51 protein-coding genes and 1 pseudogene (1 of these 52 running past the window's edge) are annotated in these 57,671 nt (G+C 45.8%); 38 read left to right on the top strand and 14 right to left on the bottom strand.

Annotated features, from left to right (window positions below):
* Positions 1-1,682 (top strand): triacylglycerol lipase (locus Q0R17_RS11330; RefSeq protein ID WP_293935243.1); only part of this gene is annotated, 1,682 nt, incomplete at its 5' end.
* A complete protein-coding gene (locus Q0R17_RS11335; RefSeq protein WP_293935246.1) occupies positions 1,679-2,662 on the top strand; it encodes a T6SS immunity protein Tli4 family protein in 984 nt (327 codons plus the stop codon). The genes Q0R17_RS11330 and Q0R17_RS11335, both read left to right, overlap by 4 nt.
* Positions 2,663-2,816: 154 nt before the next feature.
* Here Q0R17_RS11335 and Q0R17_RS11340 read toward each other — a convergent pair whose 3' ends face one another.
* From Q0R17_RS11340 to Q0R17_RS11365, 6 genes are all read right to left on the bottom strand, one after another.
* A complete protein-coding gene (locus tag Q0R17_RS11340) occupies positions 2,817-4,286 on the bottom strand; it encodes an NAD-dependent succinate-semialdehyde dehydrogenase (RefSeq protein WP_293935247.1) in 1,470 nt (489 codons plus the stop codon).
* An 85-nt stretch (positions 4,287-4,371) separates the two neighbouring features.
* Positions 4,372-4,758: a 5-carboxymethyl-2-hydroxymuconate delta-isomerase gene (locus Q0R17_RS11345; protein ID WP_293935249.1), complete on the bottom strand. Its 387-nt coding sequence runs from the start codon at positions 4,756-4,758 to the stop codon at positions 4,372-4,374.
* Positions 4,759-4,797: 39 nt separating this feature from the next.
* Positions 4,798-5,646, bottom strand: coding sequence for a 3,4-dihydroxyphenylacetate 2,3-dioxygenase (hpaD, locus tag Q0R17_RS11350; RefSeq protein WP_293935252.1), 849 nt, complete (start codon positions 5,644-5,646; stop codon positions 4,798-4,800).
* A gap of 74 nt (positions 5,647-5,720) precedes the next feature.
* On the bottom strand, positions 5,721-7,181 hold the full coding sequence (gene hpaE / locus Q0R17_RS11355) for a 5-carboxymethyl-2-hydroxymuconate semialdehyde dehydrogenase (RefSeq protein WP_293935253.1): 1,461 nt from the start codon (positions 7,179-7,181) through the stop codon (positions 5,721-5,723).
* Between the two features lie 24 nt (positions 7,182-7,205).
* Positions 7,206-7,970 carry a fumarylacetoacetate hydrolase family protein gene (locus tag Q0R17_RS11360; protein WP_293935255.1) on the bottom strand — a complete coding sequence of 255 codons (765 nt, stop codon included), beginning with the start codon at positions 7,968-7,970 and terminating at the stop codon, positions 7,206-7,208.
* Complete coding sequence (locus Q0R17_RS11365) at positions 7,967-8,731, bottom strand: fumarylacetoacetate hydrolase family protein (RefSeq protein ID WP_293935256.1); 765 nt, start codon at positions 8,729-8,731, stop codon at positions 7,967-7,969. Before Q0R17_RS11365 ends, Q0R17_RS11360 begins: the two co-directional genes overlap by 4 nt.
* A gap of 405 nt (positions 8,732-9,136) precedes the next feature.
* Between Q0R17_RS11365 and Q0R17_RS11370 the strand changes: the two genes are divergently transcribed.
* From Q0R17_RS11370 to Q0R17_RS11390, 5 genes are all read left to right on the top strand, one after another.
* Complete coding sequence (locus Q0R17_RS11370) at positions 9,137-10,129, top strand: helix-turn-helix transcriptional regulator (protein ID WP_293935257.1); 993 nt, start codon at positions 9,137-9,139, stop codon at positions 10,127-10,129.
* 92 nt (positions 10,130-10,221) lie between these two features.
* Positions 10,222-11,334, top strand: coding sequence for a class II histone deacetylase (locus Q0R17_RS11375; RefSeq protein ID WP_293935259.1), 1,113 nt, complete (start codon positions 10,222-10,224; stop codon positions 11,332-11,334).
* A 104-nt stretch (positions 11,335-11,438) separates the two neighbouring features.
* The gene (locus Q0R17_RS11380) at positions 11,439-12,782 is read left to right on the top strand and encodes an aspartate aminotransferase family protein (RefSeq protein ID WP_293935261.1); all 1,344 of its coding nucleotides are present in this window, start codon (positions 11,439-11,441) and stop codon (positions 12,780-12,782) included.
* Positions 12,783-12,907: 125 nt separating this feature from the next.
* Positions 12,908-14,419 (top strand): APC family permease, encoded by a 1,512-nt coding sequence (locus tag Q0R17_RS11385; protein ID WP_293935263.1) that lies wholly within the window; start codon positions 12,908-12,910, stop codon positions 14,417-14,419.
* Positions 14,400-14,981: a DUF3156 family protein gene (locus Q0R17_RS11390; RefSeq protein WP_293935264.1), complete on the top strand. Its 582-nt coding sequence runs from the start codon at positions 14,400-14,402 to the stop codon at positions 14,979-14,981. The genes Q0R17_RS11385 and Q0R17_RS11390 overlap by 20 nt, the downstream gene beginning before the upstream one ends.
* Positions 14,982-15,031: 50 nt before the next feature.
* Here the strand turns inward: Q0R17_RS11390 and Q0R17_RS11395 are convergent, their stop codons facing one another.
* Together Q0R17_RS11395 and hpaR are read right to left on the bottom strand one after the other, a co-directional pair.
* On the bottom strand, positions 15,032-15,181 hold the full coding sequence (locus Q0R17_RS11395; RefSeq protein WP_293935266.1) for a hypothetical protein: 150 nt from the start codon (positions 15,179-15,181) through the stop codon (positions 15,032-15,034).
* 58 nt (positions 15,182-15,239) lie between these two features.
* On the bottom strand, positions 15,240-15,689 hold the full coding sequence (hpaR, locus tag Q0R17_RS11400) for a homoprotocatechuate degradation operon regulator HpaR (protein ID WP_293935269.1): 450 nt from the start codon (positions 15,687-15,689) through the stop codon (positions 15,240-15,242).
* A gap of 814 nt (positions 15,690-16,503) precedes the next feature.
* Between hpaR and Q0R17_RS11405 the strand changes: the two genes are divergently transcribed.
* The 22 genes from Q0R17_RS11405 (at position 16,504) to cpsG (ending at position 40,345) form a co-directional block, all read left to right on the top strand.
* On the top strand, positions 16,504-17,676 hold the full coding sequence (locus tag Q0R17_RS11405) for an outer membrane beta-barrel protein (protein ID WP_293935271.1): 1,173 nt from the start codon (positions 16,504-16,506) through the stop codon (positions 17,674-17,676).
* A 75-nt stretch (positions 17,677-17,751) separates the two neighbouring features.
* Positions 17,752-19,236: an undecaprenyl-phosphate glucose phosphotransferase gene (locus Q0R17_RS11410; RefSeq protein WP_293935274.1), complete on the top strand. Its 1,485-nt coding sequence runs from the start codon at positions 17,752-17,754 to the stop codon at positions 19,234-19,236.
* Positions 19,237-19,270: 34 nt separating this feature from the next.
* A complete protein-coding gene (locus Q0R17_RS11415; protein WP_293935276.1) occupies positions 19,271-20,164 on the top strand; it encodes an EpsD family peptidyl-prolyl cis-trans isomerase in 894 nt (297 codons plus the stop codon).
* Between the two features lie 23 nt (positions 20,165-20,187).
* Entirely contained in the window at positions 20,188-20,949 is a 762-nt protein-coding gene (locus Q0R17_RS11420) for an SLBB domain-containing protein (protein ID WP_293935279.1), read from the top strand.
* A gap of 26 nt (positions 20,950-20,975) precedes the next feature.
* On the top strand, positions 20,976-22,355 hold the full coding sequence (gene epsF / locus Q0R17_RS11425) for a chain length determinant protein EpsF (RefSeq protein WP_293935282.1): 1,380 nt from the start codon (positions 20,976-20,978) through the stop codon (positions 22,353-22,355).
* Positions 22,352-23,227, top strand: coding sequence for a chain length determinant protein tyrosine kinase EpsG (epsG, locus tag Q0R17_RS11430; RefSeq protein WP_293935284.1), 876 nt, complete (start codon positions 22,352-22,354; stop codon positions 23,225-23,227). The genes epsF and epsG overlap by 4 nt, the downstream gene beginning before the upstream one ends.
* Before the next feature lie 5 nt (positions 23,228-23,232).
* Complete coding sequence (xrtB, locus tag Q0R17_RS11435; RefSeq protein WP_293935286.1) at positions 23,233-24,123, top strand: exosortase B; 891 nt, start codon at positions 23,233-23,235, stop codon at positions 24,121-24,123.
* On the top strand, positions 24,116-24,814 hold the full coding sequence (gene epsI, locus Q0R17_RS11440; RefSeq protein ID WP_293935289.1) for an exosortase-associated protein EpsI, B-type: 699 nt from the start codon (positions 24,116-24,118) through the stop codon (positions 24,812-24,814). The genes xrtB and epsI overlap by 8 nt, the downstream gene beginning before the upstream one ends.
* Position 24,815: 1 nt before the next feature.
* Complete coding sequence (gene gmd, locus Q0R17_RS11445; protein ID WP_293935291.1) at positions 24,816-25,940, top strand: GDP-mannose 4,6-dehydratase; 1,125 nt, start codon at positions 24,816-24,818, stop codon at positions 25,938-25,940.
* A gap of 56 nt (positions 25,941-25,996) precedes the next feature.
* A complete protein-coding gene (locus Q0R17_RS11450; RefSeq protein ID WP_293935293.1) occupies positions 25,997-26,959 on the top strand; it encodes a GDP-L-fucose synthase in 963 nt (320 codons plus the stop codon).
* A complete protein-coding gene (locus Q0R17_RS11455) occupies positions 26,959-27,522 on the top strand; it encodes an acyltransferase (protein WP_293935296.1) in 564 nt (187 codons plus the stop codon). The genes Q0R17_RS11450 and Q0R17_RS11455 overlap by 1 nt, the downstream gene beginning before the upstream one ends.
* Positions 27,519-28,928, top strand: a complete 1,410-nt coding sequence (locus Q0R17_RS11460; protein WP_293935299.1) for a lipopolysaccharide biosynthesis protein — start codon at positions 27,519-27,521, stop codon at positions 28,926-28,928. Before Q0R17_RS11455 ends, Q0R17_RS11460 begins: the two co-directional genes overlap by 4 nt.
* A 15-nt stretch (positions 28,929-28,943) precedes the next feature.
* Positions 28,944-30,236 (top strand): O-antigen ligase, encoded by a 1,293-nt coding sequence (locus Q0R17_RS11465; protein WP_293935302.1) that lies wholly within the window; start codon positions 28,944-28,946, stop codon positions 30,234-30,236.
* On the top strand, positions 30,226-31,347 hold the full coding sequence (locus tag Q0R17_RS11470) for a glycosyltransferase (RefSeq protein WP_293935304.1): 1,122 nt from the start codon (positions 30,226-30,228) through the stop codon (positions 31,345-31,347). The genes Q0R17_RS11465 and Q0R17_RS11470 overlap by 11 nt, the downstream gene beginning before the upstream one ends.
* Entirely contained in the window at positions 31,347-32,174 is an 828-nt protein-coding gene (locus tag Q0R17_RS11475; protein ID WP_293935306.1) for a glycosyltransferase family 2 protein, read from the top strand. The genes Q0R17_RS11470 and Q0R17_RS11475 overlap by 1 nt, the downstream gene beginning before the upstream one ends.
* A 6-nt stretch (positions 32,175-32,180) precedes the next feature.
* A complete protein-coding gene (locus tag Q0R17_RS11480; RefSeq protein WP_293935309.1) occupies positions 32,181-33,410 on the top strand; it encodes a beta-galactosidase in 1,230 nt (409 codons plus the stop codon).
* Between the two features lie 6 nt (positions 33,411-33,416).
* Complete coding sequence (locus Q0R17_RS11485; RefSeq protein WP_293935312.1) at positions 33,417-34,511, top strand: glycosyltransferase family 1 protein; 1,095 nt, start codon at positions 33,417-33,419, stop codon at positions 34,509-34,511.
* Entirely contained in the window at positions 34,512-35,288 is a 777-nt protein-coding gene (locus Q0R17_RS11490) for a WecB/TagA/CpsF family glycosyltransferase (protein WP_293935314.1), read from the top strand.
* Between the two features lie 27 nt (positions 35,289-35,315).
* Positions 35,316-36,650 (top strand): UDP-glucose/GDP-mannose dehydrogenase family protein, encoded by a 1,335-nt coding sequence (locus Q0R17_RS11495; protein WP_293935316.1) that lies wholly within the window; start codon positions 35,316-35,318, stop codon positions 36,648-36,650.
* A gap of 190 nt (positions 36,651-36,840) precedes the next feature.
* Entirely contained in the window at positions 36,841-38,259 is a 1,419-nt protein-coding gene (locus tag Q0R17_RS11500) for a mannose-1-phosphate guanylyltransferase/mannose-6-phosphate isomerase (protein WP_293935319.1), read from the top strand.
* Positions 38,243-38,728 carry a GDP-mannose mannosyl hydrolase gene (locus Q0R17_RS11505; protein ID WP_293935322.1) on the top strand — a complete coding sequence of 162 codons (486 nt, stop codon included), beginning with the start codon at positions 38,243-38,245 and terminating at the stop codon, positions 38,726-38,728. The genes Q0R17_RS11500 and Q0R17_RS11505 overlap by 17 nt, the downstream gene beginning before the upstream one ends.
* Before the next feature lie 249 nt (positions 38,729-38,977).
* On the top strand, positions 38,978-40,345 hold the full coding sequence (cpsG, locus tag Q0R17_RS11510) for a phosphomannomutase CpsG (protein WP_293935325.1): 1,368 nt from the start codon (positions 38,978-38,980) through the stop codon (positions 40,343-40,345).
* A 64-nt stretch (positions 40,346-40,409) separates the two neighbouring features.
* On the opposite strand, the gene Q0R17_RS11515 is transcribed toward cpsG, so the two are convergent.
* Both Q0R17_RS11515 and Q0R17_RS11520 read right to left on the bottom strand, forming a co-directional pair.
* Positions 40,410-40,922: an FxDxF family PEP-CTERM protein gene (locus Q0R17_RS11515; RefSeq protein ID WP_293935328.1), complete on the bottom strand. Its 513-nt coding sequence runs from the start codon at positions 40,920-40,922 to the stop codon at positions 40,410-40,412.
* Between the two features lie 268 nt (positions 40,923-41,190).
* The gene (locus tag Q0R17_RS11520; protein ID WP_293935331.1) at positions 41,191-41,928 is read right to left on the bottom strand and encodes a molybdopterin-binding protein; all 738 of its coding nucleotides are present in this window, start codon (positions 41,926-41,928) and stop codon (positions 41,191-41,193) included.
* A 221-nt stretch (positions 41,929-42,149) separates the two neighbouring features.
* Here Q0R17_RS11520 and rfaE2 point away from each other — a divergent pair, with 221 nt between their 5' ends.
* The 5 genes from rfaE2 to Q0R17_RS11545 all read left to right on the top strand — a co-directional run bounded on the left by rfaE2 (position 42,150) and on the right by Q0R17_RS11545 (position 46,927).
* Positions 42,150-42,641, top strand: coding sequence for a D-glycero-beta-D-manno-heptose 1-phosphate adenylyltransferase (gene rfaE2, locus Q0R17_RS11525; protein WP_293935333.1), 492 nt, complete (start codon positions 42,150-42,152; stop codon positions 42,639-42,641).
* Complete coding sequence (locus Q0R17_RS11530; RefSeq protein ID WP_293935335.1) at positions 42,641-43,954, top strand: mechanosensitive ion channel family protein; 1,314 nt, start codon at positions 42,641-42,643, stop codon at positions 43,952-43,954. The genes rfaE2 and Q0R17_RS11530 overlap by 1 nt, the downstream gene beginning before the upstream one ends.
* 71 nt (positions 43,955-44,025) lie before the next feature.
* Positions 44,026-45,213, top strand: coding sequence for a fatty acid desaturase (locus Q0R17_RS11535; protein ID WP_293935337.1), 1,188 nt, complete (start codon positions 44,026-44,028; stop codon positions 45,211-45,213).
* Positions 45,214-45,483: 270 nt separating this feature from the next.
* The gene (locus Q0R17_RS11540) at positions 45,484-45,834 is read left to right on the top strand and encodes a RidA family protein (protein ID WP_293935340.1); all 351 of its coding nucleotides are present in this window, start codon (positions 45,484-45,486) and stop codon (positions 45,832-45,834) included.
* A gap of 34 nt (positions 45,835-45,868) precedes the next feature.
* Positions 45,869-46,927, top strand: a complete 1,059-nt coding sequence (locus tag Q0R17_RS11545) for a glycoside hydrolase family 18 protein (protein ID WP_293935342.1) — start codon at positions 45,869-45,871, stop codon at positions 46,925-46,927.
* Positions 46,928-47,059: 132 nt separating this feature from the next.
* Here the strand turns inward: Q0R17_RS11545 and Q0R17_RS11550 are convergent, their stop codons facing one another.
* A complete protein-coding gene (locus Q0R17_RS11550) occupies positions 47,060-47,911 on the bottom strand; it encodes a PIG-L deacetylase family protein (RefSeq protein ID WP_293935344.1) in 852 nt (283 codons plus the stop codon).
* A gap of 240 nt (positions 47,912-48,151) precedes the next feature.
* A complete protein-coding gene (mpl, locus tag Q0R17_RS11555; protein ID WP_293935347.1) occupies positions 48,152-49,516 on the bottom strand; it encodes a UDP-N-acetylmuramate:L-alanyl-gamma-D-glutamyl-meso-diaminopimelate ligase in 1,365 nt (454 codons plus the stop codon).
* 104 nt (positions 49,517-49,620) lie between these two features.
* Between mpl and Q0R17_RS11560 the strand changes: the two genes are divergently transcribed.
* Positions 49,621-50,595, top strand: a complete 975-nt coding sequence (locus Q0R17_RS11560; protein ID WP_293935350.1) for a GGDEF domain-containing protein — start codon at positions 49,621-49,623, stop codon at positions 50,593-50,595.
* A gap of 50 nt (positions 50,596-50,645) precedes the next feature.
* Here the strand turns inward: Q0R17_RS11560 and Q0R17_RS11565 are convergent, their stop codons facing one another.
* Together Q0R17_RS11565 and Q0R17_RS11570 are read right to left on the bottom strand one after the other, a co-directional pair.
* A complete protein-coding gene (locus Q0R17_RS11565; RefSeq protein ID WP_293935353.1) occupies positions 50,646-52,037 on the bottom strand; it encodes a diguanylate cyclase in 1,392 nt (463 codons plus the stop codon).
* Between the two features lie 237 nt (positions 52,038-52,274).
* On the bottom strand, positions 52,275-54,320 hold the full coding sequence (locus Q0R17_RS11570; protein WP_293935356.1) for a M3 family metallopeptidase: 2,046 nt from the start codon (positions 54,318-54,320) through the stop codon (positions 52,275-52,277).
* 380 nt (positions 54,321-54,700) lie between these two features.
* Here Q0R17_RS11570 and Q0R17_RS11575 point away from each other — a divergent pair, with 380 nt between their 5' ends.
* The 3 genes and pseudogenes from Q0R17_RS11575 to Q0R17_RS11585 all read left to right on the top strand — a co-directional run.
* Positions 54,701-56,497: a monovalent cation:proton antiporter-2 (CPA2) family protein gene (locus Q0R17_RS11575; protein ID WP_293935359.1), complete on the top strand. Its 1,797-nt coding sequence runs from the start codon at positions 54,701-54,703 to the stop codon at positions 56,495-56,497.
* Positions 56,494-57,633 carry an elongation factor P maturation arginine rhamnosyltransferase EarP gene (earP, locus tag Q0R17_RS11580; protein ID WP_293935362.1) on the top strand — a complete coding sequence of 380 codons (1,140 nt, stop codon included), beginning with the start codon at positions 56,494-56,496 and terminating at the stop codon, positions 57,631-57,633. The genes Q0R17_RS11575 and earP overlap by 4 nt, the downstream gene beginning before the upstream one ends.
* 31 nt (positions 57,634-57,664) lie before the next feature.
* Positions 57,665-57,671: pseudogene (locus Q0R17_RS11585) on the top strand (elongation factor P); its annotated part runs 131 nt beyond the window's last position; the annotation flags it as partial.

Genomic DNA, 57,671 nt, shown 5'->3' on the forward strand with positions numbered 1-57,671 from the left:
TTGATAAAGAGGGCTGCCCCACGTTTTCCTCGTGCAAAAGCCCAGAATCATTTACGCCACACGCCTTAGCCATTTGCCCGCCCCATACCGTGATTCCAGTGATTTTTGTGCCTGGGATTATGGGGACAAATTTGCGGATGACGAAAGGTAAAAAAAGGGCATGGTCGCCACCTAATGGACTGTTACCCGGCATGGGGCTGGCTTTAAAAAGTAGCGTACAAAAGCCTGAGTCACGGCAAGTTGCATTTAATCCAAACGACACCGAAGTCGATCCAGATGGAGCCTGCTCCATCCCCAGCAATTTTTATATGCTGACAGAAAGTGAAGCGAAAAAGCGCGGCTGGGGAGCCTTGCATGCCGATAGTTACCACGGAACCTTGCAACAGCTAGAAATCATTCTAAATGAGCAATACAGCAAGCCAGGCAGAAGTGAGGATGATGGGAATCACATGCTGGCTGAAATTGGCATGCTGATGCATTTGGGCAGCAGCGCCGAAACGGACACAAAGAATGGCAAACCCAATTACTCAAAAGCTGCCGCTAAAGCTTGCAAAGCATGGGGGCAAACGCCTGAGCCGCTTAATAAGGCAGAAATAGACAAGCTCGACCATTATTACTACCCAGTTTGGGCGCATGGCTATAACTGGCTGCAAAGCTGTGAAGAATCGGCCAAGAGCTTACTAAGTAAGATTGATGAAGTACTCGCATATTATGAAAAAAGTCCTTACTTTCATTGCGATGGTAAAGTTATCTTAGTCAGCCATTCGCTCGGTGGTTTTGTCACCCGCCGCGCCGCCCAGATGTCAGACGCTAACATCCTTGGCATTGTGCACGGCGTGCAGCCAGTGGCCGGTGCGCCGGTGGTGTATCGGCGCTTTAGGGCCGGAACTGAAGTCGATAGTTTTTATGATTTAGCAGGAGCGGGAGCCGCAGCCGTCATTGGCTGGAGTGCCGCCGATATCACCCCCGCTCTCTCTTGCGCACCTGGCCCATTGGAGCTGCTTCCGACCAAGCACTATCCAGCAGGCTGGCTGAAATTTGTGCAAACATCGGGAGGGGAAGAAAAGCAATTGCTTGAGCCATTGCCAAAATCAGACCCTTACGAAGAAATTTATGGCAAAACTACGGACGATTGCTGGTGGGGAATGGTTGATCTTAGTTTGATTGATCCTGCTGGAACCATTTCTGCTAAGCAAGAACAAACAGGGGTTGATTCTGAAGGGGCATATAAAATAGCATTATTGAAAGCAAAGCAATTTCATAAAACGCTAGATTTATATGCACACCCTAAAACATATGGTTATTACGGTATTGATGATAAAAAGTATTTTACTTTTGGCAGTATTTTCTGGAAAACAAACGACAAAATACCTACTGAATCTGAAGCCACTTTAATATCATCCAAAGATCAGTGGCGCAATACCACTGGAAAATCGAAAGTATCGTTTGGAGAGAATAAAGTTGCTAATTTTAAACTGGCGAATGACAAAGATTTGGCGGGCGATGGCACGGTGCCACTCCATTCCGGAGCAGTATTAGAAAAGCTCAGCCCCACGCCACTGAATGTATTTAAATTAAGCGGTTTTGATCATCAGATGAGCTACGCAAATAAATACGCATTGCAATCAACGGTTTACAGCATTGCAAAACTTATTCAACTTGCCGAGCCAGCTAAACCATGAAAATGATTAAATTTCCCCTTTTTGTCGCCATCTTGGGTTTCAATACCAATACCTATGCTGTGGAGCCAACAATGTTTGAAAACACAAAAACCTATTGTTTTGGTCGTTATTTAGTCGACGTTCCTGTTGCTGCTGAATTAAAAAACTATGGAAATAGTTACATTGCCACTAAAATAGATATATTAAAAGCAAATAGTGTGAAGTTTGAAGAAATGGCTGCAGAGGCAGAGAGTAAATTAAAAGGGAAAACACAAAAAGAAGATGCCAAACTTGTTGAGGTGAAATATCCTAATTCAAAAGAGAATAGAATTATCGTTTCAGTTTTGACTGCATTTGGTAGTGATATTTATGGTATTGATACATTTAAATATGCAGGTAACGGGTATGTTTTTAAAACGAGTGGGGAAACTTTTTCCAGTAAGCTTATAGAAAAAACGAAAATTAAATATGATACATATCTAAATAAAGTTCGCTATCGTAATGAAAAAGAAATACCAAGCGAGCCTGGATTTTGTTTTGAAAATGGTTTTGTCGCCAACGATGGTAAAACCAGCCAAGCAGAAGAGGCTAATCTATATTTAGTTTTAAAAAACAATCCATATGTTAAAATACGAATTTCCAGCGATGTTTATTTCAAGCAACATAAACCTTTATTAGAAAGAACAGATGAAACCGGCATTAGAATTAAATTTGCAAGTAAAATAAAAACTTTCAAACGAGGTAATAGAGAAGTAAATACATTAAAAGGGGAAGAAATCCTAGATCGATTCCCTTCAGATGATGAAGCAGGCGTAGCGCACTCTTTTGTGTGGGAAACATTAGGAGAAGTGGGCAATCCACTAAAGGCAAGTATTCATTTAGAAGTTAACACAGGTGAAGGGGGAGGAGGGCAACTTTTCCCTTCTACTCTAACGGACCAAGAGGTCATGGCCCTTTACGAAACTATCGTAAAATCCATCCGAATTCGCCCAACGCAATAAAAGGGGCAAGCGGGATAGGCTCTGTTTATGGCTGGTTTGCCGCTGTGATGTGGCCCCCAGTCTTGGTAAACCTACTGCTGGGTATAGGCTTAGCGTGCACTGGCGGAAAACGTTTATTTTTCGCCAGTGGTGTTGAGTGATTTGCGGCGGTGTATTACATATTCGTAGCCGCTAGCCCACCAAAGCATAAATACTTTATTTCCATAAAGTCTTCCAGTCCGTATTTGGAGCCTTCGCGGCCGAGGCCGGATTCTTTGATTCCGCCGAAGGGGGCGACTTCTGTTGAAATCATGCCTTCGTTAATGCCCACCATGCCCGCTTCGATTGCTTCTGCCACGCGCCAGATTCGGCCAATGTCGCGGCTGTAGAAATAGGCGGCTAAGCCGGAATCGGTGGCGTTGGCGAGGCGGATGGCTTCTGCTTCATTGCTAAAACGAAACAATGCCGCCAGTGGGCCAAAGGTTTCTTCTTGAGCAACCAGCATATTTTCGCTGACTTCGCTTAGTACGGTGGGCTGGTAGAAATTACCCCCCAGCGCGTGCGGCGCACCGCCAGTGAGCAGCTTTGCGCCTTGGCTGAGTGCATCGGCCACATGTTCGGCCATTTTGGCCACGGCTTTGTGATTAATCAACGGGCCTTGCTGTACCCCTGGGCTGGTGGCAGCACCCACCTGCAGCTGGCGCACTGCTGCGGTTAATTTGCTGGCAAAGGCGTCGTAGATACTATCTTGCACTAGCAGGCGGTTGGCGCAGACGCAGGTCTGGCCGGTGTTACGGAATTTGGAAGCCAGTGCGCCCTGTACTGCGGCATCTAGATCGGCGTCGTCAAATACGATGAAGGGCGCGTTGCCGCCCAGCTCTAGCGCTAGCTTTTTGACTGTGCTTGCGCATTGCTGCATCAGTAGTTTACCAATGCGGGTGGAGCCGGTGAAAGACAGCTTGCGCACTGCTGGGTGGTGGCTTAGCTCGGCACCAATTTCAGTGGCGCGGTTGCCGGTCACAATATTGAGCACACCTCGGGGCACGCCAGCCCGTTCGGCCAGCACGGCCAGCGCTAGCGCTGACAAGGGGGTTTCGGAGGCGGGTTTTACCACCACGGTGCAGCCTGCTGCCAGTGCTGGGCCCACTTTGCGGGTGATCATGGCGTGAGGGAAATTCCACGGGGTGATGGCGGCCACTACGCCGACGGGCTGCCTAATGGTGATCAGACGGCGGTCGCTAAACGGGCTGGGAATCACATCGCCGTAAGCGCGTTTGGCCTCTTCAGCAAACCATTCGATAAAGCTGGCGCCATAGGCGATTTCACTCAGGCTTTCCGCCAGCGGCTTGCCCTGCTCCATGCTCAGGATTAGCGCTAAATCTTGCTGGTGCAGCAAAATCAGGTCGAACCAGCGCCGCAGAATTTGCGAGCGGGTTTTGGCTGTTTGTGCGCGCCAGGCGGGTAATGCGGCTTCTGCGGCTTCGATGGCACGGCGGGTTCCAGCGGTACCCAGCGCGGCTACACTGGCGATGGTCTCGCCGCTGGCAGGGTTGTTAACGGCAAAGACGGCATTATCCTCGCCGTTAACCCATGCGCCATTAATATAAGCTTGGGTCTGAAGCAGTAAGGGGTCGTTTAGTGTCATTTTTGTGCTCACGAGTGGAAGGAGGGCAGCAGCAGGCTGCCGTGCGCACCGTTGGTGATCAGCGGGTGTGCGGGGCTTTTTGTTGTCAGTCTTTTTTGAAACGCTGATGTACGTTGTTTTGCTTGTAGCTGAGCTTGGCATCCAGCTCGCTCAGCTCGAAGCTCAACGCCAGGTAGCGCGTGTCGGACAGCGGCTGAAAGTGCGCTCGGATAATCTCGAACATGCCCTCTGTGGTGTGTTCGCGCTCGTCAAAAGTGCGGCCATGGCCAATCTTTAGCGTCATATGCACAAAGGCGTAGTCTGCTTCGCCATCGGCCATGCGCCAGGTATCTAGCCAGATGGCTCGGCTGCGAATACCGGCCAGCGGATATAAGCCGGTGCCAGTCAGAAAAGCGTGAACTTGGCTAAACAGTGCGGGCAGCTTGGCTTGTTCGCGGATATTGTCGGTGCATTCAATAATAAAGTGTGGCATTGGCGGGCTCCGAGCAGGCCGCAAGCGGCCCGTCTGTGATTAAACAGGAAAAACGGCATTGATCTGGCCGGTGCCGGAGCTGCCGAAATAGGGCGTGATGATTTCGGCTTTACCGGTGTATTGGTCCCAGCCTAATGCGCCCAGCAGCATGGCGGTATCGTGCATAAAGCCTTCGCCATGACACTTTTCGGCGTACTCCGGCAGCATGGTGCAGAAGGTTTTCCAGTCGCCGCGTTGCCACATCTCCACGACTTGGTGATCCGTGGTTTCTAGAAACTGGCTCCATACTCGGTGCAAAAACTGCTCGGATACGCCGTTCTGCGCAAAGCGGTGCGATAGCGAGCCGCTGGCGAAAATAGCCACGGTGCCATCGTATTGTTCTTCGATAGCGTGGCGGAAGGCGGCCCCCAGTGTGGCGCTGTCTTGCAGATTGTGTACGGTGCAAAGTGCAGAGACGGATATCACTTTGAAGCGTTGGTCTGGATTCATAAAGCGCATCGGCACCAGCGTGCCGTACTCTAGCGCCAGCGTGGTGGCATCATGGGCGCGGGTATGTACACCGGCGGCCGTGGCTGCTGCAGCCAGTAGGCTGCCTAGTTCTGGGTTGCCGCTATATTCATAAGGCATGTTTTTGATAAAGTGCGGCAGCTCATTACTGGTATACACGCCCTTAAAATGCGGGGCAGAGTTGATGTGGTAGCCAGAATTCACCAGCCAGTGGGTGTCGAATACCACGATGGTGTCCACTCCCAGCTCGCGGCAGCGGCGGCCGATTTCTTTATGGCCATCAATAGCGGCCTGACGACAGCCCTGATGCGGGCCAGGTAGTTCCGATAAATACATAGACGGCACATGCGTGATCTTGGCCGCCAGAGCAAGTTTGCCCATGCTGGTTTCCTTTGCCCTGCGGGCGGTGGTGCTGGCTAGCCAGCTTGTTTTTCACAAATCTGCCGTGCTGCTGTTTAGAGTCCCCAGCGTGGAATGTGATGACTGCCTAGCGAAATGCACACATTTTTGATTTCGGTGAAAACTTCAAAGCTGTAGGCACCGCCTTCACGGCCGGTGCCAGAGGCTTTGACGCCGCCAAAAGGCTGGCGCAGGTCGCGTACGTTCTGGCTGTTAATAAAGACCATGCCCGCTTCGATACTGCGGGCCAGCCGGTGTGCTTTGCCGATGTCTTGAGTCCAGATATAAGAAGCCAATCCGTATTCCACATCATTGGCTAGACGCAGTGCTTCGGCTTCGTCTTTAAACTTCATCAGGCATACCACGGGGCCGAAGATTTCTTCTTGTGCGATACGCATGCGGTTATCGACATCGGCAAACACTGTGGGGCGAATAAAATGGCCTTTAGCCAGATGCGCAGGCAGCCCCGCTGGGCGCTCTAGCCCGCCAGCCAGCAGGCTAGCGCCTTCTTCCATGCCGATGCGGATATAGCCGGTGACTTTGTCGTAGTGTGCTTGAGTGATCATTGAGCCGATCTGAGTTTGAGTGTCCTGCGGGTCACCGACGATCAGTTTTTTTGCACGGGCGGCAAATTCGGCGACAAACGCGTCATAGACGCCTTCTTGAATAAAGATGCGGCTGCCTGCGGTGCAGCGCTCGCCGTTAAGCGAAAAAATAGTAAACAGCGCGGCGTCTAGTGCGCGTTCTAGATCGGCATCATTAAAAATCAGTACTGGCGACTTGCCGCCCAGCTCCATCGAATATTTTTTGATCCCGCCCGTTTGCATAATCTTGCGGCCTGTGGCGGTGCCGCCGGTAAATGAAACGGCCCGCACGTCTGGGTGGCGTACCAGTGCATCCCCTGCGTTGGCACCGTAACCCTGTACTACGTTGAACACGCCTTCCGGAATACCGGCTTCCATTGCTAGACGGCCCAGCTCATTGGCGGTTAGTGGCGATAGCTCGGACATTTTTAGCACGGCGGTATTGCCCAGTGCTAGGCAGGGAGCGGTTTTCCATGTGGCGGTCATAAACGGCACATTCCACGGCGAAACCAGCCCGCATACGCCTACCGGCTGATACAGCGTGTAATTAAGCATCAGGTCATCCACCGGATAGCTATGGCCATCCATACGGGTGCAGACTTCGGCAAAGAAATCAAAATTGTGCGAGGCGCGGGGAATCAGCACATTGCTGGTCTGGTGAATGGGCAGGCCGGTGTCCTGTGTTTCTAGCTTGGCCAGTTCAGGCACGTTTTGATCGATCAGCTCGCCAAGGCGTCGCATTAGGCGGGCACGCTCTTTGGCCGGTGTCGCGGCCCATTTCGGAAAAGCCGCCTTGGCAGCGGCAACGGCGGCGTTGACTTCCTCGGCACCGCCGCTGGCAACTTCACCGATGGCATCCCCAGTGGCGGGGTTGTAGTTGGTGAATGTTTCTTTGCTTTCGACCTCGCGGCCATTGATCCAGTGCTTAATCATGCTTGCTCCTTAGTATTGGCGTGCTTAGCGCCGAGTGGCTTCGTACTGGGCTTCGCTCACGATGTGGTTGACTAGTCGGCCAACGCCTTCAATTTCTGTGATGACCTCATCGCCCGGCACCACGTTGGCTAGGCCTTCTGGCGTGCCGGTGGCAATCATGTCTCCCGGCATAAGGGTCATAAAGCCGCTGAGATACTCAATTAAAAAGGGAATATCAAACACCATATCGCGGGTATTGCCCTGCTGTTTCAGCTCGCCATTGACCCAAGTGCTAAGGGTAAGATTGGCTGGATCGGCCACGTCGGCTTTATCTACCCACCAAGGGCCGACTGGGGTGAGCGTGTCACGGTTTTTAACGCGCAGATTTGGGCGATAGTAGTTTTCCAGAAAATCACGCACGGCGTAGTCGTTGCACACGCTGTAGCCAGCCACATAATCCATGGCCTGCTCGCGCCTGATGTTTTTTGCACGTTTGCCGATGATCACCAGCAGCTCACACTCGTAATGCATGTAGTGAATATTGTCTGGCCGCACCGATACCTTGTTGTGGCCGGTGAGCGTAGCGGTTGATTTAAGGAAAACCAGCGGCTCAACTGGTGGGCTAAAGGCCAGCTCGGCGGCGTGGTCAGCGTAGTTTAGGCCCAGCGCAAAGATGGTGCCCTGTGTTGGCGGCAGCCACTCTACCGCCGCCGCAGCCAGGATCTGGCCATTGTTGAGGGTGACGGAGTGATCGTCGTTAACCAGCACGGCGTGGATCTGCTCTTGATAAAGAATGCGGGCGTGCTTCATTGGGCTGGCTCCTCTGCCGTGACGGTGTTTTCCAGAGTGCCTATGCCATCAATACGGACGCTGACCACATCGCCAATTTGCAGATTGACGCTGCGTAGTGGCGTGCCAGCAATCAGCAGATCGCCTGCTTCTAGCGTCATAAATTGAGATAACTCGCTGATTAGCTCGGCCACGTTGCGAATCAGGTCTGGGGTGTGGCTGGTTTCACGCAACTCGCCATTCACACGGGTTTCTATGCACAGATTCGCTGGGTTGATGCCGGTGGCGGGCACGATCCACGGGCCGATGGGGCAAAAGCCGTCACGGCATTTAGCCTTGATCGCTGGGCGGTAAAAGCTGACTTCCGGCAGGCTCACCTCGTTAACCACGGTGTAGCCCTCGATATAGTCCAGTGCGCTGGCCACGCTCACCTTACGTGTGGGCCTGCCGATAACCACACCTAGCGCGCCACCCGCCTGAATGCAGGCTGCGCCATTGGGGAAGGGAATCGCTGTGCCGTGCCCAATATGCGTGTTGCTGGTTTTAATAAACAGCACGGGGGCCACGGGGGCCGCCTTATAGGGCTCATTGATAAATGCTGTGGCTAGGCTGTTGGTAAGAGAGCGGTGATTGAGGGCCACGCCGTAAACCGTGCCAGATATCGGTGGCAGCCAGTGTGGCGGCCCTGTTAGCACTTTGCCATGGTCTGTTTGCAGGCTGCCATCTGCCTGTAGCGTAACGCCACAGGCCATATTGTTAAGCAGTATTTGGCCTCGAGTCATTTTGCTTCCTTTGAGTGCGGCACCTTCAGGCTTATCTGCCTTGGGCAGTTGCAATTTTTACTTAACATGTTAACTTTATAGGGCGGCGCATACTGCTTTGTCAACTACCTTATTTTGTTTTCTTACTTGGCCGCTGAGTAGATACTGCTGAAATGGCTTATTGCTTAGCGCTTGTTTTTAAAGCTTATTTATTATGCTGCCCTAAATGGCATAAGCAAAAAGCCATAGTGTGGCTGCTCAGTTTTTCTGCAAAGCTCATGTAGGCTGGGCTTGTTGAACGGGCGTTCAGCGCATCCCTCATCTGTAGGATGGCGCGGGCGAGTTGGGTAACACAGACTGTATGAATGTTGCATGTGATCAAACATCAGCAAGGCCGCAAAGCCGTGTACTCAAAGGAGTTCCATCATGACTGAACCCTGTGTTCGTCCACCGGCCAGCATGGCTGTGTTTGCGGCGGTGCTGCTAGAGATTTACCGGCTGGCGCGTGAAGAATCGCTGCTACGCTTTCATCAGGCGGTGATGGAGTGTTTGCTGCCGCTGTTGCCGTTTGATAAAGCGTGGTGGGGGCGTTCGGCACAGGGCGATGCCGGGCCTCAAGAGCACAGCTCCTACCTATTTGGTCTGCCGGAAAGCTATGTGGCCGATTGGAAATCCATCAGCCATGAAGATATTACGGTGGCACGGGTACATGCCGAGCCCGGCGTGGCCGTGGTGGTGGACATGCAGCACAAAGAATCCCCTGCGGGTTTGCGCTGGCTAGGTGCCCGTTATGATATTGCCGAGCTGCTGTGTGTGATCAGCTCTGATCACCTAACCCTGCTGAGCGATCATTTGGAGCTGTATCGTAGCCTAGGCGCTGCGCCATTCAGTGCCGATGAGCGTGAGCTGTTGTCCTGCCTAATGCCGCATCTGGTTTCGGCGGTATCGCTGAATCAAATCCGCAGTCTGCAGGCGCTGCGGATGTCGCTGGAAGGTGCAGAGCCGCGGCTGGCACTGGCGGTGTGCGACGGGCAAGGGGTGCTGCAAAGCGCCGAGCCCGCTTTTGCAGAGTTGTTGCTGGCCGAATGGCCGGATTGGTTCGGGCCGCGCCTGCCGATAGGAGTGCAACCACAGGGCTACAATGGCCGCCGCGTATACATTGATGCGCGGCAGGTGAATGACCTTTATCTGCTAACCGCCCGTCAGCGCAGCGTTATGGAGCAGCTTTCTGTACGCGAAAGTGACGTGGCCAAGCTATTTGGCCAAGGCCGCACTTATAAAGAAATTGCACGGCTGCTGGGAATGTCACCCCATACCGTGCGCCACCATATCCGCTCTATTTATACCAAGCTGGGCATCCATGGTAAGGCGGGCATTGCCCTTCTTTTACATCAGCTCCCTCCTGCCATAGAGGGCTGAGCCACCCGCTTCTCTGATTTGTTAGTCCGCCAGCGGCGCTTTTTGCGCGCACTGCAGGGCTGGCTGCGGCCATTTTTTGTAAGGAGTTAGTGATGAGTAAGCGTACTGCGTTTTTCTTTGATGAACTGTGTCTGTGGCACAGCACCGGCCTGCATGCGCTTACCTTGCCAGTGGGCGGCTGGGTGCAGCCACCGGCAGGCGTTGGCCATGCTGAATCGGCGGAAACTAAACGGCGGCTGAAAAGTCTGCTGGATGTATCTGGCCTGAGCGCTCAGCTATTGCAACGTAGTGCAGCGCCAGCCAGTGAACAGGCGCTACTACGGGTGCATACCCCTGCGTATCTAGCGCGTTTTAAGGCTTTGAGCGATGCAGGCGGCGGCGAGCTGGGCGACCATGCGCCTATTGGCCCTGGTAGTTACAACATTGCCTGTCTTTCTGCGGGGCTAGCCCTTGCCGCAGTGGATGCCGTAATGGCCGGTGAAGTGGATAAAGCTTATGCGCTGTCCCGTCCACCGGGCCACCATTGCTTGCCGGATCAGGCGATAGGGTTTTGCTGTTTAGCAAATATCGCCATTGCGGTGGAAGCGGCCAAGGCCCGCTATGGCCTGAAGCGGGTGGCTATCCTGGATTGGGACGTGCATCACGGCAACGGCACGCAGGCAATCTATTACGACTGCCCAGATGTGCTAACCATTTCACTACATCAGGACGGTTGTTTTCCGCCTGGCTACAGCGGCGCAACAGAGCATGGCAGCGGCGCGGGTGAAGGGGCAAACATCAATGTGCCGTTGCTACCTGGCGGTGGCCACGATGCTTACCGCTATGCGATGGAAAGGCTGGTGGTCCCAGCGTTAGATCGTTTTAAACCACAGCTTATCGTGGTGGCCTGCGGCTACGATGCCAACGCGGTGGACCCGTTGGCGCGCATGTTGGCGCATAGCGAAACTTTTCGGTTGATGACCAAGCTGAGCGCCGAGGTAGCAGAGCGCCACGCGGATGGCAGGCTGGTGCTGGTGCATGAGGGGGGGTATTCCGATGCCTATGTACCGTTCTGCGGGCTGGCCGTGTTGGAAGAATTATCGGGCATCCGCACCGAGGTGATTGATCCGCTGCTTAATTTTGTTGAGCTGCAGCAGCCCTGTGCCGCCCTGCAGGCGCTGCAGCGGCAATTGCTAGATGAAATGGCCGTGGCTTGCGGGCTGTAAGTGGCAAGCCATTGAAGCGATAGGCAGGCTGCTGCCGAACGCTTTAATTATGGGTATCCGCCGCATGCTGATGCTGCGGCTTTGATAATCTAAAGGAGTGAACGATGTCTTACGATAAAGCCCGCTTTTGGCACCCTATGCTGCATCCGAATGAAATGCAGCGCCGTGAGCCGATCCGCATCGTGCGCGGTGATGGTTGTTATGTGTACGACGACAAAGGGCACAAACTGGTGGATGGCGTAGCCGGTTTGTGGAATGTGAACGTGGGCCACAACCGCAGTGAAATCAAGCAAGCCATCATGCAGCAGCTAGACGAGCTGGAATACTTCCAACTATTTGACGGCATCAGCCACCCGCGTGCCGAAGAATTGTCCGCCATGATAATTGATATGCTGCAGCCAGAGGATATGGCCCGTGTGGCCTTTAGTAGTGGTGGCTCGGATGCGGTAGAAACCGCGCTAAAACTAGCCCGACAGTACTGGCGGGTAAAGGGGCAGCCGGATCGTAACAAGTTTATTTCGTTAAAGCAGGGCTACCACGGCACGCATTTTGGTGGGGCTTCGGTGAACGGTAACACTGTGTTCCGGCGTAATTACGAGCCGCTACTACCGGGCTGCTTTCATGTGGAAACCCCGTGGACTTACCGTAATCCGTTTACAGAGGACCCAGAAGCACTGGCGCAGATTTGCGCCCAGATGCTAGAGCGGGAAATTCAGTTTCAAAGCCCAGACACGGTGGCGGCCTTTATTGCCGAACCAATACAAGGGGCGGGCGGGGTGATTGTGCCACCCGCCAGCTACTGGCCGCTGATTCGAGAGGTCTGCGATAAATATGGCGTGCTGCTGATTGCAGATGAGATCGTCACCGGTTTTGGCCGTTCTGGTGCCATGTTTGGCTGCCGCCTATGGGGCGTAGCACCGGACATTATGTGCTTAGCCAAGGGTATTTCTTCGGGTTATATCCCGCTGGGGGCTACCGTAGTCAATCAGCGGGTGGCCGATGCCTTTGCGGCGAACGCTGATTTTGGCGGAGCCATCATGCACGGCTATACCTACTCCGGCCATCCGGTGGCGTGTGCCGCAGCGATGGCTAATCTCAAAATTGTGCAGGAAGAAAACTTACCGGCCAATGCCGCCATTCAAGGCGAATATCTGCTGTCTAGGCTGAAACCATTTGCTGACAAATACGCTGCCGTTGGTGAGGTGCGTGGCAAGGGGCTGATGGTGGCGCTGGATCTGGTAGTAGACAAACACAGCCGTGAGCCAATAGACCCTACGGGAGGCTATGCCAACCGAGTAGCACAAATCGCAAGAGAACACGGTGTGTTGGTGCGCCCAGTAGGAACAAAAATCATCCTGTCACCGCCGTTGGTCATCCAGCCGTCGCAGCTAGATATGATCGTTGCGGCACTGGATGCCGGTTTTGCGGGGGCTGGTTTAGCTACTTAACCATGAGACTGAGGCGGGTATTTTACCTGTGCCGTTTTTGGTCTTTGTGTGTGAGAGGCTGGCGGTGCAGGACCATAATCAGACAGTGAACGTCGCTTACATAGAAAGGTAAGGGGTCACAATCAATGACAATTCAGCATAAGCTTAGCCACTACCTTGCTCAGGGAGAGGTGGGGTTTTCCGTGGCGCTGGCCAGCTCAGTGGGGGTAATAATGGCCAGCCCAGTGATTCTTACTGCGACCAGCGGTTTTGGTATGGGGGGGAGTACTTTTGCATTAGCAATGGTGATTGCTTGGATTATGATGCAAGCGCAAGCGACAACCTTTTCTGAGCTGGCCTCTATGCTCCCGACTTCAGGGGCTGTTTACGATTACATTTCCTGTGGTATGGGGCGTTTTTTTGCGATTACTGGGACGATCTCTGCCTATTTGCTGGTACATGTGTTTGCTGGTACCGCCGAGACGATTTTGTCTGGGGTGATGGCGCTGGTGAACTTTGAACACCTCAATACCATGATGGAAAGCAGTGGTCATTCTTGGTTGATTGGGGTGGGGCTAGTAATATTATTTGGAGTATTTAATGCTCTGGGGATTGCCGTATTTGGCAAGATTGAAATTATTCTTACCTTTGTCATGTGGGCCACCCTGACTGTATTTGCTGTGATTGGATTGTTAAAAGCGCCTGCTGTGCCGCTGGAAGGGTGGTTTGGCACACCATTGAATCTGACTGATCCATCTGGGATGCTGAGTCTGATTGGTATGGCTATGTTTATGTTTGTGGGTTTTGAATTGGTAACCCCTTTGGCTCCGGAGCTGAAAAACTCTGGTCGCAATATTCCTTTGGCTACTAAGTTGGGCCTTACTGGTGTGGCTGTCACCATGTTTCTTTATGGTGCGGCAATGGTGCATCAGGTGGCCAATACCTTGGTGGATCCGACTAATGCAGCAGGCCCACGTCTTCTGGATACGCCCATGGCCATACCGGCGTTTGCCAGTCAGGTTATGGGGCCGATGGGTAAAATTTGGCTGGGTATCGGCCTGTTGTTTGCTGGTGCTGCCACTATTAATACCTTGATTGCAGCACTGCCCCGCATCTTATATGGGATGGCGCTGGATGGCGCATTACCCAAGGTGTTTACTTACCTGCACCCACGCTTTAAGACCCCGCTGGCAGGTATTTTGACCGCTGTAATCGTGCCATGTATACATGCTTGGTACATTCAGGGTGATCTGAATCGTATTTTGCCACTGGTGCTGGCCGCTGTATGTGCTTGGGGAGTGGCTTATCTGCTAGTGAATATTTCGGTCGTGATGTTGCGTATACGTCGTCCGGATTTCCCTAGGGCTTACTGCTCGCCGTGGTTTCCTCTGCCACAAATTATTTCCAGTGCTGGGATTTTTATCGCCATCTGGTTTATCACCCCGCCGGGGATGAATCCTCGTGATATTTATATGCCGTTTGGATTGATGTTGGGCCTGACTGGGTTGTATGCGCTGGTATGGACGATTTTTGTTCAAAAAGTACATCCATTTCGCCCTGTTGAAATAGAAGTTGTGCTGGAAAAAGAGTTCGGTAAAGCACCCGCCTGTATCTCTCTTCTTGATAAAGAGCTTAAGTATGTTGCTCCGCTGGTTTAAGTGGCTACGTCGTAATCGCTTACCGGCGGCTTATCGTCCTGGTGTCACACTGCTGCGGTTAAGGCAGGATTTATCGGTGGATTGCCAGTTGATTGGTCAGAGCACTTTAGCTTGCGTCATGAGCGATGGGCTGGCGTTTTCGGTGCGGGAGCATACAGAGTCGCTGTTTTTGTCGCATATCGTCAGCTGTGAATTTTGCATGCCTGTTCCACTAATGCCAGATGTCATTAAGACGGGGCGTATTGTTATTCGTCATACCGGTAATCTGCGTCGTTTGGGCACGGTTTGTTTGGTTGTAGGGCGTGATGATGGTAGTTTGGCGGCGATTGCCCGCCAGTTGCAGCACGATAAGGCGCTACAGGCGGCGTTGTTACCTTTGGATTTTCGCCGCTGTGAACTGCGCTATGAGGACGAGGGCTGGCAGTTCTGTATTGAGCACTTTGGAGCTAGCGAGGTGGTCAGTCGCATGCCACCGCTGCGGCGCTATATCCGATTGATTACGGAGCAACGCCAAGTTTTATTGCAGTCGTTACGAGCCTGCCATGCTTTATTTATAAAGTGATTTAGTTGGGGCCGCCACAAACCTTTTTGACAATGCTCCACACCACTTGCTCATCCAAGGCAGACTATTTCCATCGTGAGCAGGCAAGCATGCTTGCCTAAACCAAAACGATTAGACATGGCGACATCTGCACCATCAAATAAAATAGTTTCTTGGAGTAATCCCACGGGGAGGATGCACAATAATGTGCGGACAAACATCGTGATCTGCTGGATACAAATGCTTGTCAGATTTGCAGGGGTTTAAGCAGTCATCTGTTTAGTCCGCTTGCTGCGGGTCGGGGATTTGCTCTAGCTCGGTGAGGAGGGTGAGTAGTTGCTCAAGCTTATCTGCGCCAAAATGCTGCTCGATTTGCTCGTAATAGCGTGCTGAAACGGGCAGGATCTGGCGAGTTAGTTCACTGCCCTTTGCCGAAAGCGAGATAATCAGGCGGCGCGTATCCACCGTATCTTTGCTGCGGTGAATCAGCCCAGTTTTTTCCATACGGACCAGAATGCCAGTCAGGCTGGGGGGAAGGATACAGGCCAGCCCAGCAATAACGCCCGCTTCCATATCGCCACGATCATCAAGCAGTCGCATAATGCGCCATTGTTGTTCGGTCAGATTAAAGCTGTTTAGCATTGGCCTGAAATAGGACATCACGGCCTCACGGGCACTCAGCAGGTGCTGTGGCAAACGGTGCTGATGCAGGGAGGTCTGTTGGCTCATGCGTTTGGACTATGTTGGTTAAAAATATACTTAATATAATAACATTTATATTTTGCTAACAACTATGACTGCGCTACTGCTGTTTATTTATTAAATGTTATGTCGATATCCCTCTTCAATCCCCTAGGCCCCTTCTGTTGGCTGTGACACCCTCACTAAGCCTTTGATTTAAAAGTTCGGCTTAGATCAAAAGAGGGACAGTTGATTAAGCGTAGGATTCAAGTTGCTAGTGCCTATCCCAAGTGAGTGCTATTTGCCGTTTAAAGCGGTCAGCATGCATAGGCTCTGTAGGCGTTGCATTAGCTATGACTAGAGTTGCATAAATAGACAATGGTTTGGTTTATGCTTTCGTCATTGTTAAAGTGCTTTTCTTTAATAGAGTTCATTGCTAAAGCATTATAAGTGTCGGCATGCTCAGCACTTGTTTGCCAATGACCATGTCATTGGCGAGAGTTACAGTGATTTATCTTATGCACGAATATGCAAAATGGATAAGCCTGTGGTTATCTATCCTCCAAATTTATCAAGGTAGATTATCTATCTGGATAAATTTTTTGTAAGCATTGTGGTTTTTTCAGTAATGAAAAAAAATAAAAAGTCAGAGGTGAGCTTTATCACCTGTGCTAGGGTTGTTCTGTCTATAAGCATTATGTAATATAGAGCAAATCATGCAGTAAGTTAAAAACACAGGTAAACTGCACCGATAAAGAAATAATAAAAGTGTCATGAAGTAGGCTTCTTGGTAGGAAGTTTGCAATACAACTGATGTATCTTCATAAATTATAAGATGATAAAGAAAGCAAGGATGCTAGTAATGTGGTTTCGTGCCTGCCTAATTGGATTTTGCGTGGTCGATTATGCGCAAGCTGCTTATGGCCCTGAAGATCTATTTAAGTTGACTGCTGATCTTGCTTATCAATACGATAGTAATTTATTTAAGTTAGATGAAGATATAACGAATGCACAAACTAATAAACATGGCAAAAGAGCAGATTCGAAAATAGAAACCCGTTTAGGTGGCAGCCTAGACTTAGTTATGTCGCGTCAGCTTGTACATGTTGTAGTGGGTGTGAATCAAATTAATTATCTTAATTTTACAGATTTAAACCACAATGAGTGGAACGCAAATTTAGTTTGGGATTGGGTAGTGGGTAGTATCGCAACTGGGCAACTGAGGGCCAATACCTCTACACGCATGTCTTCATTTGAGGATAATTCACTTGGCTCAAATGGCAATAGCGCGCTGGATATGCAAAAGCAAGATAGTATAAATTGGCAGGGTGCATTGCAACTAAAAAGCACGGTTGCAATTATTGCAACTGCAATGGTTAGTACAGAGCAACATGATGTAAAAAAATATATTGATGCAAAAAGTAATATGGTTAGTTTAGGTATGCGCTATAGCTCTAAAAAAGGTAATTATATTTCGGCTCAGCATAGCTGGCGAAAATATACCTATGATCAAGATTTACCATTTAGAGCTGGTTTTACAGAACAAATTAGCTCTTTAGACATGGCTTATGCCCCGAGTAGTAAAATTGATTTAAATCTGTCTTTAGGGATGAGCCGCTGGGTTTCTGCATTTAATGATGAAAGCCAATATACCCCACAGGGTGACTTAGGGCTTCTTTGGCGAGTCACAGATAAAACACAACTAAAGCTCAGCTATGGGAAAAGTTTTGCAGAGTTTACGAGTGGTGCAGGACGAAACTTAGATCAGCATGTAAATTTTAATGCTCGTTGGTCTATGTCAGAAAAAATAAATTGGAATCTTGATTTAAATCAGCGCGATCGTAGTTTTGAGGTGGCTGGTAGTAATTCTAGTAATGAAGAAACAACAAATAGCTTACGTTTAGGCATGGGGTACAAAGTACTACGGCAGCTAACGATTAATAGTTATTTGCAGACGGAAAAACGGGATAGTAGTTTGAATAATAGTGACTACAAATACTATCAAGTTGGTTTAAATGCCACACTGGTTTATTGAATTTTTTAATAAACTATAAGTGGATGGTTTTTTTAATTAACCAATGAGAAAATTGCCTAGGGGGTTTTTATCACTGTGAATGATACAGTAAAAAATATTGACCAATATATGGATGGTAAGGAATTAGAGTCGAGCATAGTCTCCGCACCTAGTTTGCTTGCTGATCGGTTCCGTGAGTTCTCTAATGCGGCACCTTTTATTAGTTTTTTCAAGTTGTTTATCGATCCAGTTTTAGTTGTTGTAACGCTTTATTTATTATCCATTCCCTTTGATATTGCGATGGATGGTTATGAGTTTGTTTTAGGTGCGCTTTCGTTTTTACTAACCGCCCTTTTGTTGGATGGTATGTTTTTATTTATTCCTGGCTACTCACGGTCATGGTTAGGGCTTGGGCGTTTTATTGTTGAATGGCTAGGAGTGGTGATCGGTTTAATACTGATTGGGCGCGTTTCTGGGTTTATTAATTACTATCATCCACCTTTCGTTATTACCTGGTTTATTGTTGCGCCTATTGTTTTAATTGGTGTGCATATGGCTATTCGAGTCTATGTTTTACGAGTCGACTCGGGAGAAAATGCAGAGCATAGTAAAGTCGTTGTAGTTGGGGTAAATCATCCCAGCCAAATTTTAGTAAAAAATATCAATGAAGAGCCTTTTTTAAAAATGGACTTTATTGGATATTTTGATGATAGATCTGTTAGTAGGCTGCCAAAAAGTGCCGCAGAACATTTAATTGGTGGCTTAGATGCTATACCTCAATTTGTTAAGCTGCATGGCGTTAAAAAAATATTTATTTCCCTGCCAATGAGCTCGCAGCCTAGGGTGCTTGATTTAATTGATGAGCTTAAAGATAGCACTGCATCTATTTATTTTATCCCCGATTTGTTTGTTTTTGATTTAATTAATGCACGGTTTGATAACGTAGCGGGAATGCCTATTGTTGCTATTTGTGAAAGCCCCTTTATGGGGTTGAATGGGGTAGTGAAAAGAATAAGTGATATTGTATTGTCGGTGCTGATTTTAATGATGATCTGGCCTATTTTATTAGGAATTGCACTCGCAGTTAAATGCACATCTGAGGGGCCGGTATTTTTTAAGCAGCGCCGTTATGGTGAAAATGGCGACAGTGTGCTGGTATATAAGTTTCGCTCCATGACGGTCATGGAAGATGGTGACAAAGTCATCCAAGCAACCAAGAATGATCAAAGGTTAACATCAATTGGTAGCTTTTTACGCAAAACATCTTTAGATGAATTACCTCAGTTTATTAATGTACTGCAGGGAAAAATGAGTATTGTGGGGCCAAGGCCGCATGCTAATGCGCATAATGAACAGTATAGAAAATTAATTAAAGGCTATATGATTCGGCATAAAGTAAAACCAGGTATTACTGGCTGGGCCCAGGTAAATGGCTTTAGAGGGGAAACAGATACACTGGATAAAATGCAGAGTCGTATCAAATATGATTTAGATTACTTGCGTAATTGGTCTGTATGGTTGGACTTAAAAATTATAGTTTTGACTGTTGTTGTTATTTTCCGCGACAGAAATGCTTATTAAATTTAATTTAAAAAATAAATGCTAAGGAATTAAAATGCTCAAAATAGCCATGAAACCTATTGTTTTAACCCTTACTGCCGCTATGTTGCTGTCTGCATGTGGCGACAAAGACGAAAAAAAATCACCAAGCCAAGTTTTAGCCAAAGTAAATAAAACAGAAATTACTGTCCATCAATTAAATGGCCTGCTAGGGCAAGTTCAAGATGCCAGTCCAGCTATTAAGCAGCAAATGCTTGATCAACTTATTGATCAAGAGTTGCTAGTGCAAAAAGCAACCGATCTAAAATTAGATAGAGAACCCAATATTTTGCAAGCGATTGAAGCGGCTAAACGCCAAATTTTATCGCAAGCCGCTGCAGAGCGTGTATTAGGTAAAGCTGAAGAATTAAAAGCAGAAGATATTGATAAATTTTATAATCAAAATCCAGCTTTATTTGCTGAGCGTAAAAACTATGATTTCTCTGTGTTTAGTGTTGACAAAAAATCATATAGCGATGAATTAATTAAAAAACTAGATAAAATAACAAATGTACAGCAGGTTAAAGCTACTTTAGGTGGTGCAAAAGTTCAATTTAGTGAAAATGAAGTAAAACGTACGGCTGAGCAACTGCCATTGGCTTTGTTATCAAAATTTTCTGCAATGAAACCTGGCGATATTATGACGATGCCAGAAGGTGACAAAGTAGTATTGCTATTATTAAAAGAAAGTGTATCGGCTCCTGTTGCAAAAGAAAATGCTGCGCCATTAATTAAACGTTATTTACAAAATGACAAAGCACAGGTGGATGCAAAAATTAAAATTAAAGCATTGCGCGACGCGGCAAAAATTGAATATACCCAAAAATTTGTTGAGACTAAACCTGAAGCAGCGAGCAGCCCATCAAGCACGGATGATGGATTAAAAGCAGGACTGAAAGGATTAAAATAATGAAAGCAAAGCATTTTATTGCCTTGGTTTTTGTATTTTTTTACAATGCTTTTGCCTTGGCTGCTCCTAATGCTGAATATCGGCTTGGGCCTGGCGATATAGTTAAAATTAGTGTTTACGATCACCCGGATTTAACAACTGAATTGCAACTAAATGATAAGGGGGCCGTTGCATTTCCCTTGTTAGGCGATATAAAGCTTTTGGGGCTGCAGTACACAGATGCAGAAGCACTGATTGGCGGTGCTCTTAAAAAGGGTGGGTTTATTAATAACCCTAATGTTAGCGTTTTAATTTCTCAATATCGTAGCCAGCGGATTGCTGTGATTGGTGAGGTTAATCGAGCTGGGCGTTATGCGTTGGAAGGTGCAACGGGTCTGGTTGATTTGATTGCTATTGCAGGAGGGCTAAACCCAAATGCTGGTGACACAATTATAGTGTTGCGTGGTTCAGAGCGTATTGAATATAGCCTAAATCAATCGATGAAATTATCGAATGAAACAAAACGTAATATGCCAATTGTTAATGGTGATGTTGTCTATGTGCCGCGCGCTCAGCAGTTTTATGTTTATGGTGAAGTAAATCGCCCTGGTGTGTTTCGCATGGAGCCAAAAATGACGGTGATGCAAGCGCTGGCGGTTGCGGGTGGATTTAATCCACGTGCATCGCAGCGCAGCTTAGAAATTCATCGAATTGATCAGTTTGGTGCGGTTACGAAAGTAGAGGCTAAATTAAGTGATTTACTCGTAGAAAACGATACTATTTTTGTTCAAGAAAGCCTTTTCTAATTTAATCGTATAGAGCAAATCTAATAATGACACTCGAACAGTTTTTAAATATTCTACGCGCTAGAAAGCATATTGGGATTGCTGTATTTGCTACTGTTATTTTAGTAACTCTGATTATTAGCTTGATATTGCCAAAGCAATATACTTCTGATGCTGCTTTGGCCGTGGATATTAAGGCGAATGATCCGGTTACGGGGCAGCAGGTAGCCGGATTTTTAGCCCCAAGTTTTATGGCAACGCAAGTTGAAATGATTGGGAGTCAGAATGGCGCATTAAAAGTTGTGGATACCCTTGAACTAACAAAGCTTCCTGAGGCACAAGCTCAGTTTGCTGAAGCAACTAAGGGGCAGGGTGATATCAGAAACTGGTTTGCTGAATCTTTATTAAAAGGTTTGGAAGTAAAACCAAGCCGTGAAAGTAATGTGATTAATTTGTCATATACAGCAACGGATCCGCAGTTTGCAGCAACCTTAGCCAATGCATTTACTCAGGCTTATATTCGTACAACGATTGATATTAAAGTGGCATCGGCTCAACAAAATAATATTTTTTTCCAAGAGCAATTAAAAACACTGCAGGCTAATTTAGAAAAAACTCAGAAAAAACTATCTGAGTATCAGCAAGAAAAAGGCATTGTAGCCACTGATGAGCGCCTTGATCTTGAAATGCAGCGTTTAAATGAAATATCTAGCCAATTGGTAGGTGCTCAATCGCAAACTTTTGATGCTCAAGCACGGGCACGAGGTGGCCAAAGTGCGCCAGATGTTTTAAATAATCCACTTATTTTGCAATTAAAAGGCCAGTTATCGGCACAGGAAGCAAAATTAAAAGAGTTAGCAGAAAAAAATGGCCCTAATCATCCGCATTATCGTCAAGCACTGGCTGAGGTGACTGCAACACAAAGTCAATTAAATGACTTGATGACTCAATACTCAGGTGGCTTAAGCGGGGTTGCTGGTAATTCACAATCACGTCAGGCTTCATTAAATGAAGCAATGAAGGCACAAAAAGAGCGGGTTTTAGAGTTGAAATCAGGCCGCGCCAATATTGATGTATTACAGCGTAATGTAGATAACGCACAGCGGAGTTATGATCAAGCCTTGCAGCGTTTTAGCCAAACTATGCTGGAAAGCCGTTTGGATCAAAGCAATATCACGATATTAAAGTCTGCTACGCCGCCTTTAAAGCATTCCAGTCCTAGAATTCTATTAAATCTAGTTTTGGCTATTTTTGTAGGTTCGATATTGGCTGTTGGCTCTGTCATGCTTGCTGAGTTGTTCGATCGGCGTATTCGTAGCAAAGAAGATATTGAAATGATGCTTGGCATTTCTGTATTAGCCGATTTGCCATTACCGGCCCGTAATAAGAAAAGAAAATTTGGTCGCTTGTTAGGGGTGAAAGTATGAATAACGTAATTAATCATGAGATTATAAATACAACTACTGCTGCTGGTAATATTGGTAAGCAGTTATTAGATGCAGGAAAGCTTACGGTTAGCCAAGCTGAAAAAGTATTGTTGTTGCAAAAAGAAAGCAATTTACGCTTTGGTCAAGCGGCTATTCAACTGGGCTTTATTACTGAGGCAGATATCCAAGATGTATTGGCTCATCAATTTGCATACCCTTATCTTAGCTCAGGCCAAAGCGGGATTGATGAACGTATTATCGCTGCATATAAGCCATTTGATCCAAGAGTAGAGGCTTTACGTAGCTTACGTAGCCAATTGTTACTGTGCTGGATTGAAAATGGTAATAAATCGATAGCCTTGGCTTCATATGATGCTGGAATCACGACAGAATTGCTGGCGGCTAATTTGGCTGTGGTGTTTTCACAGCTTGGTGAGCATACCTTATTGGTGGATGCTAATTTGCGCTCCCCACATCAGCATGCCTTATTTGGTCAAACAAATCGTATTGGTTTAAGCGATGTTTTGGCTAATAGAGCAGGGCTAGAGGCGATACAAAAAGTCGGCGATTTGCGTGATCTATCCGTGCTTTCTGCAGGAACACAGGCACCCAATCCGCAAGAGCTGCTTTCACGAGATTCATTTAGCCAGCTAGTAGGCGAGCTTGCCAATCAGTTTGATGTCGTCATTTACCACACTAGCCCATTGATGAGCGCCATGGATGCTCAGCTTATCGCAGCCAGAACAAAAGGAGTTGTCTTGATTGTAAATCGCAACCAAACAACGGTTAAAGGCCTAGCACAAGCCCGTGAGCAGCTGGAGTCTACTGGCGCAGAGATTCTAGGCTGCGTGCTTGCTACGGCTGAAGAGTGAACAAAATGATGGCCTATGCAAATAATCCGCGCGAATTACTGATTAAAACTGGGCCAGTACTTATTGGCTTGGCTGCCATGTTTATTCCAGCTTTTTGGTGGTTACTAAACCATATCTGGGGAGAAGAGAGCCAAGCCCACGGCCCCATTGTATTGGCGATAGGGTTATGGCTTTTCTATCGTAATAAAGATGGCTTAATCTCCGCCTGTATTGAGGGAAAACAGCAGTCTGCATTTGGCGGTATTTTGTTACTTTTAAGTTGTCTATTATTTATTTTAGGTAAATCACAATCGATTGACTTGGTATTGGCTTTTTCTTTTATTGCGGTACTTGCTTCATTATTACTTCTATTTGGTGGCTGGGAAGCCTTGCGCTTAATGTGGTTTCCATTGTTTTTTATGTTATTTATGCTGCCATTGCCAGGGACTTTGGTGACTGCACTTACTTTGCCAATGAAAATGGCGGTTTCTTATGTTGCAGAATCCTTGCTTTACCATGCGGGCTATCCCGTTTCGCGCACTGGGGTAATTATTCAAATTGCACAATATCAAATGCTGGTGGCGGATGCCTGTGCAGGCTTACATACGCTATTTACTCTAGAAGCAATTGGTTTATTGTATTTAAACTTAATGGGGTATAAGTCTGTGCCCCGTAATGTTTGTATTGCATTAATGGTTGTGCCGATTTCCTTTACGGCCAATACAATTCGTGTGATCACTCTTATTTTGATTACCTATTATTTTGGCGATGCTGCTGGCCAAGGGTTTTTGCATGGGTTTGCGGGTTTTGTATTATTTGGGGCCGCGTTATTTTTGTTAATGTCATTTGACACACTGCTTGGTTGGATCATGAAAAAATGTGGTGTAACTGATGCAGGAATTAAAAAGCATGCTTGATTTTAAAAAGAATAAATATGCATTGATGATTGCCACTGCTCTATTTTTATCGGCAACTTTAGGTTATACACTCACCCCAAAAAATGCGATGGCTGACACTAAGCCAAAGATAAATTTAGAAAAGTCTATCCCCAATGCCTTTGCTGATTGGACATTAGATACACGAGTCGTGCCTATTAGTACAAGCCCAGAATTACAAGAAAAACTAGATAATCTCTATAGCCAAATAGTAAACCGTACTTATATTAATGCTAAAGGCGAGCAAATTATGCTTTCTATTGCCTATGGCAGAGATCAAGGGGGGGATGGATCGCAAGTACATAGGCCAGAGTACTGTTATCCAGCACAAGGATTTGAATTGAAAAATACACATGATGGAAAATTGAAATATAAAAATGATTATATACCGGTACGGCGTTTGCTTGCGGTAAACGGGAGTAGAACAGAGCCAATAAGCTATTGGATCACCATAGGGGAAACCGCGCTGCGTTCTGGGTTTGATAGAAAGTTAGCTCAAATAAGTTATGGTTTAAAAGGCACGATCCCAGATGGCTTATTATTTAGGGTATCCAATATTTCAACAGAAATAGATGCTTCGTACCAGCTGCAAGAAAAATTTACTAATGATCTATTAAATAGTGTTGATAAACAAACCAGAATTAGACTGGCTGGAAATTTAAATGGAGAGTAATGTGAGTAAAAAAGTTGCGCTTATCACGGGTGTTACCGGCCAAGACGGTTCTTACCTAGCTGAATTTCTTTTAGAAAAAGGCTATGAAGTGCATGGTATTAAACGCCGTGCTTCATCGTTTAATACTCAACGTGTTGATCATATTTATCAAGACCCACATATTGAAAATAGCAGTTTTAAATTGCATTATGGTGATTTAAGCGATTCATCTAATTTAACCCGTATTTTGCAAGAAGTGCAGCCGGATGAAGTTTATAACCTTGGTGCGCAATCGCATGTGGCGGTGAGTTTTGAATCGCCAGAATATACAGCCGATGTCGATGCAATGGGCACATTACGCCTATTAGAAGCTATTCGCTTTTTAGGCCTAGAAAAGAAAACACGTTTTTACCAAGCTTCCACCTCTGAGCTATATGGCTTGGTGCAAGAGATTCCGCAAAAAGAAACCACACCATTTCATCCACGCAGCCCTTATGCCGTGGCAAAGATGTATGCCTATTGGATTGTGGTGAATTATCGCGAAGCCTATGGTATGTACGCATGTAATGGCATTTTGTTTAATCACGAAAGCCCGCGTCGTGGTGAAACCTTTGTAACACGCAAAATCACCCGTGGTTTAGCGAATATCTCCCAAGGCTTAGAAAAATGCCTGTTTATGGGCAATATCGATTCCCTGCGCGATTGGGGCCACGCCCGTGATTACGTCAAAATGCAATGGATGATGTTGCAACAAGAAGTAGCGGATGATTTTGTGATTGCCACTGGCGTGCAATATAGCGTGCGTGATTTTATTCGCATGTCAGCCAGTGAGTTAGGTATCTCGCTTAAATTTGAGGGCGTAGGGGTGGATGAAAAAGCCATCGTTACTAAAATTGAAGGCGATAAAGCGCCTGCATTAAAAGAGGGCGATGTAATTATGCAAGTCGACCCACGCTATTTCCGCCCCGCTGAAGTTGAAACATTATTGGGCGACCCAACAAAAGCCAAAGTGAAATTAGGCTGGGTACCAGAAACCACCTTGCCAGAATTAGTGCAAGAAATGGTAGCTCATGATCTGCAAAATGCTCGTCAGCATGCCCTATTAAAAACACATGGTTATGCAGTTTCTGTTTCAACTGAGCAGTAAAATCAATCCGGGCACATTGTGCCCGGTTTCACCCCCTATTAAATTGAATAAATAAAATGTCCTATATCCTGCCTGAACATAAAATTTACATTGCTGGCCATCGAGGCATGGTGGGTTCTGCTATTGTGCGTGAGCTAAATAAATTAGGACTCACAAATATCATAACTCGTACCCATGCAGAATTAGATCTGACTAATCAAGCAGCAGTTGATGCTTTTTTTACAGCTGAAAAGCCTGATTTCGTATTTTTAGCGGCAGCAAAAGTAGGCGGCATTCATGCCAATAATGTTTACCGTGGCGATTTTATTTATCAGAATTTAATGATCCAAAATAATGTGATTCATGCTGCTTATCAGCATGGCGTTAACCGCCTGATGTTTTTAGGCTCTAGCTGCATTTACCCTAAAGATTGCCCACAGCCAATTAAAGAAGAATATCTTTTAACGGGCCCTTTAGAGCAAACCAATCAGCCCTATGCTCTGGCTAAAATTGCCGGTATTGAAATGTGCTGGAGCTATAACCGCCAATACGGTACTCAATATTTGGCCGTTATGCCGACTAATCTTTATGGCCCTGGCGATAATTATCACCCAGAAAACAGCCATGTGATTCCGGCGCTTATTCGCAAAGCGCATGAAGCCAAACAAAGCGGCGCAAAAGAAATGGTGGTCTGGGGCAGCGGCACACCGCGCAGAGAGTTTCTTTATTGCGAAGATATGGCCGAGGCTTGCGTTTATTTACTGAATTTGCCAGATGCAGAATATAAAAAACAATTAAATGATCAACACCCGCCACTGATTAATATTGGCACAGGTGAAGATATGACAATTCGTGAACTAGCGAGCACGATTTGTGATGTGGTGGGTTTTAAAGGCGAGCTGGTATTTGATGCGAGTAAGCCAGATGGCACGATGCGGAAGTTACAGGATATTAGCAAGCTTGAGTCTTTAGGCTGGGCTGTAAAAAAAGGCTTCAAAGCAGGTCTTGCTGTGGCATATGCACAATTTTCAAATGAGTGATGATGTTTAATTTATTTTGGATAAAATACCGCTATTTTTCAGGACGCTTAAAAGGAGAGTTCTATCGCTGGCTCATCATTCTATGTGGTGGAAAATGCGGCACTGGTTTATGGGTTGGTAAAGGTGTTATTTGGAAATATGCACCACATCATGGTATTGATATTTCTTCTAATGTTTACTTTGGAGAAAATACTTTAATAGATGTTCCTATAAATGGGAGGATCAGAATTGGTGAGCGAGTGAAATTTACTTATGGGTGTGTAATATCAGCAAACGTGAGAGTGGTTATAGGTGATTTCACTTTGCTTGGAGAGTATTGCTCTGTTAGAGATTCTGATCATGGAATGAAACTCGGTGTCATGATTTATGAGCAAGAGATGCTACTAGGTCAGGTAAATATAGGAAAGGATTGTTGGTTGGGTAGAAATGTAGCAATTCTAAGAGATTCAGATATCGGTGATGGTGTCGTTATTGGGGCACAATCTCTTGTATCAAAACAGAAACTTTTACCAATGGCGGTGTATGTAGGTTGTCCAGCTCGTTCTGTGAAAATTCGAACATGATTAAAAAACTCTTATCTCTTTTAGGGGGATATGCTTTAGCTACTCTTGCTCAGGGTCTCGTAGGGCTCCTAGCAGTTCCTTTGCTTTTGCATATATTCAGCGCTAGTAATTTTACATATTGGGTACTATTGGAGCCAATTGTTGCAATGATGGCGGGTTTAATTTGGCTTGGTTCACAGTATGGAGTGTTGCATGCAATTCCTGTAAAAAAAATAAAAGCAAATCAAGTGCCGCATTTATTTTATAAATTTGCGAGTGGACCAGCTTTTTTTATTTTACTAGTAGGGGTTCCTTCGGTTTGTCTTTTATTGAATTTAATGAATAAAGGTTTTTTGTTTGTTGCTATTTTAATTGTTTATGTTTTTTGTGAAGGTTTAATTCTGTTGAGCCAATTTTTATCGAGGGCGAAGGCTGATTCAGTTTCTTTTGCAATTACAGTTTGGGTCCGTTCTGGTGGATTGTTATTATTGCTTTTAGTATTAAATAAGTTTGATATTAAGTTGGAGTTAATTACTTTTATATTTTTAATGTCATTGTTAGATTGTATTGTCTTGGTTTTTATTGCTTTACGAAAAAATAGATTTACATTGGTAGAAAGTCTGTTATCCCCCTCAGACTATTGGGGGCTTGTTAAGTATGGTATCCCCTTTGTTGTTTCTGGGGCGCTGACAATGATGGCAGGCAATATGGATCGATATGTATTGAATCATAGTCTTGCTGCTGAAGAATTAGCCTCTTATCTTATTTTGGCAAAAATTGCTGGAGCAATGAATTTTGCTATTGCACCAGTTAATTTATGGTGGCCAGTTGCTAGGCATTTGCATGTTTCTGATCCTGATGCAGGTAGTATGTTTTTTAAAAGTGCTTATTCAATAATTTTAGGGTTTTACTTGTTTTCTGCTGTTGTTTTATTTATATCCGCTAGTTATTTATTGCCTTGGTATGCGCCTGGTTTACTTATTAAAGATGAAAGTGCGCTGGCCGTGCTTTTATTAGCGTGGGTTGCGCAGGCAATGGGGTCTGTAATGAATGTTGGTGCGTTATCTCCAGGAAAGACACATTTAGTCCTTGTCAGTTCAGTAATTGCTGTTTTGGTGGGGCTTTGTGCATCATTACTTTTGACTGCTAAATGGCCATTTTATGGTGCAGCAGCTGCGGTGTTGATTAGTCAGTTAATTGGGTTGATATTAAATTGCAGAATTTCACAGAAAATACAGTACGTTGAAATTCCTTATATAAAAATGTTATTGCTAGTTTTATCTTCATCTTTTGTAACGTCAGTACATATAAAGTATGGCTCTGTCGAAGTTGATGTTTTGGTGGGCTGCGTGCTTGGTTTGTTATTTTTATTTATTTTGAAAAGAGATATATTTTCGTTGCAATTAAATAAAAAAATTATAGAGTAATTGCGGATGTGTGCTATGAAGATAGTTGGAAAAAATGGTTTTGTAAATTCAGAAGGTAATTTTTGGATATTACCTCTTTATTTAATTGCTGCGGGGTTAGACTTTCGGCTTTCAGATATAGGTGTTCGCGGCCCAAATGTTAATCTGTTAGAGTTTGTGACGATACTAGGTTTAGGTAAGATACTTCTTGATGCTTTAGTTCTTCCTAAACAGTTTTCTTTTATGCTGAATCAGCTTTGGAAACTGATGCCAGTGTTAGTTCTTTATTATTCATGGATTTTTGTTGCATCGCTAATTGGGTTATTGGTTTATCCAAAGTCTATATTTATAGTTAGAAATCTTTTTCCTGCATTCGTTTTTTCTTTGTTTCTAGTTAATTGTGTTAGAACTCCTAAGCAACTGCGAATTTTAATGTACTTTTTTCTTATTTCGTCACTGCCCAATGTATTATTAGGAGCACTACAATATTTAATGGGTAAGCCATATTTGGTCGTTTTAAATATGGCGTCTGCTGTAAAAATGGATTTAGATGGTAGCTTTGTGCGTAATGTCGCTGCTGGGCTATATAGTCATCCTAATGGGTTATCTATTTTTCTATTACCAGTTGTAGTAATTTCAGCCGCACTTTCAGGTATGAATTTAGGTCAAGGTGTTTGGGGACGGGTAATGGCATTATTATTATTTATAATATCTGCTGTTGTATTGTATGGTACGAGGGCAAAAGGAGCGTGGCTTTGGTCGGTTTTTGGATTAAGTTTGCTTTTATTTCCCTTATGGTTTTATCGGATACGTAATTCTTCTTTGTTATTTGTTTCTATTTTAGTTTCTTTTATTATTGGAATTACATTATTTAGCTTGGATGCAGGAAAAACACTTTCAACAATGTGGACTCGTGTATTCCTTTGGAATGCGGCACTAAATGTTTTTAGTCATGATATATTTCTTTCTTTCTTTGGTAGTGCACAGTTGAAGATGTGGTATGTTTCTGCAAAGTTAGCTGATGTTCAATATGATAATGCACATAATACATTTTTAAATCAAATGGTTAACTTTGGGTTTTTCGGATTGTTTTTTTATTTGTTAAATATGTTAGTTTCTATTAAAAAAGCATGTGAAATTTTCTATGATAAAAATGCGAAAGATTTTTTTTGTTTTTCAAAAATTGCTATTGCTATAACGTTAGCTATTTCTGGCCAGTATTTCTTTGAACCCGCTGCGGAGTCTAGTGGCTATGCGCTGACTTTTGTCTTTTTTATTGCAATTCCATCGTTGTTGCAAAATATGCGTGAGGGTGCTAATGAGCTCTAAAGTCGGTATCCATCTCAATGCATTTCCTCTTGCTTCTGAAGTTTTTATTACTGAGCAAGCGAGGACAATGCGTGAGTTTGAGCCACATTTCTTTGTGAGACAGCAATTAGCAGAAGCGGCTAATTTTAAGGTTTTACCTATTCAAAGAAATGCTGAGGGTAGCCTGCGTAAAAAGTTATTTGCACTTTTCCCCGGCAAATGGGCATGGGGAGAAAAATTAGCAGATCTTAATTTGATTCACGCACATTTTGGAACTAATGGTGTTTATGCATTACCTATTGCGAAAGCGTTAGATATTCCTCTAATCGTAACTTTCCATGGCTATGATGCAACTGTTTCTCGCCTTCAATTAATGAGGCATGGTGGAGTAAGTGGCATGATGTATGCACTTAATCGCCATCGCTTAGTAGGCGCTGCAGATAAAATCATTGTGGTTTCTGAGTTTCTTAAAAAGAAAATGCTTAATTTGGGTTTTCCTGAGAAGCTTCTTGAGCAACATTATATTGGCGCTGATTTACAAAAATTTAGTGTTATTCCTTTAGAAAAGCGTAATTTAGATGTGGTTTGTGTGGCTCGGCAAGTTGAGGCAAAAGGCATTCGTGAGTTAATTTTGGCGTTTTCTAAAGTTTGTTCTTATTTCCCTGAAGCTCGTTTGCGATTAGTTGGTGATGGGCCGGATAGAGGTTTATTTACTTTGCTTGTGGGTGAGCTGAAGCTAACTGAGAAGGTTGTTTTTGAGGGGGCATTACCTCATGTGCAGGTGGCAAATATTGTTTCTCATTCAGCAATTGCAGTGTTGTTTAGCAAAAAAGGTAAGAATGGGTCAGAAGAGGCTTTTGGCCTTTCTGCTATCGAAGCGTCAGCTGCTGGATTACCCGTTATTGTTTCCAGACATGGTGGATTAACAGAAACAGTTCAGCATAATGAAACTGGATTTATTGTTGAAGAAAGTAATGTGGATGAATTAGCAGGCTCGCTGAAGTGTTTACTTGACTCTGCAGCTTTACGTGAAACGCTAGGAAATAGTGGGCGCTCTTTTGTTGAGAAAAAATTTAATTTACATCATCAAACTAGTCTATTAGAAGTAATTTATAAAAAGGTAATCAGTTAATGAACCCCTTAATCATGCCTCTGGTTTCTATCATGATGCCTGCCAGAAATGTGGCAGAGTGCATAGTGGATACAATTAGAAGCATTCAGGAGCAAAGCTACTCCAATTGGGAGTTGATTTTTGTTGATGATGGTAGTACTGATTCCACTCTTTTGATTGTTCGTAATTTAGCTGGTTTTGATCCGCGTATTAAAGTCTTTGCAATGGAGCATGGTGGAAGGGGAAAGGCGAGAAATATGTGTATTTCTCATTGCTCTGGTAAGTATGTGGCTGTCTGTGATAGTGATGACGTTTCATTTCCTGATCGATTTGAAAAGCAAGTCGATTATATGGAGAAAAATTCTGATATTGCATGCTTGGCTTCATGGTGGATTCCATTTTCTACTTCTAAGCCAGATAAAAGTAGCAAACGATTAGGGGTGTTTCCCTGCTCTTCCGAAGAAATTGCTGATAGCTTTGCTAGGAAAAAAATGAGATTTCATAATGCGACTGCAATGTTGCGTAGAGAGCTTTTTGATAAATATGGTGCATTTAATGTAGATTTACGACGAGCTCAGGATTATGAATTTTATTCAAGATTAAATAAAGCAGGGGAACGGTTTTTTTGTATGAATGAACCGCTGGTTTATTATCGTCAAGAGAGTAATATTCCCTCCATTGCTTATTTTGTTGAGAATGGGATATACATGGCTTATGCGGATTACTTACTTGGTGGGGGAACATTACCTTTCAAACTGTACTCTGAAAAACCAATTTCTAGTTTTTGGAAGTTATATTACAAACTAAAATACGGGTATTTTTTCTTGAAAATGCGTTTTTTAAGTTGACATAATATGCGATATTTAATTTTTTACGTAACTGGTATTTTTTTATTGTTATCTACTTATGCTTGGGGTGGCAGTGTAAGTAAAGATTATTTTGGTATGCATGTGCACCGGAGCAATCAGAATAAATTATGGCTTAATTCTGGATTAGGCTCAATTCGCTTACATGACGCCAATGTTACATGGCTGGATTTACAGCCTAGCCCTGACTCGTGGAAGTGGGCTTGGCTGGATGGGATGGTTAATCGTGCCACGGCTGCCAATGTATCAATATTGTTACCATTGCAAGGTACTCCTGCTTGGGCATCTCGTACTCCTGAACTGAAAGCAGCTTATGGTTATGGGGCAAATGCAATGCCTTCAAACCTAGCGGCTTGGGAAAATTACGTTGAGGCAGTTGTTTCTAGATATAGGGGTAAAATTGCAGCTTATGAAATTTGGAATGAATCTAATTTATCTCATTTCTTTTCTGGAAATCCCGAAGATCTTGCTCTTTTAACAAAATCGGCAGTGAAAATTATTCGTCAGATTGATCCTGAAGCAAAAGTGGTTTGCCCTAGTGGAGTAGGAGATTACGGTATTAAGTGGTTTAAACGGCTTTTGGCCACTGAGGTCATGAGTGATTGTGATGTTATTTCTTATCACTTTTATACTAAGCACCAACCTCCTGAAAGTATGTTGCCAATTATTGATGATATTAAAATTGCTATTCGTGCCGCGGGCTATCAGCGTAAGCCACTGTGGAATACTGAAACAGGCTGGCTGATTGATACGCCAGAAGGTGTTGACCCAGTTTTAGCAGGGTTTAAGGCGGATGCTAAAAAACTGAATGATTTTGAAAGTGTGTCTTATTTATTGCGTTCGTTTATTTTAGGTGCTGGTGCAGATTTAGGGCGTTTTTATTGGTATTCCTGGGATCATCCTTCAATGGGAATAACGAAGGGACGGGGAACGGGGTGGCGGCCAGCTGCGATTGCATTTAAAAACTTAACGGTTATTTTAGACGGCGGTGTTGTTGAGCCTTGCAGATTAAGTGCGGATCAATGGGTGTGTAATGGCTCCTTAAAAGATGGAAGAAAAGGATTTTGGGTTTGGTCTACAAAGTCGACAATGAAGAATTTTTCTGGAATATATAACGTGCTGCAATTTCAGTCAGATGGTGGGCTTATTTTGCAACATCGTGTAAAAAAGGCTGTTCCCATTGGGACTTTGCCATCATTTTTATATAAGTCGAGTTAGGCAACTATGTTAGTTCTGTTTGATTTTTTTGAACTTACTCCTGGCAAAGGTAAGAGCATAGGCATTAATAATTATGCCATTAATTTGCTGGAGGCTTTGGCTGATCGGCCCGATAATATTTGCACATTCATAGTCGCTTGCAATTCGTCTTTTGATAAGACCCGCATGCAGAATTTACAAAGTAAAGGTGTATTGTTTCATACTGTTAAATACAACCCATCAATACTGGCAAGAATATTCTGGAATAGACTAGGTGCCGCTCTATTATCTAGAAAAATGAAAATTAATCTTTATTTTTCTCCTAAGGGATTTTTGCCGCATGGTCTTTCTTTTTTATGTAAGCAAGCATCTTCCTTGGTTGTTATTCATGATTTAATTCCATTTTGGTATAAAGATCGATTTCCTAAATATTTTGGACTGATGGAGGAGTTATTTATTCTTGGCGGGCTGGAATACTCGGTAAAATATTCTGATTCAATTGTTGCCATTTCAGACTTTACAGCCGCTGATATTGCCCGGCGTTTAGGAAGAAAGAGTGGGATAGAAACTGTTTATAATGGTGTTCCTCTAACTGCAGCGGATAAAAACTTATATGAAGGCGATTATATTTTCTCTGTTGGCTCCTCTCTGCCACATAAGAATTTAGAAACGTTATTATCTGCATACTCAATTTATCGGTCAGTTACAGCAAACCCTTTACCATTAGTTATTTGTGGAGTTAGTGATCCGGGTGTGGAGGGCGTTTTGGCTGTGAAAGGGATTTCTGATTTTCAGCTTCATTCTTATTATGCTCATGCAAAGTTATTTATATTTTTACCGCACATTGAAGGATTTGGTTTTCCTCCACTTGAAGCACTTAGTCATCATACGCCGGTCTTGTGCAGTGATATTCCCGTGTTGAGGGAAATTACAAAGGGATTGTGCACGTATGTTAAGCCTGATTGTGCCGATTCGGTTGCGTTAATGATAGGGTCATTGCTTTCAGATCATAATCTGGAGCAGGATTCGATAAAGATTTCAGCATTGCTTTCAGAGTATTCTTGGCGTAACTGTGCAGAAAAAATATCAAATATCATGCAAAAAATGGGCGGGGTAAAATAAATGATGAATGTACTTAGTCGTTTTAATAAAACTAGACATACGGTTCCCGTGATAGGGATCCCGATTGATGTTATTAATTTTGATGAAGCTATTTTTACTATATCCAGTTGGTCGAGGAAGCATTTATCAAAGTATGTTTGTATTTGTAATGTGCATTCTGTTGTTACAGCTTCACAAGAGAGTGATTTTATTGAGGTGATTCGTCAGTCAGATATGGCCACACCGGATGGTGCTCCTGTTGCATGGTTAATGCGGCAGATTGGTATTTCAGGGCAAGTACGTGTGAATGGGCCCGATCTAATGTGGCAATATTGTGCATATGCAGAGCAGAGTAGTGAGACATTTTATCTTTATGGTGGAATGCCTGAAACGTTAGATATTTTGAAAAATAAATTGTCAAAAGAATTTCCACGTTTGAAAATTGCTGGAATGTATTCACCTCCTTTTCGTGCTTTATCTGATGAGGAGGATACTAGGATAGTAGAAGAGATTAATGCATCTGGTGCTGGTGTTGTTTGGGTAAGCCTAGGCTGCCCCAAACAAGAAAAATGGATGGCGGCGCATCGGGGTAAAATAAATGCGGTGATGATTGGTGTGGGTGCGGCATTTGATTATCATGCTGGCACAATTATCCGTGCCCCGTTGTGGATGCAAAATTCGGGATTAGAATGGCTGCATCGTTTATGTTCTGAGCCGCGCAGATTGTGGAAACGCTATTTTGTAACTAATACCATTTTTGTTATTAAAGCGATTCGCCAGCTTATCAGTAAAAATTAATTATTTAAATCGGGAGTATTCTTGCAAATGAAAATTACAGTGATTGGCTCAGGCTATGTTGGTTTGGTCACAGGCACTTGTCTTGCTGAGTATGGTAATGACGTGGTGTGTTTGGATGTTGATGCCAATAAGATTCGTATCTTGCAAGAGGGCGGAGTGCCGATTTTTGAGCCGGGCTTAGAGGAAATGATTAAACGCAATGTGGCCGCTGGGCGTTTGCGCTTTACCACTGATATTAAAGAATCGGTAGAGCACGGCACGATCCAATTTATTGCGGTGGGTACGCCGCCGGATGAAGATGGCTCGGCAGATTTAAAATATGTGGTGGCCGCTGCGCGTAGTATTGGCCGCTATATGCATGGCTATAAGGTGATTGTGGATAAGTCTACTGTGCCGGTTGGTACGGGTGATAAGGTTAGGGCCGCAATTAATGATGAGTTAAGCCAGCGCGGTGAGCAAACCAGCTTTGCGATCGTTTCTAATCCAGAATTCTTAAAAGAAGGCGCGGCGATCGAAGATTTTATGCGCCCAGATCGAATTGTGATTGGTACCGATGATGATACAGCCAAGGATCTGATGAGCTCTTTATACGGGCCTTTTGTGCGTAATCATGATCGTATTTTATTTATGGATGTGCGCTCGGCAGAAATGACTAAATATGCGGCCAATGCCATGCTGGCAACGCGTATTTCGTTTATGAATGAATTGGCCAATTTATCTGAAGTGATGGGTGCAGATATTGAGCTGGTACGTAAGGGGATTGGCTCTGACCCGCGAATTGGCTATCACTTTTTATACCCTGGCGTAGGCTATGGCGGATCGTGCTTTCCTAAAGATGTACAGGCATTGCAGCGCACGGCGAATGAGCATGGCATTAGTTTAAAAGTATTAGATGCGGTTGAAAAAGCCAATCATGCGCAGAAATCGGTGTTGGTGGATAAAATTGTTAAGCGCTTTGGTAATGATTTAAAGGGCAAGCATTTCGCTTTATGGGGCTTGGCATTTAAACCCAATACCGATGATATGCGCGATGCACCTAGCCGAGTGATTATTGAATATCTGCTTAGCCATGGGGCAACGGTGGCGGCACATGATCCTGTTTCGATTCATGAGGCGCAGCGTGTCATGCCAGATTGGCAAGGTTTAAGTTACGGTGATAGCCCAATGGCGGTATTACCGGATGCCGATGCGCTGGTGATTGTGACAGAATGGAAAGCATTCCGTAGCCCAGATTTTGCTGATGTAAAAAACCAGCTTAAAAATCCATTGATATTTGATGGCCGTAATTTATACGATCCTAAAAAAATGGAAACCGCAGGCTTTGAGTATTATCCAATTGGGCGTAAGCAAGTAACGCAATAAGCATTGTGATAAACCGTCTTGTATGATCTGTGATCGAATAAGGCGGTTTTTTTTTGAGCGTTGTAAATATTATTTTTGCAAGCTGATCGGTGGCCGTATGGTGCTTGCGGGTGATACGCTGCATGGTATTTATTTGCTGGCTTTTCCGCCTAAATAATATATTTCTTTTTAAAAATTTGATGGAATTTTCATGTCAATTACTCCTGTCATTCTGTGTGGCGGCTCTGGTAGCCGTATGTGGCCGCTATCACGCGGTGGTTATCCTAAGCAGTTTTTAAAATTGCACGGCGATCACAGCCTGCTACAGCAAACAGCCACACGGCTGGTTGGGATGGCGGATGTGGCTGCACCTTTGCTGATTAGTAATCAGGAGCATCGCTTTCTGGTGGCAGAGCAATTGCGTGCGGTAGGAATGGATCAAGCGCGGGTGGTTTTAGAGCCTATGGGGCGCAATACTGCGCCTGCGGTGGCGGCTGCGGCAGTGATTGCGTTAGAAGATAACCCTGATGCGATGTTGCTGGTGTTGCCATCAGATCATGTGATTCAGTTTGGCGAGGTGTTTCAAGCTTTGGTGGCGCAGGCAGCTAGCGTAGCAGCAAGCGGCAAATTGGTTACATTTGGGATTGCACCTACCGAGCCTAACACCGGATACGGCTATATTCGCCGTGGTGATAGCCTGTCTGGCGATGCTTATGCGGTAGCTGCTTTTGTAGAAAAGCCTGATGCTGTGCGCGCGGCTGGCTTTGTGGCTTCAGGCGATTATTACTGGAATAGCGGCATGTTTATGTTCCGCGCTGATGTCTATGTGCGTGAGCTGGCGGCCTATCAGCCCGCTATGCTGGCTGCCGTACAGGATGCCGTGGCTAAAGGCGTGCGCGATTTAGACTTTTTGCGTTTAGATGCGGATGCTTTTGCGGCGTCTCCTGCAGATTCTATTGATTACGCGGTAATGGAAAAAACCCAGCACGCTGCCGTGATTACTGCGGCAGGCTTGGGCTGGAGTGATATCGGCTCGTGGTCGGCGCTGCGCGATGTTACTGAGCAAGATGAGGCGGGTAATAGCGTATTGGGCGATGTGATGCTTGATCGCGTTTCGGGCAGCTATATCCGCAGCGAAACCCGCATGATTGCGGCGATTGGCGTGCAGGATTTGGTGATTGTTGAAACCGCCGATGCCATCTTGGTGGCGCATAAAGATCATGCGCAGGATGTTAAAAAGATTGTTGAGCGCTTAAATGAGGCTGGGCGTAGTGAGTCGGTGACGCACCGCCGCGTGTATCGCCCATGGGGTAGCTATGAAGGCATCGATGCTGGCTCGCGTTTTCAAGTGAAGCGGATTGTGGTCAACCCAGGCGCTTCCTTAAGCCTGCAAATGCACTATCACCGTGCCGAGCACTGGATTGTGGTGAAAGGTACGGCCAAGGTAGTGAATGGCGATCAAGTTATTTTGCTTTCTGAAAACCAATCGACGTATATCCCGTTGGGCACAACCCACCGCTTGGAAAACCCAGGCAAGATGCCGCTGGAGCTGATCGAAGTGCAATCTGGCTCCTATCTTGGTGAAGACGATATCGTGCGCTTTGAAGATGTCTATGGCCGTAGTAAATAAGGGTGTAGCCAGCAGCCCGCTGGCTTTTGCTGATTTTTTGCAAGTGGTTGAGCGCGCACCGCTGATCTCGATTGATTTAGTGGTGCAAAACTCAAGAGGGCAAGCTCTATTGGGCTGGCGCACCAATCAACCGGCCTGCGATCACTGGTTTGTGCCAGGTGGGCGGGTATTAAAAAATGAAACGCTGGATGCGGCATTTTTGCGCCTAAGCCAAGCCGAGTTGGGCGTGGCATTGCCCAGATCACAGGGGCAGTGGCTAGGTGTTTATGAGCATTTTTACGATAGCAATGCCGGCAGGCTAGATGGCTTTGGTACACACTATGTGGTGCTTGCTTACACCTTGCAGCTAGATGAATCCGATATGGCTTTGCCGCTGGGTGAGCAGCATTCCCAATATCGGTGGGCCAGCAAGGCCGAAATCATCCAAGACGCTAGCGTACACCTGCATTCCCGCGCCTATTTCGAGTAAGGCTTTAATAAAACCCAAGTCTTGAACCACAGAGGACGCAGAGAACACGGAGTTTCACGGAGAAAACTTTAGGAGGTATTGCCACGTGGGGAATGGTAAGGCAGTGCCCGCCCTAAACGTGTTTCGTCGTGCACAGACTTGTATTGCCTTTCTCCGTGGCCCTCCGTGTTCTCCTTATCTCCGTGTTTTAAGATTTGGGTTTTCGCTTATCTCTCACATCTGTTTGCAATGACTATTTCGAGTAAACCAATGACTAAATTAACTTGTTTTAAAGCTTACGATATTCGTGGCAAGCTGGGCACTGAGCTGAATGTCGATATTGCTTACCGCATCGGCCGTGCTTACGGCCAGCTACTTAACCCTAAGCGTGTGGCGCTGGGGGGCGATGTGCGCTTGACCAGCGAAGAGCTGAAGCTGGCGTTGGCCAATGGCCTGATGGATGCGGGCTGCGATGTGATTGATCTGGGCATGACGGGCACTGAAGAAGTCTACTTTGCCGCGTTTCATTTAGATGTGGATGGTGGGATTGAAGTCACTGCTAGCCATAATCCGCTCGATTACAACGGCATGAAACTGGTAAAACGCGGTGCGGTGCCAATCAGTGGTGATACTGGTTTGCGTGATATTCAGCGTCTTGCCGAATCCGCTAATTTTACCGATGTGGCAGAGCGCGGTAGCATTAGCTCGCTATCGGTTCTGGATGCTTATATCGATCATTTGATGGGCTATGTGGATCTATCCGCCTTGCGCCCTTTAAAAATCGTTTTAAACGCCGGTAATGGCGCTGCAGGGCACGTGGTAGATGCGCTAGAAGCGCGTTTTGCTGCCGCTGGTGTGCCTGTTGAGTTTATTAAAGTGCATAACCAGCCTGATGGCACCTTCCCAAATGGCATCCCTAACCCATTGTTACCAGAAAACCGAAGCGACACTGCCAATGCTGTGATTGCAAATGCGGCTGATCTGGGTATTGCATGGGATGGTGATTTTGATCGCTGCTTCTTGTTTGATGAGCGTGGTGATTTTATTGAAGGTTATTACATCGTTGGTCTTTTGGCAGAAGCTTTCTTGCAAAAGAACCCTGGCCAAAAAATTATTCATGACCCGCGCTTAACTTGGAATACCGTGGACGTGGTGCAAGCCGCCGGTGGTATCGCGATTCAAAGCAAAACCGGCCATGCGTTTATTAAAGAGCGCATGCGGCTAGAAGACGCGGTTTATGGTGGCGAAATGAGCGCCCACCATTATTTCCGCGATTTTGCCTATTGCGATAGCGGCATGATCCCGTGGTTATTAGTGATCGAGCTAATGAGCCGCCGTGAGCAAAAATTGTCGGCTATGGTAGAGCAGCGCATTGCCGCTTATCCATCGTCAGGCGAGATTAACCGTAAGCTAACTGATGCCAAAGTGGCTATTGCACGGGTTTGTGCAGCGTATCAGGCGGATGCCTTGCGGGTGGATGAAACTGATGGCATTAGCATGGAGTTTGCCAACTGGCGCTTTAATCTGCGCTCCAGTAATACCGAGCCGGTAGTGCGCTTAAATGTGGAGTCGTGCGCAGATGCGGCTTTAATGCAGCAGCACACCGATGCTATTTTGCGCCTATTAGACGCTGGATAAGCGCTTGCGGAATGAAAAACGCCCCAAAGTAATTTCGGGGCGTTTTTTTATGCCTTAAAAAATATTAAGCCACTTTACGACGACGTGCCAGTAGGGCAACCAAACCCAAACCCATTAGAGCATAGGTTTCTGGCTCTGGAACCGGCGCTGCGTTCAGTGTCAGAGTACCTGTGCCTTTGTAGCCAGAAGTCGCTAGGCCATTAAAGCTAACGGTGTATGAACCTGCATCCAGCACAAAAGACTTAACTGGAGCGGTGATTTCTTTAACACCCAACAGACCTGTATAAGCACCCAGTGTAAATGTTTTGGCAGGGTTGCTTATCGATGTGAGCACGGCGCTCAAACTGCTGATTGTTGAGCTGTTAGCAGCGGTAGGGCGAACTGACCACCAGCTTGTTAATTGCGTTGATTGTGCTAAATCAAAAGAGAACACTTTAGAAACGGCACCTTTCACTTGAAAAGTAGCCGCGCCATCGCCATCAGCATCAAAGGTGAATGGCACTGGAGTGACTGCAGCTTGAGATAAACCGGCTGCTAAAAAAAATGAAGTAGCAACTAGCGTTTTAAGTAGTTTCATTAAAAACCCCTGTTTAATATTTGCAATTTATTATTTAATCAAATGGTACGGTGTAAAGCCGTTTGATTATACCCATTGATTTTTTTATTTTGGGTAAACATAGTTAATTATTTATTAATTTATGGTTTTTTTTTAACAAATCAGTATGTTTTTTGTAAGTTTTTTATTGTTTTGTATGAATTTAGTGGTATTTTTATAATATTAGCAAATGATTATTTTATTGTTTAAATATATAAAAAGATATTTAAAGTATTAAATGTATCGCCAATTATTTTTTAATATTACTTACAGTATGTAAACATTCTTTTAAATATGCCATCGCCTCTACCGCCAATGTCGCTTCTGCCGTAATGCTAAATTCGACATGTGGCTCTGGGTGCTGGCTATTGCCGTAAGAGGGCAGGCTGCTAAAAGCGATATTGGGGTAGCGTTGGGTAAAGCTTTGCATCTTGCCAATCAGCTCGCCTTCACGGGCGTTGAGCATGATAAAAGAGAGCGTTGTTTCTGGACTAGCATCAATGTAGTGCTCATCGAGTATCCAATCTAGCATTGGCCATGCCATGCTAGGAAAACCTGGCAGTAAATAATGTGATTTAAAGTAGCAGCCCGCGACTTGGTTCACCGGATTGGGGATCAGTTGGCAGCCTTCAGGAAAATAAGCCATCTGAATTCGGTAGGGGTAGGCGGCTTCTGCAAAACGGCTAGTGATTCGCTCAGCAGCTTCTGGATGCAAGCTCAGTGGGAGCCCTAATGCATTAGCAAAGGCTTGCCGAGTATGATCATCGGGCGTTGCACCAATACCACCGCAAGAAATCACCTGATAGCCTGCGTTTAGGCTACGTTTAAATGTCTCTGCCAGCACATCTGCATCGTCGGGTAGATAATACGCCGCAGCGATTTTATGTCCTCTTGCTTTCAGTGTTTCCAGCATATGAGCAAAATGCTTATCTTGGCGGCGGCCAGAGAGTATTTCGTCGCCAATAATAAAGAGATGAAATGTGGTCATGGTCTTATTTCCTGGAAAGATGGGGGATGTTGAAGGGGTAGATTGTGTGCTTGCGTAAGATGGATTACTCATCTTAAAAAAACATCTTTCTTTGTAATCCTTACTTTATGCTTTAAAAAATGCCCAATGCATATTGAGCATAAACAACTGTACTTAAAAATATTACTTTGTTCATATGCCGTGCTTGTTTATGATCAATCCTTTCGGAATCCATAATAACTATGCATCATTATCTTTCTCCCTTATTTGAGCAAAAAATTTGCCCACCCGAGCAATTAGCGGCTCGCCTTGCTAGCCTGCCACGGCCTTTAGTCTTTACCAATGGTTGTTTTGATATTTTGCACCGTGGTCATGTGACTTGTTTGGCGCAAGCGCGTGCCTTAGGAGCAGGCTTGGTGGTGGCTATTAATACCGATGCCTCAGTAAAAAGGCTGGGTAAGGGCGATGATCGCCCGATCAATTCTACAATGCAGCGCGCTGCCGTATTGGCCGCTTTAGAATGCGTTAGCATGGTGACTTGGTTTGATACCGATACTCCACTTGAGCTGATCTTAGCGTTGCGCCCTGATGTGTTAGTGAAGGGGGGGGATTGGGCGCCGGAGCACATTGTGGGCAGCCAGCAGGTATTAGCTTGGGGTGGCAGCGTGCACTCCATCCCCTTTTTATTTGCAACCTCCACCACCGAAACTATTAAGCGGATACGCCAAAGCTGATGAGTACACGTAATAATTTATTGATTGATTTTATTAATGACCTGAGTGATCAGGGCTATTTACACACTATCTTTTTTGCGCAGATTGGCTTAATTGCATTGGCGCTGGGGGTATCGTGGTGGGTTAATCGCTCGGTAAAAAATAGAGTTAATCCTGATCAAAATAGTTGGCATTGGCGCTTGGGAGGGGAAGGCTTATTGCGCGCATTTTTCCCTTTAAATGCCTATTTGCTGGTGATGCTATCAGGGTCATTACTTAAACTATGGTATGCGCATCCGTTAAAATTAATTGCGCTGGCTAGTGTTTTATTATTGGCAATGGCCAATATTCGCATTTTGGTTTACGTGATTCGCCGTGTATTTGATGGCGCGGCATGGGTTATGCGTTGGGAAAAATATATTTCAGGCTCCATTTGGATCGTTTATGCCTTACATGTGCTAGGTATTTTGCCGGAAGTCGCCGAAGTATTAGACGATATTCGTTTTCCAATTGGTAAAGCGCATATATCTGTTTTGACCATTGGCCAGGGTTTATTATCAGTTGCTGCCACCTTGCTGATTGCCATGTGGATAGGGCGTGAGCTAGAGCGGCGTTTGATGTCCAGCCAAATGATGGATATGAATGTACGGGTAGTGTTGTCCAAAATATCTAGCGTCTTATTACTGATTATTGCGATTGTAGTTGCTCTGCCGCTGGTGGGAATTGATCTCACCGTATTATCGGTATTTGGTGGTGCAGTGGGTGTGGGTTTGGGCTTTGGGCTGCAAAAAATTGCGTCTAATTATTTATCAGGCTTTATTATTTTGCTGGATCGCTCGATCAAAATTGGCGATTTAGTACAGATTGATAATCGACTAGGTACCATAAGCAGTATTACGGCGCGCTATGTGGTTTTAAAATCAGCCGATGGCACCGAGGCTTTGGTGCCAAATGACACCTTAATTACCTCTACCGTGGTGAATCAATCATATAACGATAAATCAATTTGGACATCGCTACCGATTCAAGTGGCATACGGTACTGATTTAGATTTTGTTTTAGGATTATTGCGTTCGGTGACGGAAGGCGAGGCGCGTATTCTGAGTGAGCCAGCTCCGGGCGCGTTTGTTTCCGCCTTTGCAGATAATGGAATCAATTTAGTATTGGGCTTTTGGCTGGCCGATCCTGAAAATGGCCAGCTTTCTTTGCGATCTAGTCTAAATCTAAAGATATGGCGATTATTTCAAGAGCATAAAATTGAAATTCCTTACCCACGTCGAGAAGTCACGCTGCTTAATCCTGCTGCAATACAGCCGCCGATTGATGCTGCCTGATTGCCAAGTCTTGCGTAGAATCTACTCTTACAGATAAATAGAACAGGCTTATGCCCGTAGTGGAGATAAAAATGACCTGGCTAAATGGCCTAATTGAGCTGCCTTGGTGGGGCTATATCGTGGTGATGCTGGTGCTGACCCACATCACTATTGCTTCGGTAACGATTTTTTTACACCGCCATCAGGCGCACCGCGCTCTGGATTTACATGCAATCCCTAGCCATTTCTTTCGTTTCTGGCTGTGGCTAACCACTGGGCAGATTACTAAAGAATGGGCTTCTATCCACCGCAAACATCATGCCAAGTGTGAAACGGCAGAAGACCCGCATAGCCCGCAGATTTACGGGATTAAAAAGGTTTTCTGGGAAGGCTATGAGCTCTATCGCGCCGAGGCCGCCAATACAGAAACCATGCAAAAATATGGCCACGGCACGCCAGATGATTGGCTAGAGCGCAATCTCTATAGCAAGCACAATACCCTAGGGCCAGTGCTTATGTTATTGATTGATCTTTGCTTGTTTGGGGCGAATGGCATCTGGATTTGGGCCATTCAAATGATCTGGATTCCGCTGACTGCCGCTGGCATTATCAATGGCATTGGTCATTATTGGGGCTATCGCAATTTTGAATGCGAAGACGCTTCAACTAATATTGTTCCTTGGGGAATTATTATTGGTGGTGAAGAGCTGCACAATAATCACCACACCTTTGGTACATCGGCCAAAATGTCTTATAAGTGGTTTGAATTTGATATTGGCTGGATGTATATCCGCATTATTGAAACACTGGGCATGGCTAAGGTGCGTAAAATTGCGCCAAAAATGACACTGTCAGATGCGGCTAAGCGTGAGCTGGATGAAGCCTCTTTACAGGCCATTATTGCCAATCGTTATGCGATTGCCGCCAATTACGCACGCACCTTAAAAGGGACGGTAGGTGATGAAGTAGAGCGGATGCGCAGCAATGCCAAGCTGCCACAAATCGATTTTGATCCAGTGCGCCAAATGAAAATCTGGTTAAAACAGGATGCCAAAGACACGCCTGAGTATGACCAGAAAATTCTAGCCAAGGTACTGGCAGAAAGCACTGTGTTAGAGCAAATCTACCAAATGCGCCAAGAGCTAACGCGGCTTTGGGAGCGCTCCACGCTAACCCGCCCTGAGCTGGTGAAACTCTTGCAGGATTGGTGCAGTCGTGCCGAGGCCAGTGGGATTGCCGCGTTGCAAGACTTCTCTTTCCGACTGCGCACCGTGGTTTGATGTTAAAAAAAAGGCGAACGAAGGTTCGCTTTTTTTGTCATTACTATACTGCAGCGGGATTTTCTCCCCAGCATAAACCTCCAATCTTGAAACACAGGGGGCGGAGTTTCACTGAGAAAACCTCCATTTCTTATGTTTTTCTCCGTGGGCCTTCTGTGTTCTCTTTTTCCTCCGTGGTTTAAGATTTGGGTTTGGCTGAATCGTTTAAGATTTGGCAATCTCAGCGCATTGTGGGATTATTTTTAATATTATTTAACTCAGGAGTTCTAAATGTCATCCATTCAACGCTATCACGTCGGCCCACGTTTATCTGAAATCGTGGTGCATAACAATACGGTTTATTTAGCTGGCCAAATTGCCGACACGCTGGAATTAGATGCAAAAGGCCAGACGGTTGAAGTATTGGGTTTTATTGATAAATTACTGGGTGAAATTGGTTCAGATAAACAAAAGATTCTTTCAGTAACGATTTATCTGGCGGATATGGCGGATTACGATGCAATGAATCTTGCTTGGTCAGAATGGGTGCCTGCCGGTCATACCCCGTGCCGTGCCACAGTGGAGGCCCGTTTGGCTGATCCGCGTTATAAAGTAGAAATGTCGGTAGTGGCTGCGCTGTAATGTAGGGGCACGGCATGCCTAGAGGAGAAGGATAATGAAACATATGTTGTTGGGCTATATCGCAGGCTGGGCGGATTGGTCAGGTTTGCCCTTAGAGCGAGATGCAGCAAGGCTTACGCATATTTGTTACGCCTTCGCCAATATCCATGATGGCGATGTCGTGTTGTTTACGGAGCAAACGTCTGAGCAAAGCCAGCCAAGGGCCGTAGAAGGCATTGCCCATTTGCGCGGCTTACGCTCGCGCCATCCTCATCTTAAATTACTGATTTCGATTGGTGGTTGGGAGGCGGATGGCTTCTCTGATGCGGCTTTGACGGCCCAATCGCGAGAGCATTTTGCCGCGTCGGCCATTCATTTTATGCAGTTGCATGGTTTTGATGGCATTGATTTAGATTGGGAATACCCAAGTAATGATATGGCTGGGATTAAATCCCGTGCCGAGGATAAAGCGAATTTCACGCGGATGCTGGCCGAAATCCGTAGGCAATTAAATACCCTTGCAAAGCGTGAATCACGCCCTGAAGCCTATTTATTAAGTATTGCCGCCGGAGCAGGGCAATACTATTTAGATGGCGTAGATATGCCTGCAGTGGCCGAGCTATGCGATTTCGTTAACCTTATGACTTACGATTTTTATAATGGCTGGGCCAAGCGAGCGGGCCACCATAGCAATCTATTTAATACCCCGCTCGATCCTGAAGGCGATAGCTGTGCCAAATCGGTGGCACTGTTTACGGCCAATGGCTTACCCGCAAACAAATTAGTTTTGGGCTGTGCCTTCTATGGCCGTAGCCTGCTTGCCCCTGCCTTGGGTGCGGCTGGCGTTGAAAAAAGTAATGGCGCGGCCAGCTATAGCAAAATCGTTCATGAGCTGATTTCTGCTGGTGCAGTAAAGCATTGGGATGACGATGCAAAAGCACCGTGGTTAATGGCTGGCGATCGATTTGTGAGCTATGAAGACGAAGCCTCTATCGCGCACAAAATGGCTTTTGTGAAGCAACACGGCTTGGCTGGGGCATTCTTTTGGGAATACTCAGAAGATAGAGATGGGGTGTTGATGGATGCGCTGTGGGAAGGCTTGCAATACGAATAGGGTGGGCAGCTGTGCCCACGCGGCAATCACCTTGCATGATATGCACCCCATCATCTTTGGGAATCACTCGTTTCGGGTGGGCACAAAATCGTGCCCACCCTACAGTGCAGGGCATATTGTGCCCCAGCGGCATTATTTAAAGATGCTACCGATCTTATCCCCAGCAGCAAGAATGTATTTCTGCCCAGAATTTTGCAATGTCTTGCCATCAAAACGATCAATACGATAAATCGTTCCAAACGAAAAGGTTGGGGCGACTACGCCTGCGCCGCCTACTACTTCGGCACCACGGCGTACATTGTCGGCCATCCAAGACGTTAAGCGCAGATGGTAAGGATTGCGTTGTACTTCGCCCACGTGGCAGGCCAATGCGGCGATGAGGTCGGCGGTGTCAGCGATATTCGTTTCAATCAGCGCATTCGGGGTGGCCATGGCGCGCCAGAATTCAGATTGCACTACAAAGCAGGCGTGGCCGAGTTTAGCCAAGGCATCCAGCAAGAGGTAGTGCGTGCCGATATGCGCGGCGTGGCCGTCGTTGTCGTTTGGCACTACGCATACCGTTGGCTGGTACTGCTCAATCAGTGCCGCGATCACGGCTACTTTTTCGGCCCATGCGGTTGGGTCGCTACCTCGGGTTTTTGGGTTCACCGCCATTAAGCCACCAGGGATGGTTTCTTGTAATTCAAAACCCAGTACCTGACAGGCACGATCAAGTTCGGCCAAGCGCTCTGGCTGGCGAGGCAGATTAGAGCCAAGGGTGACTGCAACATTAATCACGCGATAGCCATCTTCACGGGCTAAACGCAGTGGTAAGGCGCCGATAATGCATTCATCGTCTGGGTGCGGAGCAAACACCATTGCCACGGGGCCAGAGGTATTTTTTGCCGCGATCGGTAGGCCGTCTAATACGCTAAATAGTGGGGCATCTTGTTTTTGTAATAGAACGTCGTGGGCCTTTACCAACTCGATATAGGGATTGCTCATGCAGTCTTCTCCAAATCTGTAGGGCTACGGGATGCCGTGCCTGCTTACTGGTTTTGAAATGTAAGTAAAAGTACCTAGTATAAACTTTTGTAACTGGGATGGGGGCACCAAAGGTGGCTGGCTTGTGATTTCGCAAAGCGTTTTGCAGCGTCTCTGTGCACGGCGGGTTACGCCAGAAAAGCTGGCTAACCCACCCTACGAAACTAGACCCCAGACCCCTCGCTTCCTGATTGGCCCCGATTAAAGCACTGCTAATAGTTTGTCGTGTAAGCCGCCAAAGCCGCCGTTGCTCATGACTAAAATATGGTCGCCTGCTTGGGCTATTTTGCGGATGGACTCAATCAGTTGGTCTAAGTCATCAAAGCTTTGTGCGCGTGCGCCAAGGGTGGCTAGTGCGTCTTGGCTGCTCCAGCCCAAGTTGGCGCCGTAGCAAAAAATCAGATCGGCGTCGCTTAGGCTGCCTGGCAGCGCTTCTTTCATACTACCCAGCTTCATGGTGTTAGAACGTGGTTCTAGCACCGCCAAAATACGCGCGTTGCCCACTTTTTGACGTAAGCCCGCCATGGTGGTGGCAATGGCAGTAGGGTGGTGAGCAAAGTCGTCGTAAACGGTGATGCCCTTGCTATTGCCCTTGATTTCCATCCGGCGTTTTACGTTTTTAAATTCTGCAAGGGCAGCAATCGCAACTTCAGGGCTAACGCCAACATGACGCGCAGCGGCTATAGCGGCTAGCGCATTCATTTGGTTATGCTCACCAAGCAGATCCCAGTGCAGCTCGCCCAGTGATTGTTCGCCCAATTTTATTTCAAAGCCATCGTCAAAGCATTGCCCTACACGCCAGCCTGAGGTGCCGCCAAAGTATTCTACTTCGCTCCAGCAGCCCTTATCCAATACCCGTTTTAGGCTAGCTTCCTTACCATTTACAATCAGACGGCCAAGGCTGGGTACGGTGCGAATTAGATGATGGAATTGGGTTTCAATCGCGGCTAAATCGGCAAAAATATCGGCGTGATCAAATTCAAGATTATTCAGTACGGCGGTATGGGGCCGGTAGTGCACAAATTTGCTGCGCTTATCAAAGAAAGCCGTGTCATATTCATCGGCCTCAAGCACAAAAAAGGGCGAGGTGGATGCTGTATCTTGCTTTGGAGTCCCTGGGACTCGCGCAGAAATGCCAAAGTTTTCAGGGATGCCGCCAATCAAGAAACCAGGCGCTAAGCCCGCGTATTCTAGAATCCAAGCCAGCATTGAGCTGGTACTGGTTTTGCCATGCGTACCGGCCACGGCCAGCACCCATTTATCACGCAATAGATTATCCCCAAGCCATTGTGGCCCAGATGTGTAAGGTAGGCTACGGTTGAGGATGGCTTCCATCAGAGGGTTGCCACGCGTCACCACATTGCCCACTACGTAAAGATCTGCGCCTAAATCAAGCTGCTCTAAGCCCCAGCCTTCAATAAGCTCAATACCTAGCGCTTCTAATTGATTGGACATCGGTGGATAGACATTTGCATCGCAGCCGGTCACTTTATGGCCGCTAGCACGTGCCAATGCGGCAATACCACCCATAAAAGTGCCGCAAATGCCGAGGATATGTATATGCATAATGATTTAATTTCCTAGGGTATTAAAGGTATTGTCATAGATTCATCGCTCGTGTTTGCGTACAATCGTTCTTCTAAATTATTGTGTAACGGCCTTGCCTGTCTATGTCTAATGCATCAGAGTCTGTCATTCCGGTAGAAATTGCACGGATTGCGCTTAAAAAGCTTTCAGAACGGGGCTTGCCTCCCACTCCAGAAAATTACACCAAATTTTATAACGCCATTGCTACGATTAAATCTCCCAATGCAAAAACCTCGTTTGAAACCTTACAAGCTTGGCAGCTGCTGTATAAAGTTGAGGATATTTTAGGTGATGTGGGCGATTCAACAGAGCAATTGCTGAGCACCTTGGCCGGCGGTGGCGAAGCCATGTCGGCTAGCTTGGGGCAATTGCAGGATACTCGCCGCGCTCATCTAGAGCTGGGGGCGAGCACAGACGATACGCACTCCAAGCTAGAGTCATTACTCAACAGCATTATTAACTCGACCTCTGAATTGCACTCATCGGTATCGGCCTCAAGCGTTGATTTACAGACGATTCGTGATTCGGTACGCAGTATCGAGCAAGATCTGGCCGTTAACCGACAGATTTTAGAGCAAGATGCCCTAACTGGGGCGATGAATCGTCAAGGTTTTGATAATCGCTTGGTGCGTGAGGCAAAATTAGCGCAACGTCATAACCATAAATTATCTGTGGTGCTATTTGATTTAGACGATTTTAAATTAGTTAATGATCGATTTGGGCATGCGGTTGGCGATAATGTATTGATTCATATCGCAGGCTTAGCCAAGTCAGTATTAAGAGATACCGATATTTTAGTGCGTTATGGTGGCGAAGAGTTTTTAATTTTATTAGTAGAAACAGATATGCATGGTGCGCGTTATGTATTAGAGCGCTTGCAACAAATGTGTCGCCGTAATCCATTTATGCATAAACAGCAGCGTTTGGAAGTTACCTTTTCTACGGGTATTGCGGCATTACGCGATGATGAAAATGGTCGAGCTTTGGTATTAAGGGCAGATGAGGCTTTATATATAGCCAAGCGCAATGGCCGAGGTTTAATTGAGATGGCTGAATAGTATTGGCGGCGCAAATAAACAAAGCTAGCCTGCTAAATAGACTGGCTTGTTTATAAAGTAAATATAGAGACTCGATTACGCCCATTATGCTTGGATACATAGAGCGCTAAATCTGAATATTCAAGCAGTGTTTTCGAGTTTTCGGTGTGTTGTGGGTAGGTCGCTATTCCTGCTGAAAAGGTTAAATTGATGATTTTTTGCTGATGGCTTATCGTTAAATTAGCAAAATCTTCACGATATTTATCTACTTTTATTTGGGCGTTTTCTGCCGTAGCGCCCATCATCAAAATAAGAAATTCTTCTCCTCCTAAGCGGCAAACAATATCGCTTGTTCTAGATTGGGTCGCTAAAAACTGCGCTAGGTATTTAAGCGCTTCATCCCCAGTTGCATGGCCATGTGTATCGTTAACTGCTTTAAAATGGTCAATATCAATCATAACCGCACTGAGCGGCATATCATTGCGTGTGGCCTGCGCCAGCATAATATCCAGCGTTTCGGCTAAATAGCGGCGATTATAAAGGCCGGTGAGTGGATCTCTAATTGCGGCCTCAAGAAGCTTATCTTGTAATGCTTCAATTTCTGCTAATTTGGTTTCTAATTTAATTTTGGCGTCTTGCAAAGCATCAAAGGTGTTTTTTCTTTGGGTGATATCTTCATAAGCCCCCACAATGCCAATGACCGAGCCATCTGTTGCTAATAGTGGGACATGATTTAAGCTGATATGGGTAAGCTTGCCGTCAAAGGTGGTAATTGCGCCTTCTTGATTGAGCAAGCTTTGCCCTGTGCTGATCACGGTATGGGCAAAAGCCTGTAGGGCAAAGGCACGCTCTGGCATTAAATCAAAATCGGTTCTGCCTTTGATGTCTTCAGAAGAGTCAACGCCATTATCATGAGCAAAATGACGATTACAGCCCAAATAGCGTGAATCGGGGTCTTTCCAAAATACACGAATAGGAATTGCATCTAATACAGCATTAAGTAATCGTTTCGATTTATCTGCTTCAAGCTCTTTTTGGCTTAACTCTTGAGCAAAGGCTAATAATTTATCATTATTTATTTTTTGCAGAATATGGGAGCGAACCCTCGCCAATAACAGTGATCGGCTAATAGGTTTGGTTATATAGTCCACCGCACCTAAGGCAAATGCACGCTCCTCATCTGCCGCTCCTAATAATGAACTAACAAAAATAATCGGGATATGGCTGGTGATGGGATTGGCTTTTAGTTGTTCACAGACGGCGTAGCCATCTAATTCGCTCATAATAATATCTAGCAAAATCAACGCAGGCAAAGTCTGGGCGGCAATTGCTAAGGCGGCATGTCCATTATTAGCGCTAAGCAGATGATACTTATCCTGCAGGCAGGCGCTCAGTATGGCGATACTGCTAGGCATATCATCAACAATTAATAGCGTAGGTTTTAGTTCTATTGGGGAATTCATGCTAGACCTTTCATCATTTAAGTAGTGCAGCGCTTTAACGCCCCAATGAAGTTGAAAAATAAGGGGATGGTGATAAAGCGCTGCTTTTTTAACTGATTACGCCGTGATATTTGCCTTGCAGCATAGTACTTTATGCATGCATTTTATGTATTTCAGTGGGGTATTTAGATCTACGGACAGGCGCTTTGCGATGGCTTTTATTGCAACGCGGCTGCCGTATATTTTTAAAATAAGCGATTAATCGCTTAAGCCCCGTTTACGTAATAATGGTTGCACTTCTGCCGCGCGGCCACGGAAAGCAAGAAAGCCGCTCGCCGGATCGATGGAATTACCAACGCTATAAATATTGCGATAGAGCCGCGCGGCCGTGGCAGGATCAAAAGCGTCGCCAGTTTCGATAAACGCATCAAAAGCATCGGCTTCTAAAACCTCGGCCCACATATATACGTAGTAGCCTGCGGCATAACCATTACCAGCAAAAAGATGCCCAAAATGTGGCAGGCGATGGTTAATGCCCACGGCCTTGGGTAGGCCTAAAGTGCTTAAAGCTTCGCTTTCAAAGTGGCTGATATCGTGCAGCTTATGGCTTAAATCCATATGGATTTGTAAATCCAAGAGGGCGGAGCCTAGATAGCGCACGGTTTCAAAGCCCTGATTAAAGAAACGCGCATTTTGGATTTTAGCCAAGAGTGCATCAGGAATTGCCGCGCCGGTTTCGATATGCAGTGCGTGTTTTTTAAGCACTTCATCTTGTTCGGCCCAGTTTTCATAGAGCTGCGATGGCAGTTCTACATAATCCCTTGCCACATTTGGCCCTGCCAAGGCTTCAAACTCCACATTAGAGAGCAAACCATGTAGGCCGTGGCCAAACTCATGGAATAGGGTGCGTACATCGTCAAAAGATAGCAGGGTTGCTTGGCCCGCAGGGGCTTTAGAGAAGTTGTTATTGTTGATCACAATCGGCAGGATGCGCTGGCCATTGCTGCGGCTTTGCGGCTGAAATTCATTCATCCACGCTCCGCCTTGCTTGCTGGTGCGGGAGAAGTTGTCGCCAATAAATAAGCCAATCACTTCTTCATTACGGCGCACTTCCCAGAGGCGAGCATCTGGGTGATACAGCGGCAGATCAAAGCGCTCGGTAAAGCTCAGGCCAAATAAGCGGCCTGCGCAATCAAAGGCGGCGGCAATCATATTTTCTAGCGCAAAATAGGGCTTGATTTCGGCATCGTCTAAATCAAAGCGGGCGCTGCGCTGCTTTTCTGCTAGATAAAACCAATCCCAAGGCTGAATATCCAGTGGCTCGCCCAATTGGGCGGCAAGGGTTTGCAAATCGGCTTGCTCTTCTTTAGCGCGGGCCAGCGCGGGGGCCCATACTTTTTGTAGTAACTCTAATGCGGCTTGTGGCGTGCCTGCCATCCGATCACTCAGCGCATAATCGGCAAAATGAGCGTAGCCCAAGAGCTGTGCTTGTTCTTGGCGTAAGGCTAAAATACGCGGTGCGATGGGGCGATTATCGGTTTTACCTGTGTGCTCTCCACGGGCTTTCCAAGCGGTATGGGCTGCCTCGCGTAAATCACGGCGGCTGGAGTACGTCAGAAAAGGTACGACTGATGAACGCGATAAGGTAATCACATGGCCATCAATGCCGCGATCTGCCGCAGCTTGCTTGGCGGAGTTAATAATGGCTGCTGGTAGGCCGGTAAAATCGTTTTCACCGCTCAAGGCTAAGCGATACTCCGCTTCATCATTTTGTACGTTTTGCGCAAACTGTGTGCAAAGGCTTGCCAGCTCGGCCACGATGCTGGCAAAACGCTGACGCGCTTCACCCGCTAATTGAGCACCATTTCGCACAAAATCTAGATGAATGCGTTCTAATAAACGCATTTGCTCTGTGGATAGGCCTAGTTCTTTGCGCTGTTGATAAAGCGCATCCAAGCGCACAAATAGCCCAGCATTTTGATAAACCGCAGTATTATGCGTGGCTAATTCTGGGGCTAATACCAGCTCTATGGCTTGTAGCTTCTCGCTTGTTTCTGATGAAGTCAGATTATAAAAAACATGGCTCACACGTCTTAGCAAAGCGCCTGCTGCTTCGAAGCTAGCCACGCTATTGGCAAAATTAGCTAGGCTGGTTTGTGCGGCAATGGCATCTAGTTCTGCATGGTGCTGCGCCATGGCGGTGCCAAAAGCAGGGGTAAAATGCTCAGGTAAAATTTGATCAAAGGGTGGCAAGCCATAAGGCGTTTGCCAATTTTGCAATAGAGGGTTGCTTGAGATGCTCATTGATAAATGCCTTATTGGATTGAGGTGAGTATTTTATTTGAACGGCATATTGCTGGCCATTGTGGCTTGTAGCATAAGCACTTTATGCCAACTTCTATTTGAATAGCGTTTGAGTAAAGTGTTTTTTCTTGAAAAATGCTATACCGCACTAAAAAATAAATATAAGCATTGTTAAATCACCACAGACAGGTGATTTCCTTATTTATGTTTTGTAAATATGTGTATTATTTTTTGGCTAATAGGGAAAATTATCGAGTCAATCTCATGTGCTAAGTGCTATAAATGCTGCGGCGCTTAAGTGTAATAATGCGGAACAACAGGGATTGTGTGATGCCCTATTATGTCGTCATCTATAGAAAGCAATAACAAAGGAGTATGCGTTGGAGAATAATCAGCTATTACACACTTCGGTGGTTTTATTGGCTGCGGCGGTGATTGCAGTACCTATTTTTAAGCGATTTAATTTGGGCTCTATCCTTGGTTATTTAGCGGCAGGCGTGGTGGTTGGCCCCTATTTTTTAGGATTTATTGAAGATCCCGCGGCTGTGCTTGATTTTGCTGAGATTGGTGTAGTGTTGTTATTGTTTGTTTTGGGCTTAGAGTTAAATCCAAAATCATTATGGCAAATGCGTAAAAAAATCATTGGCCTAGGGGGCGCGCAATTACTATTGTGCTGTTTGGCCTTGGGCGGCTTAGCGGCCTTAGCGTTGAGCCTTGAGTTTAAATTATCACTCTTAATTGGCATTACGCTGGCTTTATCCTCTACCGCTTTTGCTGTGCAATTATTAAAAGAGCGCAGTATGCTGAATCAGCCGATAGGGCGGATTGGCTTTGCCATTTTGCTGATGCAAGATTTAGCGGTGATTCCTGTGCTGCTTGGCCTACAAGCGATGGCCCCTGATCCCAATGGGCATATCGTGCCTTGGTGGTTGGGCTTAGTGGCCGTGCTGATCACACTGATTATTGGCACCTATTTGCTCAACCCTTTGCTTAGAATTGTGGCTAAATATGGCAATTCGGAAGTGATGACGGCAGCAGCATTATTGATTGTATTAGGTGCGGCATTAGGCTTTGAATACGCGGGTTTATCCATGCCGATGGGCGCGTTTATTGCGGGGATTATGCTGGCTAATTCTAGCTTTAGGCATCAATTAGAAGCAGATATAGAGCCATTTAAAGGCTTATTGCTTGGGCTGTTTTTTATTACTATTGGCACCAGTATTAATCTGAATCTTTTATTTGCCAATCCTTGGGTTTTATTAGGCGGGGCTTTATTGCTGCTACTGGTTAAAACCTCGATTATTGGCAGTATTATTGCGTATACAGGGCAATCTAAGCGTAATAGCTTTAGGTTGGGTTTGATGTTGGCACAAGGCGGTGAGTTTGCTTTTGTGGTGATGGCACAGGCATTATCATTACATATTTTGGATAAGCAATCGACCGAGCAAATCACGATTGTTGTTGGCTTATCGATGGCGCTGAATGCCCCTTTGCTTCTGCTGTTTGAATCCTTAATTAAGCGTAAAGGCAAAGAGAAAAAATTTGACTATAGCAATGTAAAGTTTGAAACTAATAAAGTGATTATCGCGGGATTTGGCCGCTTTGGCCAAGCCACAGGGCGATTATTGGCCGCTAAGGGGATGCAATTTACTGCTTTAGATAAAGACCCAGAGCATATTGAGTTTTTAAAAAAAGTAGGGCATAAAATTTATTTTGGCGATGCAACGCGTTATGATTTATTAAGAAAAGCAGGAGCTAAGCAGGCGAGTGTTTTATTAATTGCCATTGATAATATTAGCGATTCCCTGCATTTGGCTCAAATGGCAAAACGCAAATTTCCTCATTTAACTATTATTGCTAGAGCACATAATCGCACGCATGCTTTGTCTTTAATGGATTTAAATGTTGATGTGGTGATTCGTGAGGTATGGGAAAGCAGCTTGACGGCGGCGGAGCATACTTTACTCGCCTTGGGCTATGCACCGGCCCATGCTGAGCGAATGATTGATATTTTTCAGCGCCATGATGAAGCCTCTTTATTAGAGCAATTAGAACATAAAGACGATATGCCCGCCTTAATGGCTTTGGCTAAAGAAAATCGCCAACAAATGCACGATCTATTTGTAGCGGATAGAAATCTTTATGCAAGCGAAGAAACAAAAGTGGCGGGTAAATGAGTAATAGCCGTTGGGATATCTTTTGCCGCGTGGTGGATAATTACGGCGATATTGGCGTGTGTTGGCGATTAGCACGGCAATTGCACGCTGAATATGGCTTTACCGTGCGGCTGATGGTGGATGATTTAGCCAGCTTTCAGCGTATTCAAAGCGATATTGCCCTTGATCAATGCCAGCAGCAGTGTAGTGGCGTAGAAGTCTTGCACTGGCGCGAGCCTGCTATTGAGCTTGAACCCAGCGATGTGGTGATCGAGGCCTTTGCCTGTGATTTACCTGCCAGCTATATCGCCGTGATGAAGGCTACGCCGGGTGACCGAGTGTGGCTTAATTTAGAATACCTTTCTGGCGAAGATTGGGTGCTTGGCTGCCATGGCCTGCCATCGCCAGCCCAAGGCTTGCCTAAGTTCTTTTTCTTTCCTGGCTTTGTGGATGGCACAGGTGGGGTATTGGGCGAGCTGGTGCAGCGGGTGGCAAGGGCTGCGTGGTTGGTGGCGGATGCCGGTGCGTATTTGGCGCAGTGGCAACGGCCACAGGTGGATTCCTTGAAGATTTCGCTATTTGCCTATGCAAACTCTGGCCTCGCCGAGTTATTACAGCTTTGGCAGAATTCAAGCACGCCCGTGCAAGTATTTATGCCCGAAGGTTTGCTGCTGCCTTTGGCCAGCGCCGCGCTTGGGCAGGATCTGTGTGTTGGGCAAACTATTGCGCTTGGGTCGCTAACGCTGACGGTGCTACCGATGCAATCGCAAGATGATTACGATCGGCTGCTATGGAGCTGCGATCTAAACTTTGTGCGGGGGGAAGATTCCTTTGTGCGGGCGCAGTGGGCTGGCCTGCCTATGGTTTGGCATATCTATCCGCAAGATGACGACGCGCATAGGGTGAAATTAGCTGCGTTTTTGACGCATTATTTAGCCACTTGTCCACGTGAAGCGGCATTGGTTTTAAATGAATTTTGGCTGGCCTGGAATCATGCTGGCGATCTGCAAGCCGCATGGCACAAGCTTCTGCCTGCCTTGCCTAGCCTACGGGAACACGCTCAGGGCTGGGCAGAGCAATTATTACGACGCGGGGATCTTGCCACTAATCTGGTCAAATTCGTCAATAGCAAGGTAAAATACGGCGTTAAATTTTAACCATCATCTTAAGCTCTAGGTAAACACCGCAATGGCAA

The sequence above is a fragment of the Iodobacter sp. genome (genome assembly GCF_025352645.1).
Lineage (GTDB): Bacteria > Pseudomonadota > Gammaproteobacteria > Burkholderiales > Chitinibacteraceae > Iodobacter.

Excerpts from the sequence above, each read along its gene's own strand:
- Q0R17_RS11335 (WP_293935246.1), top strand. The coding sequence starts at position 1,679 with ATGAAAATGATTAAATTTCCCCTTTTTGTCGCCATCTTGGGTTTCAAT.
- Q0R17_RS11340 (WP_293935247.1), bottom strand. The coding sequence starts at position 4,286 with ATGACACTAAACGACCCCTTACTGCTTCAGACCCAAGCTTATATTAAT.
- Q0R17_RS11345 (WP_293935249.1), bottom strand. The coding sequence starts at position 4,758 with ATGCCACACTTTATTATTGAATGCACCGACAATATCCGCGAACAAGCC.
- hpaD (WP_293935252.1), bottom strand. The coding sequence starts at position 5,646 with ATGGGCAAACTTGCTCTGGCGGCCAAGATCACGCATGTGCCGTCTATG.
- hpaE (WP_293935253.1), bottom strand. The coding sequence starts at position 7,181 with ATGATTAAGCACTGGATCAATGGCCGCGAGGTCGAAAGCAAAGAAACA.
- Q0R17_RS11360 (WP_293935255.1), bottom strand. The coding sequence starts at position 7,970 with ATGAAGCACGCCCGCATTCTTTATCAAGAGCAGATCCACGCCGTGCTG.
- Q0R17_RS11365 (WP_293935256.1), bottom strand. The coding sequence starts at position 8,731 with ATGACTCGAGGCCAAATACTGCTTAACAATATGGCCTGTGGCGTTACG.
- Q0R17_RS11370 (WP_293935257.1), top strand. The coding sequence starts at position 9,137 with ATGACTGAACCCTGTGTTCGTCCACCGGCCAGCATGGCTGTGTTTGCG.
- Q0R17_RS11375 (WP_293935259.1), top strand. The coding sequence starts at position 10,222 with ATGAGTAAGCGTACTGCGTTTTTCTTTGATGAACTGTGTCTGTGGCAC.
- Q0R17_RS11380 (WP_293935261.1), top strand. The coding sequence starts at position 11,439 with ATGTCTTACGATAAAGCCCGCTTTTGGCACCCTATGCTGCATCCGAAT.
- Q0R17_RS11385 (WP_293935263.1), top strand. The coding sequence starts at position 12,908 with ATGACAATTCAGCATAAGCTTAGCCACTACCTTGCTCAGGGAGAGGTG.
- Q0R17_RS11390 (WP_293935264.1), top strand. The coding sequence starts at position 14,400 with ATGTTGCTCCGCTGGTTTAAGTGGCTACGTCGTAATCGCTTACCGGCG.
- Q0R17_RS11395 (WP_293935266.1), bottom strand. The coding sequence starts at position 15,181 with ATGTTTGTCCGCACATTATTGTGCATCCTCCCCGTGGGATTACTCCAA.
- hpaR (WP_293935269.1), bottom strand. The coding sequence starts at position 15,689 with ATGAGCCAACAGACCTCCCTGCATCAGCACCGTTTGCCACAGCACCTG.
- Q0R17_RS11405 (WP_293935271.1), top strand. The coding sequence starts at position 16,504 with ATGTGGTTTCGTGCCTGCCTAATTGGATTTTGCGTGGTCGATTATGCG.
- Q0R17_RS11415 (WP_293935276.1), top strand. The coding sequence starts at position 19,271 with ATGCTCAAAATAGCCATGAAACCTATTGTTTTAACCCTTACTGCCGCT.
- epsF (WP_293935282.1), top strand. The coding sequence starts at position 20,976 with ATGACACTCGAACAGTTTTTAAATATTCTACGCGCTAGAAAGCATATT.
- epsG (WP_293935284.1), top strand. The coding sequence starts at position 22,352 with ATGAATAACGTAATTAATCATGAGATTATAAATACAACTACTGCTGCT.
- xrtB (WP_293935286.1), top strand. The coding sequence starts at position 23,233 with ATGATGGCCTATGCAAATAATCCGCGCGAATTACTGATTAAAACTGGG.
- epsI (WP_293935289.1), top strand. The coding sequence starts at position 24,116 with ATGCTTGATTTTAAAAAGAATAAATATGCATTGATGATTGCCACTGCT.
- Q0R17_RS11450 (WP_293935293.1), top strand. The coding sequence starts at position 25,997 with ATGTCCTATATCCTGCCTGAACATAAAATTTACATTGCTGGCCATCGA.
- Q0R17_RS11455 (WP_293935296.1), top strand. The coding sequence starts at position 26,959 with ATGATGTTTAATTTATTTTGGATAAAATACCGCTATTTTTCAGGACGC.
- Q0R17_RS11460 (WP_293935299.1), top strand. The coding sequence starts at position 27,519 with ATGATTAAAAAACTCTTATCTCTTTTAGGGGGATATGCTTTAGCTACT.
- Q0R17_RS11465 (WP_293935302.1), top strand. The coding sequence starts at position 28,944 with ATGAAGATAGTTGGAAAAAATGGTTTTGTAAATTCAGAAGGTAATTTT.
- Q0R17_RS11470 (WP_293935304.1), top strand. The coding sequence starts at position 30,226 with ATGAGCTCTAAAGTCGGTATCCATCTCAATGCATTTCCTCTTGCTTCT.
- Q0R17_RS11475 (WP_293935306.1), top strand. The coding sequence starts at position 31,347 with ATGAACCCCTTAATCATGCCTCTGGTTTCTATCATGATGCCTGCCAGA.
- Q0R17_RS11480 (WP_293935309.1), top strand. The coding sequence starts at position 32,181 with ATGCGATATTTAATTTTTTACGTAACTGGTATTTTTTTATTGTTATCT.
- Q0R17_RS11485 (WP_293935312.1), top strand. The coding sequence starts at position 33,417 with ATGTTAGTTCTGTTTGATTTTTTTGAACTTACTCCTGGCAAAGGTAAG.
- Q0R17_RS11490 (WP_293935314.1), top strand. The coding sequence starts at position 34,512 with ATGATGAATGTACTTAGTCGTTTTAATAAAACTAGACATACGGTTCCC.
- Q0R17_RS11495 (WP_293935316.1), top strand. The coding sequence starts at position 35,316 with ATGAAAATTACAGTGATTGGCTCAGGCTATGTTGGTTTGGTCACAGGC.
- Q0R17_RS11500 (WP_293935319.1), top strand. The coding sequence starts at position 36,841 with ATGTCAATTACTCCTGTCATTCTGTGTGGCGGCTCTGGTAGCCGTATG.
- Q0R17_RS11505 (WP_293935322.1), top strand. The coding sequence starts at position 38,243 with ATGGCCGTAGTAAATAAGGGTGTAGCCAGCAGCCCGCTGGCTTTTGCT.
- cpsG (WP_293935325.1), top strand. The coding sequence starts at position 38,978 with ATGACTAAATTAACTTGTTTTAAAGCTTACGATATTCGTGGCAAGCTG.
- Q0R17_RS11515 (WP_293935328.1), bottom strand. The coding sequence starts at position 40,922 with ATGAAACTACTTAAAACGCTAGTTGCTACTTCATTTTTTTTAGCAGCC.
- Q0R17_RS11520 (WP_293935331.1), bottom strand. The coding sequence starts at position 41,928 with ATGACCACATTTCATCTCTTTATTATTGGCGACGAAATACTCTCTGGC.
- rfaE2 (WP_293935333.1), top strand. The coding sequence starts at position 42,150 with ATGCATCATTATCTTTCTCCCTTATTTGAGCAAAAAATTTGCCCACCC.
- Q0R17_RS11530 (WP_293935335.1), top strand. The coding sequence starts at position 42,641 with ATGAGTACACGTAATAATTTATTGATTGATTTTATTAATGACCTGAGT.
- Q0R17_RS11535 (WP_293935337.1), top strand. The coding sequence starts at position 44,026 with ATGACCTGGCTAAATGGCCTAATTGAGCTGCCTTGGTGGGGCTATATC.
- Q0R17_RS11540 (WP_293935340.1), top strand. The coding sequence starts at position 45,484 with ATGTCATCCATTCAACGCTATCACGTCGGCCCACGTTTATCTGAAATC.
- Q0R17_RS11545 (WP_293935342.1), top strand. The coding sequence starts at position 45,869 with ATGAAACATATGTTGTTGGGCTATATCGCAGGCTGGGCGGATTGGTCA.
- Q0R17_RS11550 (WP_293935344.1), bottom strand. The coding sequence starts at position 47,911 with ATGAGCAATCCCTATATCGAGTTGGTAAAGGCCCACGACGTTCTATTA.
- mpl (WP_293935347.1), bottom strand. The coding sequence starts at position 49,516 with ATGCATATACATATCCTCGGCATTTGCGGCACTTTTATGGGTGGTATT.
- Q0R17_RS11560 (WP_293935350.1), top strand. The coding sequence starts at position 49,621 with ATGTCTAATGCATCAGAGTCTGTCATTCCGGTAGAAATTGCACGGATT.
- Q0R17_RS11565 (WP_293935353.1), bottom strand. The coding sequence starts at position 52,037 with ATGAATTCCCCAATAGAACTAAAACCTACGCTATTAATTGTTGATGAT.
- Q0R17_RS11570 (WP_293935356.1), bottom strand. The coding sequence starts at position 54,320 with ATGAGCATCTCAAGCAACCCTCTATTGCAAAATTGGCAAACGCCTTAT.
- earP (WP_293935362.1), top strand. The coding sequence starts at position 56,494 with ATGAGTAATAGCCGTTGGGATATCTTTTGCCGCGTGGTGGATAATTAC.